We start from the raw sequence: 51,484 nt of genomic DNA on the forward strand, positions 1-51,484 counted from the left end.
TTTCTTCAGATAATACTTGACCATCAACCGTAATCGTTCCGGCCGCTGGTGCTAACAGTCCGTTTAAATTCTTGGCCAAGGTCGACTTACCAGAACCGTTATGGCCGACAATGGCGACCCATTCACCCGGCATGACCGTAAATGAAATATCGTGTAACGTTAACTGATCCGTAGCTTGTTGCGGGTAACGATAATCTAAATGTTTAACGTCAATAATCGGACTCACCATTGTCCCTCATTTCCTTAAAATTCATGGTTATTATCATAACATATCTGACGGAACTTGTAGTAACTGAACTTCACGTCCAATCTTACTTTAAATCAGTGGCTGGCCCGTATTTGTAACCAGCATCGCCAAACAGCGTGAACTGCTTCTTCAAGTTATTGGAGACGTATACTTTTTTATCCTTGGTAATAAAAATGGCCCCAATACCTTGATCCGCTTTACCATTAATGTACTTCATCCCGCCTTTGAGGCCTTTGTCAAAGGTGGCCGTCGATAGTGCATCGCCATCCACCGACTTCTTCGAGATGATGGAAACACCCATCAAATTGTTTTGATAAGGTGCCCCTGTTTGTGGATCCATCAAATGACTGTAAACTTTACCATTCTTCTTCAAATAGCGTTCATAGATCCCAGAAGTAACGATTGACTTATTCTTAGCAGGTAGTGAGCCAATGGCCGTACCCCGTGACGCTTTTGGATCTTGGATACCGACTGTCCAGTTACCTGACTTCGTTCCTTTAGGGCTGTCACCCAGAACATAAATATTACCACCGAGGTCAATAATGGCCGTTGAAACCCCATGATTTAATAAGTACGTCTTCACTTGATCGGTCATGTAACCCTTGGCAATCCCACCAAGGTCTAGTTGCATTCCCTTTTCTTCTAGATAAACGGTCCGTTTCTTGTCATTTAATTTAACTTTTTTGTAGTCTACCAGCTTAACGTTCTTATCAATTTCTTGTTGAGTGGGCACCTTGGCATCGGAAAATCCAATATGCCAGAGTGATGTGATCGGACCAATGGCTAAATCAAAGGATTCGTCTGAATTCTTACTATAATAGTAAGCTGCTTTGATCATTGGGTAGATATCCTTGCTGACAGCCACTGGCTTTTTACCGGCAGCGGCGTTGATCTTATCAATTTCAGATCCTTTTTGATTGACCGTAATTTCCTTAGCTTCCGTTTTCAACAGCTTAAACGCCCCAGCTAACACGTTATCCTTACCCTTATTATAAATCCGCAACGTGACAACTGTGCCCATCATGAACTGGGTATCCTCGATCGGCGTCTTGACGACCTTAGTTGGTTTGGGTCGGCTACTAGCAGCATTTTTGCGACTCGTACTCGTCCCACACGCCGTCAATGGCACGATCATTGCAACAATTAATCCAATTCGAACCCATTTTTTTAGCTTCATTCCAATACTTCCCCTATTTTTAATTTCAATTGTCATTATACCAAAGTCTTGATTCATCCGGTGAGACTGTTTGCGCGTCATCCAAGCTTTTCTACGCTAGTCTGACATCAGCGCACCTACAGCAAACGGTACAACTCGACGGTCGGGTTTGTACTACCACAGCCATTTTGCACTTAACATTCACCGCCACTATTATTTTTTAAACCAATATCCATGTATGGATTTAGCTTGCTCAAAGTCGTGCCCAACTGAGTGACAAACTTTTGTGGTTGTTCAATTAAAAACAAAAGGCCCTCAGCATGCGCCTCAGGCCTCAAAAGAATCGAATAATTAAATTGCTTATTCAGAGAAAATCATGTTGTCAACAGTAATCGTGTTGGTGTCACCCTTTTGTGCCGCGTTTTGTAATTGTTCCGCGTACATAATAAAGGTGTTAGAAGATTCAGTGGCACCCGTGACAACGTCAACCTTAGTTGGATCACTACTCTTAACTAATGACTTGTTCAAAGCTGGTTGATAAGTCTTAGGGTTAGTCTTAGCAACCTTCTTCATTTGCTTGTTGTAAGCTGCATCGTCAACTTTGGACTTGCCATTCTTGTTCACTTGGTTATATTCAGACTTCGTAATCTTATTATCCTTGACCGTGATTGCGAAAGTAACTTTGTAACCGTGTGAGTAGTTCTTTTCGTTCAACTTGTAGGTACCATCTTTCATCTTGGCACCATTGTCAATCTTAATGGTCGACTTGTTACCCGCTTGGGCAGCTTGAACTAATTGTTGTGTGTAGTTTTGGAAGGTCTTTGATGATTCAGTCGCACCAGTCACAACATCAATGGAGCCCACGTTACCAGTAGCGGCAGAGCCCGTCAGCGTCTTGTTTAACTTAGGCATGTAAGTCTTGGGGTTAGTCCCAGCGATCTTCTTCATTTGTTTGTTATATGAAGTATCATCAACTTTGGACTTGCCGTTCTTGTTCACTTGGTCATAACTGGACTTAGTGATTTTACCGTTGTTATTAACTGTGATACTCATCTTGGTCCGATAACCATGTGAATAATTTTCTTCTTCAAGGTTATAAGTACCCGCTTTCATTTTGCTGCCAGCGGTTAATTTAGCAACCTTAGTTGTCTTAGCTGATGAGCTTGAAGATGAACTCTTCTTGGATGAACTCGAGCTAGAACTTGAAGAACTGCTGCCACAACCTGCTAAAGCTAAAGCTGAAATTGCAACAACTGAAGCACCCGTAATAACTGATTTGAATTTCATGATATCCCACTCCTAACCTTTTTGTATGAAAATTCACATTAATCTTAACGTTTAAACTGGTAATAGTCAATCCCATTCCATTAAAAAAATGATATTTTAGCCTAATAATAGCGGTATTGACAACGTTTTCCGTTCAAACCTCGATGCCACTATTTTCGCGGCTTAGATAATGTGATAGTTTATGCATTCTTTCCCACAATCCATAGACAACCGCTTACATTATCGTTATAATTATTAGTGGAATTATCTTTTTACACTATTATTCAAGGGAGTTGTTACGCAATGGCAAAGAAAAATATTGTCGTTGTCGGTGCGGGGTTTGCTGGTGTTTACGCAACCAAGAAACTGTCTAAGCATTTCAAAAAAAATGCAGACGTCGAGATTACGTTGATTGACCGGCATTCATACTTCACGTATATGACTGAATTACATGAAGTTGCTACCGAACGGGTGGAACCTGAGCATATCCAATATGATTTGCAACGGTTGTTCGCACGGCGAAAAAACGTTCGTCTCGTGACCGATACCGTGACGGGCATCGACAAAAAGGCACAAACAGTTACTACCGAACACGGAAGTTATCAATATGATCAACTTTTAATTAGTTTGGGTGGGGAATCCAATGACTTTGGGACTCCCGGTGTTAAGGAACACGGCTTCGAATTGTGGTCCTTCGAACAAGCGATGGCATTGCGCGCTCACTTATCTGCAATTATTCGGCGGGGGGCGGCGGAGCTCGACCCTGCTAAGCGCAAAGCCATGTTGACCTTTACAGTCTGTGGTTCTGGTTTTACTGGTTCTGAACTGATTGGTGAATTAATCGAATATCGTGATGTTTTGGCTCGAGACAACAAGCTCGATCCAAGTGAAATCACGCTCCAATTGGTCGAAGCAGCGCCGACTATTATTAACATGCTCAACCGGACGCAAGCCGGTAAGGCCGCTAAGTACATGGAAAAACATGGTGTCAAAATCATGACGAACTCCATGATTACCGAAGTCTGTGAAGACCATGTTAACTTAAAAGGCAAGGATCCAATTCCAACCTACACGTTAATCTGGACAGCCGGTGTTCGTGCTAATAGTATCGTTAAAAAGTTTGGCATTGAAACTAACCCCCGCGGTGGTCGCTTGATGGCCAATGAATTCATGCAAGCTAAGGATTGTAACAATATCTTCTTAGCCGGTGATTCAACCAGCTACCAAGAACCTGACCAACCACGGCCAGTCCCACAAATCGTTCAAGGGGCTGAAGAAACCGCAGCTAAGGCCGTCGAAGGTATTATTAAGAACGTTGACCAGACTGACGTTACGATCAAGCCATTTAAGGGCGCTTATCAAGCATCCGTCGACTCAATTGGTTCCAAATATGCCGTTGCACAAGTTTTAGAGAAATGGAACGTCTCTGGTTTTATTGCCGTGCTTTTAAAACACGCCATCAACTGGATGTACTACGTTCAGATTTTCTCAGGTTACTACCTATTCCAGTACTTCATGCACGAATTCTTCCGGACTCGTAATAACCGTAACGTCTTCCGCGGTTGGGTCTCACGGGCTGGTAACGTACTCTGGAGTGTGCCACTGCGGTTCTTCTATGGTGCCATGTGGTTATGGGACTGCTGGACTAAAGTTCAGGGATCTGAATCCTGGTTCACTGACAAGTTACGGTTACCATTCGAATGGATTACCGTGGCCGCAACCAGTGGTGCCTCTCAAGCAACTAAAGCCGCTGCAACCAGTGGTGCTTCTGAAGCTGCCACGTCAACCGCTAAAGCCGCTAAGGGTGTCTTCAGTCTTTCATACATGTACGGTAAAGAACCCCTGATGGTCTTTGACAAAATGCCACATTGGTTCGAATCAATTACCAAGGTCTTCATTCCGAACATGCAAATGGCCCTCTTCTTCCAGAAATTCATGACTTGTGTTGAAATCGTCATTGCATTATGTATTTTCTTCGGACTCTTTACTTGGTTTGCTAACGCAGTCACCATTGGCTTAGTTGTCGTCTTCTGCTTATCTGGCATGTTCTACTGGGTCAACATTTGGATGATCTTTGTTGCCCTCGCCTTAATGAACGGTTCCGGACGGACATTTGGGTTAGACTACTGGGTCGTTCCGTGGATGCAAAAACACCTTGGACACTGGTGGTACGGCAACGTTCGTTCTCATTACGACGGTGTTAAAACCCGCTAGATGCGTTATAATTAATTAAATCCTTTCCCGATGGTTCAAGGGTTGTTTTTCCCCCTTGAACCATTTTTTATTTCATTGAATTGGAGGGTTAACGATGCGTAAATTACGGACAATGATCCGGACATTCAAACGTTATGGGGATATGATCAAGCCGTTTGATATTATTATTATTGTTGCGCTAATTATTTTATCGTTCACCCCACTAGCGATTTTTTCATACCAGCAAAAACAACAAGCTGAACATGCGGCACTAGTGGCTAAGCGAAAGGCCACGAGCAGTGAAACCACGTATAACGCCGTGGTCTCACATAATGGGACCGTCTTGAAACGTGTCAATATTACGAATCTGAAAACGACTAAGCACTTCACCTATCGCGATAACCATGGGCACTACAACACGATCACATTTAAACCTAAGCGCGTTGCGATTACGAAAGCCAACTGTTCTGACCAAGTATGTGTCCGCCGAGGCTGGATTCATAAACCTGGTCAAACGATTGTTTGTTTGCCCCACAAACTCTTGGTTGAAATTAAGGCCAGCAACGGTCAAGTCAAATCTGGCGGTAATGGTTTAGTTACGGAGTAGAATATGAATAATTCATTTGAACGATCAAACAAAACTCATCGTAATATTTATATCGCGTTACTGGTTGCACAAGGCGTGATCATCGGCATCCTTGAACGGATGATTCCATTCCCGTTTGCCTTTGCCCCAGGTGCCAAGCTTGGTTTAGCCAATCTGATTACCATTGTTGCAATCTATACATTATCATTAACTGACGTGATAACCCTAACCTGGCTCCGTTTGATTTTAACGGCCCTCCTAGGTGGCACTTTATCAACCTTTCTGTATAGTTTTGGGGGCGCCTTTCTCAGCCTGTTTGCCATGCTGCTGGTCAAACAATTAGGGCCTAAACGCGTTAGTATTATTGGGATTTCAGCAACTGGCGGCGTCATGCATAATGTTGGTCAGCTATTGGTCGCGAGTCTTATTGCACAGACGTGGACGGTCATGCTCTACTTGCCAGTGCTTTCGATTATTGGACTAGCAGCGGGAAGTGCTCTCGGAATCGCCGCCAACTACTTGTTCACCCACGTCACGATCTTACGCTATCTCAAATTCAATCGAGAACACCATCCAGATCAAACAAAGGAGTAACCCTTATGCAATCGGCAACACAATTACACCCAATTTGGCGTGATTACCCGGCACTACAACCGGAGCTGCAACAAGTGATGCAGCTGATGACGGCGAACATCAATATTCAAGATGCCGACATCAATGACGCGATTTTAGAAATGATTCATGGTGGTGGTAAGCTCTTACGCCCGGCATACTGCCTCCTATTCTCACAATTTACAACAACTGATCGGCAACGGATGGTGGCCTTAGCGGCGTCATTAGAAACGCTCCATACCGCTACGCTGATCCATGATGACATTGTTGACGATGCTGCACTACGTCGGCACCATGTCACGATTCAAGAACGTTTTGGTAAAGATACTGCTGTGTATGCGGGCGACTACCTATTCGTTGTAGTGTTCAAGATTCTAGCGCACTATTCAAGCAGTTTCAAAAGCATCCAGATGAACTCTGAGAACATGGAAAAGATTCTAGTGGGCGAGGTCCAACAAAAGGACCGCCACTACCACCTTGACATTACCATGACAGAATACTTGCAACAAATTCAAGGTAAGACCGCCGAATTATTCGCACTGAGTTGTTTTCTAGGTGCTTATGAATCTGGTCAAAGTAGTCATTTCGCCCAGCGCGCTCGTAAAGCAGGTCTCGCAATTGGGATGGCCTTCCAAATTCTTGACGATATTTTAGACTATCAAGAAGTCAGTCAGGAAACGGGCAAACCCATCCTCGAAGACGTTGCTGAAGGTGTCTACACCTCGCCGTTGATCTTTGCCTTACAGACAGAAGCTAAGCACGATTTATTGCCGCTGATGCGATTACAGGGGGCAATTTCGGACACTCAGCGCCAGGAAGTACAACGACTTGTCATCAATGCCGGCGGTGTGGTGCAAGCCCAAGAACTCGCTACCAAGTACACTCAAGACGCGCTGGCAATCATGCGTAAACTTCCAGACCAGCCTGCGAAGACGGATCTGATTAGTCTAACCAAACGGCTGTTGGACCGGCATAATTAACTAGTAATCAATCGACTAAGGTATCAAACATCCTGTTTGATACCTTTTTTGTCGCCCAAACACAGCTAAACGCCCATGTGCTTCATCTTCACAGTCAGTACCTGAGACCACTATATCCACTTTCCCTATTCAACAGGTCATAATCTGCAAATAACAAACCGTTGTCATCACGAGTATTAAAAACACCTATACATTCCAACAAAAAACCGCTGATTTAGGGAATCAATCCCTAAATCAGCGGTTGCTCGTAACTAGCACCAAAAAAATCACTTAGAACTGCGATATGCCATCTATGTCTAACCATAAATAACTTCCGAACTAGACTTAGCTACTATTTTGCCAGTAGCCACCATCATAACGCCCGTCAATCATCAGTCCCAGTGATCCGTAAAACAATCTTAACTAGTCAACGAGTTCCAAGACAACCATTTGTGCACCGTCGCCACGACGAGACATAGTCTTGTAAATTCGTGTGTAACCACCATTGCGGTCAGCATATTGAGGACCTAAGTCACTAAATAGCTTTTGCAATGCAGTTTGTACAGCCACGTTGTCGCCATCTTCCTTAACATCGGCAACGACGTCCCGCATGAATGCGGCAGCCTTCCGACGGGCGCTTAAATCACCCTTCTTGGCCAAAGAGATCATTTTGTCAGCAGTTGAACGAACTTCCTTAGCACGGGCTTCGGTCGTTTCGATCTTGCCGTTAACGATCAATGACGTTGTCAAATCGCGTAATAAGGCACGACGTTGTGAACTTGTACGTTGTAATTTACGGTAACTCATGAACGGATATCCTCCCTTGTATTAGTCTTCTTTGCGTAATGATAACCCAAGGTCAGCTAATTTTGCCTTAACTTCCTCGAGTGACTTGCGTCCAAGGTTGCGAACCTTCATCATATCAGCTTCAGTTTTGTTAGTTAATTCTTGGACCGTGTTGATGCCAGCACGCTTCAAGCAATTGTATGAACGGACGGAGAGATCTAACTCTTCAATCGTCATTTCTAACATCTTTTCCTTATGCGTTTCTTCCTTCTCGACCATCACATCAGTGTTTTTAGCTTCATCAGTGAGATTTACGAAGATTGAAAGGTGATCAGTCAGGATTTTGGCTGATAGACTAATGGCTTCACTTGGAGTGATTGAACCATTTGTCCAAACGTCTAAGGTTAACTTATCGAAATCATCACGTTGACCAACCCGCGTGTTTTCAACTTGGTAGTTGACACGTTCGATTGGAGAATACAATGAATCAACAGCTAAAACGCCAATTGGCATGTCATCTTCACGATGTTTGTTATCCTCAGCGGAAACATAACCACGACCAGTATTTGCGGTCATACGCATATGGAAGTGTGCCCCGTCTGCTACGGTACAAATTGGTAAGTCTGGATTCAAGACTTCTACGTCCGCATCGCCAATGATATCACCGGCAGTAACGTTAGCAGGACCCTTAACGTCGATTTCCAACGTCTTGGTTTCGTCTGATTCCAACTTAAGTGCAATCTTCTTAACATTCAAGATAATTGCTGTAACGTCTTCCGTTACGCCCTCAATCGTTGAAAATTCATGAAGAACACCATCAATTTGAATACTAGTAACAGCAGCGCCAGGTAAAGAAGAAAGAAGAATCCGACGAAGTGAATTCCCTAAAGTTGTACCATAACCGCGTTCAAGCGGTTCTACAACAAACTTACCATAGTTGTCGTTTTCATCAATTTTATGAATGTTAGGTTTTTCAAATTCAATCATTCTTATCTTTTACCCCTTTCAAAACGCGTGGTGTTTAGTAGTTGTGCGTACAAAATGAAGTTTGCCCTCAAAATGAACGTCACAGATTAAACACGACGACGCTTTGGAGGACGAGAACCATTGTGAGGCACTGGCGTAACATCGCGAATTGCGCTAACTTCCAAACCAGTAGCTTGTAAAGCACGGATAGCGGCTTCACGGCCTGAACCAGGACCCTTAACAGCGACTTCAACAGTCTTCATACCATGTTCCATTGATGCCTTAGCAGCAGCTTCTGCAGCCATTTGAGCAGCAAAAGGTGTTGACTTACGACTACCTTTGAAACCTAATGAACCAGCTGATGACCATGCAATGGCGTTCCCTTGCATATCAGTGATCATAACAAGTGTGTTGTTGAACGTTGAATGGATGTGAGCCACACCAGATTCAATGTTCTTCTTTACCCGACGACGACGGGTTGTCTTTCTAGTTGCCATAAAATTCGAAAACCTCCTTTATTATTATTTTTTACGTCCAGCGATGCTGACCTTTTTACCCTTACGAGTACGAGCATTGTTCTTCGTGTGTTGACCACGAACTGGTAAACCACGACGATGACGCATGCCACGGTATGAACCGATTTCTTGCAATAACTTGATGTTTAAGCTGACTTCACGACGTAAGTCACCTTCAGTTTTGTAGCCATCGACAACGGCACGGATTTTGTCTTCCTGGTCAGGAGTTAAATCACGTACACGAACGTCTTCTGAAACACCGGCTTCAGCAAGGATCTTCTGTGCAGAAGTGTTACCGATACCGTAGATATAAGTCAAACCAATGACAATACGCTTGTCACGTGGTAAGTCAATCCCTTCAATACGAGCCATTAATATTTCACCTCCAACTTAATTAAATTATTTACCTTGGCGTTGCTTATGCTTTGGATTAGCAGAGCAGATAATCATCACGCGGCCTTTACGACGAATAACTTTGCAGTGTTCGCACATTGGCTTTACAGATGGTCTTACTTTCATGAGTTTTTTACCTCCTATAAGGTACGTAGACCGAGCCTACTTGAAACGGTAGGTAATCCGGCCCTTAGTTAAATCATAAGGTGACATTTCAACTGTAACCTTGTCACCAGGCAGAATTCGAATGTAATGCATCCGGATCTTACCTGATACGTGTGCCAAGATTTCAGCGCCGTTTTCAAGTTCAACCTTAAACATTGCGTTCGGCAACGTTTCCTTAATGGTTCCTTGAATTTCGATGACGTCTTCCTTTGCCAAGTACTGTCCCTCCTTATTATCAGATTCCGTGCTACCACGTATTTGGTCCATTACTGAACCAGTCATTGTCTAATCATAACATTAAAAAAATATTAAATCAGTCAACGGCTAAACCTGAATAATTTTATCACAACGACCTTTGAAAAGCAAACATCGCTGCTGAAGGAACCTGGTTTACAGGTTATCAAGAATTTTCTTGATATCTTTGTAGACATCATCAATGTCGCGATCACCGTCGACATTGTAGAGTAACTTTTCTTGACCGTAATAATCAATTAATGGCGTGTTCAACTTAATGTTCACGTCTAACCGATTCTTAACGGTTGCTGGCTTGTCATCATCACGTTGATAGAAATCATGACCGCCACACACATCACAGGTTCCTTCTACCTTAGGCTTGTTGTACAACTTATGGTAAGTTGCACCGCAAGTCCGGCAGATAAACCGACCGGAAAGTCGTTCAACAAGTACTGCGGGTTCAACATGAATGTTGATGACCCCATCAAGTGGCTTATTGAGTTCTTCACCGATTTGTTTCAAAGCATGAGCTTGATCGATGTTACGTGGGTAACCATCTAATAGGAAACCATTTTTAGTATCCGCTTCAGCTAACCGATCACGGACGATGCCGTTAGTGACTTCGTCTGGTACTAAGTTACCTGCATCAATATACTTCTTGGCTTCCAAGCCCATCTTTGTTTCGTTCTTAATGGCTGCACGGAAGATATCTCCGGTCGAGATATGTGGAATATCAAAATCTTCAAGAATCTTCTGTGCTTGAGTACCCTTACCGGCACCCGGTAATCCCATTAAAATCAGGTTCATTGTTGACATGTTTTTTCCTCCTGAATGCACAAATGTGTTGAGTCTCCCCAACACATTCGCTGATTAACGAATGAAACCGACATAGTCACGTTTCATCATCAATCCTTTAATTTGACGAATTGTTTCAAGGGCAACCCCAACAACGATTAGTAAACTCGTCCCACCTAAACCGATTGATTCATCGAGACCCCAAATATCAGAAGCTAATAATGGAATCAAGGAAATCAACCCCAGGTAGAGGGCACCGACCGTACTTAGTCGCATTAACAATTTTGAAACCCAATCTTGAGTATCCTTACCTGGCCAAACACCAGGAATATAGCTGCCTTGCTTTTGTAAGTTCTTAGAGAGCTTTTCAGGATTGACCTGAACAAACGCATAGAAGAACGTGAAGAGCACGATCAGAATGGTGTAAAGAATAGCACCAGTCGTCGACTGCATATTGAAGATATTACTCAAAACGGTATACCAGGTTTCGTCACCATGACTGGATTGGAACCCTAGCAAAATCGTTTGGGGCGTTGCAATGAAGGAACTCGCGAAAATAACAGGAATAACCCCGGCAACGTTCACCTTTAATGGTAGGTAACTACTGTCAGGTGCACCAGCTGCACGACGAGTGTATTGAATTGGAATTCGGTCATTAGCTTGTTCGACCCACGTTACAAACATAACGATGATCAGCACAAGCAAGGCTAACCCAACAACAAACAAGCCACTCTTCCACCAGTCGCTCTGTGAAACATTAACGAACTGTTCTTGATAAATTTGATAAATCGATGTTGGCATACGGGCAATGATCCCGGCGAAGATAATAATGGAAACCCCATTACCGATTCCTCGATCCGTAATCATATCACCCATCCAAGTCGTCAGCATTGCCCCACCAGTGAGGATCACCCCAATGGTCAGGTAAGTCGAAATACTTGGATTGTTAACGAGCTTGAGTTGACTCAAAGAGTTAAAACCAGCCGTAATCCCAATCGACTGAACAAAGGCCAAGACGATCGTTAACCAACGGGTCGCTTGATTAAGCTTGCGTCGACCAACTTCACCTTGTTTGCCCCATTCAACAAACTTAGGAACAATGTCCATTTGTAACAATTGAACGATGATTTGTGCAGTAATGTAAGGGGATACCCCCATAGCAAGGATGGAATAATTTGTTAAACCGCCACCACTGAATGTATTCAACATACTTATCAGCCCTGAAGATGCCACCGACTGAAGTGCCTGTGCATTAACTCCAGGAACTGTGATATAAGAGCCAAGACGAAATACAATCAAAACGCCCAACGTGAACAGAAGTTTATTCCGAATATCCTTAACTTTGAGAGCGTTCTTCATGGTAGTCAGCAAATTAGATCACCTCAGTTTTACCGCCAGCAGCTTCAATGGCTGCAACCGCCGTTGCAGAGAACTTGCTTGCCTTAACTGTTAACTTTTTGTTGAGTTTACCATTACCAAGAACTTTAACAGCAGAACTCTTCTTAACTAAGCCAGCTTCCTTTAATGATTCTGGTGTAACTTCGGCACCATCATCAAAACGGTTTAAGCCGTCAAGGTTAACAACCGCATATTCTTTACGGTTAATGTTAGTAAATCCACGCTTAGGAATCCGACGGTACAATGGCATTTGGCCACCTTCGAAACCGACACGAACTTTACCACGCGCCTTTTGACCTTTTTGGCCACGACCAGAAGTCTTACCTTGGCCACTTGAGTCACCACGACCAATTCGACGACGTGAAAAACGTGAACCTTCACTAGGTGTTAATTCATGTAACTTCATTTAGTAGGCACCTCCTCTTTGAAAATTTGAATTACTTGATGATTTCGACATCGACTAAGTGTGCGATGTGGAAAATTTGACCGCGAGTTGCTGCGTCATCAGGTTTAACAACGGAACTATTAATCCGACCCAAACCTAATTCCTTAACAATTTTACGTTGCTTAGGAAGACGGTGAGCAGCACTGCGTACTAAAGTGATCTTTAATTGAGCCATGTTGTTTGTCCTCCCTATTCAGCTAAATGTTCGGCTGAAACGCCACGTAAAGCAGCGACTTGTTCAGCAGTCTTTAAGCTCTTTAAGCCTTCGAACGTTGCACGAACAACGTTAACGGGGGTGTTTGAGCCTAATCGTTTACTAGTAACATCATCCACACCGGCTAATTCCATGACGGCACGAACGGCGCCACCAGCGGCAACACCAGAACCTTCAACGGCTGGCTTAAGCATGATGCGGCCACCACCGTAAACACCAAGTGCTTCATGAGGAATGGTGGTACCAACCATTGGTACAGTGATCAAGTTCTTTTTAGCAGCTTCGGAAGCTTTCCGAATTGCTTCTGGAACTTCTTGAGCCTTACCAGTACCGAAACCAACGTGTCCCTTGTGGTCCCCAACGATTACTAATGCAGCAAAACGTAGGCGACGACCACCTTTAACAACTTTGGTAATCCGGTTAATGGCAACAACATTATCGTCAAGATCTAATTTTGATGGATCAATGAAAGTCATATGGTATTATTCCTCCTTTGTTAGAATTTAAGTCCGTTTTCACGAGCGGCTTCAGCCAAAGCTTGAACCCGACCATGATATAAGTAACCGCCACGATCGAAAACGACGTCAACGATTTTCTTTTCAGCAGCGCGCTTAGCAACAACTTCACCGACAGATGCAGCCTTTTCAGTCTTGTTGTTACCTTTAACTTCGCTATCTAAAGTTGAGGCACTTGCGAGCGTTACACCCTCTACATCATCAATAACTTGAGCGTAGATGTTTTTGTTTGAACGATAAACATTTAAGCGTGGGCGCTCAGCAGTCCCAGAAATCTTACCGCGAACACGTGCGTGACGACGTTGACGTGTTTTGTTTTTATCTGGTTTGGAAATCACAATAGTCACCTCTATATATTAGTATGGACAGCTTTACGCTGCATTATTTACCAGTCTTACCTTCCTTACGACGAACATATTCATCGACGTAACGAATCCCTTTACCTTTGTAAGGTTCAGGTGAACGAACGGCCCGAACTTCGGCAGCAAAGTCACCAACAGCTTGCTTACCAATACCAGAAATATTGATATGCGTGTTATCAGGAACTTCAACAGTCAAGTTTTCAGGCGTTGCGAATTCAACAGGGTGTGAGTAACCAACGCTTAATACTAACTTCTTGCCTTGCAATTGGGCACGGTAACCAACACCGACCAATTGAAGGTTCTTAGTAAAGCCCTTAGTAACCCCTTCAACCATGTTGTTAACATTTGCACGGGTAGTACCGTGTAATGCCTTCATCTTGTAGTCATCAGATGGACGAGTGAATTTAACTTCGTTGCCTTCAACCGTCATCGTAATATCACTGGCGATGTTCCGCGTTAAAGTACCCTTAGGACCCTTAACCGTAACGACTTCACCAGCTTGTGATACTTCTACCCCAGCAGGTAGTTCAATTACTTTATAACCAATACGACTCACTTACTTGCACCTCCCGTCTTAATTAATGATTACCAAACGTAAGCTAATACTTCGCCGCCAAGCTTCTTGGCGCGAGCTTCTTTATCAGTAATGACACCTTCTGAAGTTGAGATGATAGCAATCCCTAAACCGTTTAAAACCTTAGGAACAGCATCAGCCTTGACGTATGAACGTAAACCTGGCTTTGAAATACGCTTCAAGCCACTGATTACACGTTCGTTGTCCTTACCATACTTCAAGAAGACGCGGATGATGCCCTGTTTGTCATCATCGATGTATTCAACGTCGCGAACAAAACCTTCATTCTTTAAAATTTCAGCAATGTTGCGTTTGATTTTTGATGCAGGAACTTCTAGTGAATCGTGGCGTACCATATTAGCGTTACGGATACGAGTCAAGAAATCTGCGATTGGATCAGTCATCATGAAAGTTTAACCTCCTTTAACTTGGGTTTGTTTTTACCAGCTGGCCTTTTTCATACCAGGGATTTGACCTTTGTGGGCCAGGTCGCGTAAGCAGATACGGCACAAGTGGAATTTACGGTAAACTGAATGTGGACGACCACAACGTTCACAACGGGTGTAGTTTTGTACGTTAAACTTAGCACCGCGCTTTTGTTTAGCAATTTGTGATTTTTTAGCCAACTTCGATTAACCCCCTTCGGTTATTTAGCAAATGGCATGCCAAATTGAGTTAACAACTCACGTGATTCTTCATCACTATCAGCTGTCGTAACGATTACAATGTCTAAACCGCGAACACGGTTAACATTATCATAGTTGATTTCTGGGAAGATCAATTGTTCACGGACACCCAATGTGTAGTTACCGCGACCATCAAATGAACGAGTACTTACACCATGGAAGTCACGAACACGTGGTAATGAAACATTGATCAACTTGTCCAAGAAGTCATACATACGTTCGCCACGTAAGTCAACCTTGGCACCAATTGCCATACCTTCACGAAGACGGAAACCAGCGATAGATTTCTTTGCCCGGGTAACCAATGGTTTTTGACCGGAGATCAAAGTTAATTCTTCAACTGCTTCGTCTAAGTTTTTAGCGTTGGTAACTGCATCACCAACACCCATGTTCAAAACGATCTTAGCCAGCTTAGGCACTTGCATTACTGAAGTGTAATTGAACTTGTCAACTAATGCTGGAACGATTTCTTTTTCATATTGAGCTTTTAAACGGTTTTCCATGAAACTTGCTTCCTCCTTTCAGTCAGTCTTAGTTTTCTAAGTCTTTACCAGACTTTTTAGCGTAACGGACACGCTTGCCATCTTCACGACGAACACCTAAACGTGTAGGTTCGTTGGTTGATGGGTCAAGGTACATAACGTTAGAAGCATCGATTGGTGCTTCGATGTCCACGATACCGCCTTGTGGGTTAACGTTCGTTGGTTTTTGGTGTTTCTTGATCTTGTTAACACCTTCAACAACGATCCGGTTCTTGGCAGAGATAACCTTTTTAACAGTACCTTCTTGACCACGATCCTTACCGCTGATTACTCGAACTTTATCACCAGTTTTAATCAACATTAGGTTGCGCACCTCCTTATTTACGGTGTGTGACTAGAGTACTTCTGGCGCTAATGAAACAATACGCATGAAGTCCTTATCACGTAATTCACGAGCGACAGGTCCAAAGATACGAGTACCTTGTGGAGTCTTGTCATCACGAATAATAACTGCAGCATTTTCATCAAACTTGATGTATGAACCGTCAGCACGGTGAACACCAGACTTAGTCCGGACGATCACAGCTTTAACGACATCATGAGCTTTGACAACACCACCGGGTGTTGCTTGTTTAACCGTAGCAACAATGACATCACCAATGTTAGCAGTTTTACGACCAGAGCCACCTAATACCTTAATAGTAAGGATTTCACGGGCACCGGAGTTGTCAGCAACTTTTAAACGACTTTCTTGTTGGATCACAGTAAGTGTCCTCCCTTCATGTAATTTTATTCAGCTAATAATCTAGATAATAACAGCTTTTTGAACAACTTCAATTAAGCGGAAACGCTTAGTAGCTGATAGAGGACGAGTTTCCATGATCTTGACGATATCGCCAGTTTTGGCTTCATTCTTTTCATCATGAGCCTTGAATTTCTTTGAATAACGAACACGTTTGCCGTATACCGGATGGTTCTTGTAAGTTTCGACAATAACAACAATGGTTTTGTCCATCTTGTCAGAAACAACGCGTCCTTGGATAACCTTACGGCTATTACGAGTATCTTCACTCATTCGTGATTGCCTCCTTTATACTCTACTTGTTTAACTCTTGTTCACGCAACGCAGTTTTAATACGCGCAATGTTCTTACGAACTTGTTTTAAACGAGCGGTGTTTTCAAGCTGACCAGTGGCCAATTGAAAACGCAAGTTGAAAAGTTCGTCTTTGTAAGACTTTTCTTTTTCGAGCATTTCAGTAGTGGACAATGCTTTAATTTCCTTAGCCTTCATCTGATTCGCCACCTACTTCCTCACGCTTAACAATCTTAGTTTTAACAGGTAATTTAGTTCCAGCCAAGCGTAAAGCTTCGCGTGCAACTTCTTCTGGAACACCAGCAACTTCAAACATAATCTTGTTACGTTTAACTGGTGCTACCCAACCTGCAGGAGTACCTTTCCCATTACCCATCCGGACACCGACACCTTTTTCAGTGTAGGACTTGTGAGGGAAAATCTTAATCCATACCTTACCGCCACGCTTCATGTAACGGTTCATAGCAACACGGGCAGCTTCAATCTGCCGGTTGCTGATCCAGTGTGATTCGAGGGTTTGTAAACCGTAATCACCAAAAGCAACTGTTTTACCGCCTTTAGCTTCACCGCGCATTTTACCACGATGAACACGACGATACTTAACCCGTTTAGGTACCAGCATGTTTAGTTTCCTCCTTTAGCAGATTTCTTTTCTGGCAAGATTTCGCCACGGTAGATCCAGGTCTTAACACCTAATTTACCGTAAGTCGTCCGTGCTTCGACCCATGAATAGTCGATGTCAGCACGAAGCGTATGCAATGGAACCGTACCATCTGAGTATGCTTCAACACGAGACATGTCGGCACCGTTTAAACGGCCAGCAACTTGTGTCTTAATACCCTTAGCACCGGAACGCATTGTACGTTGCATAGCACCACGCATCGCACGACGGAAAGCAACCCGGCCTTCCAATTGACGCGCAATACTTTCACCAACTAATTTAGCATCTAAATCAGGCTTCTTGATTTCGATGATGTTGATGTGTACTCGCTTACCAGTTAAATTGTTTAATTCTTTACGAAGAGCTTCAACTTCAGAACCACCCTTACCAATAACCATCCCTGGTTTTGCGGTATGGATTGAAATGTTTACGCGGTTTGCAGCGCGTTCGATTTCAACGGTGGAGACGGAAGCGTCGGCAAGTCGTTGTTCGATATACTTACGGATGCGTAAATCTTCGTTCAAGTAGGCAGCAAAATCTTTTTCAGCGTACCATTTTGCTTCCCAGTCGCGAATGATTCCTACACGTAATCCGGTTGGATTTACTTTTTGACCCACGCGTTATCCCTCCTATTTTTCAGTAACTGTGATCGTAATGTGGCTAGTCCGCTTGTTGATTGGTGAAGCAGAACCTTTTGCCCGTGGACGGAACCGTTTTAAGGTTGGTCCTTCGTTAACAAAAGCTTCGCTTACGACCAAATCTTCACGATCTAAGTCAAAGTTATTTTCAGCGTTAGCAACAGCAGAAAGTAAAACTTTTTCTACTACTGGAGAAGCACCCCGTGGAGTGAACTTCAAGATTGCTAAGGCTTCGGCAACACTTTTACCTCTGATAAGATCGACAACTAGGCGGACCTTACGAGCGGCAATACGAACAGTTTTTGCAGTTGCACGTGCAGATGTTACTTGTTCAGCCATTCTTTATATCCTCCTAACTATTACTTCGTTTTCTTATCGTCAGTTCCATGACCATGGAACGTCCGTGTTGGTACAAATTCACCTAACTTATGACCGACCATGTCATCTTGGATGTAAACTGGGACATGCTTGCGACCATCATAAACAGCGATTGTGTACCCGATGAAACTTGGGAAAATTGTTGAACGACGTGACCACGTCTTGATGACAGATTTCTTGTCAGAATCAGATTGTGCATCGATTTTCTTTAATAAATGCGCATCTGCGAAAGGTCCCTTCTTTAAACTACGACCCATCGTGTGACCTCCTCTCGATAACTACAGTAAATTCAAATTTTATTAGTGTTTGCCTGGACGGCGACCACGAACGATAAGCTTGTTTGAACGAGCCTTCTTGTTCCGAGTCTTCTTACCAAGCGTCTTCTTACCCCATGGAGACATTGGAGATGGATGACCGATTGGTGCTTTACCTTCACCACCACCATGAGGGTGATCGTTAGGGTTCATTACAGAACCACGAACAGTTGGGCGCTTACCTTGCCAACGTGTACGACCGGCTTTACCTGAGTTGATTAATTCGTGTTGTTCATTACCAACAGTACCAATAGTAGCACGGCTAGTTAATAATACTAAACGAACTTCACCAGAAGACAAACGAACAATTGCGTACTTGCCTTCCTTACCCAGTAATTGTGCTGAAGTACCAGCAGAGCGAGCTAATTGGCCACCCTTACCTGGCTTCAATTCAATGTTGTGAATAACAGTACCAACAGGGATGTTAGTTAATGGTAATGCGTTACCAACCTTGATGTCGGCTTCGGCACCTGATTGAACTTGCATACCAACTTCCAAACCTTTTGGTGCTAAGATATATGATTTCACACCGTCAGCGTAAACTAATAATGCAATGTTAGCTGTCCGGTTAGGATCATATTCGATTGCCTTAACGGTTGCTGGAACTTCATCCTTAATCCGCTTAAAGTCAACCAAACGGTATTGTTGCTTATGACCGCCGCCACGATGACGAACAGTAATGTGACCATAACTGTTACGACCGGCAGTGTGACTTTGTGAGTCTAATAATGACTTTTCAGGCTTCGTCTTAGTGATTTCAGAGAAATCTGAAGCAGTCATATTACGACGGCCGTTAGTGGTTGGTTTATACTTCTTAATACCCACTAGAGTTACCTCCTAAATTAGATTTATTGTTGATCGTCGTTGAACAACTTGATTTCGTTAGAATCAGAACTTAAGGTAACAATAGCCTTACGACGCTTCTTAGTGTAGCCGGCGTAACGACCTTGGCGCTTAAGTTTTCCTTTAACGTTCATAACGTTCACTTTAACGACTTTAACATCGAAGATTTCTTCGATTGCTTTTTTAACTTGGGTTTTCGTTGCCTGTACGTTGACATCAAATGTGTAGCGCTTGTCGTCCAAGTCAGCCATTGATGATTCAGTAACTACAGGACGTAAAATTACATCGCGTGCTTCCATTATGCGAGCGCCTCCTCTAATTGATCGAGGGCTTTTTGGGTAACGACTAATTTGTCACTATTAGCGACATCTAAGACGTTAACACCTTTGGCTTTAAGGATCTTAACATTTGGTAAGTTACGACCTGCCAAAGCAGCCTTTTCATTGTCCTCTTCAACCAAAACAAGAGTCTTGGTATCGACGTTGAGATTGTTTAATACATTTACAAAATCCTTAGTCTTTGGTGCGTCGAAAGCTAAGCTATCAACTGCAACTAAGCTGTTGTCTAAGACCTTTTGTGAAAGGACAGACTTCAAAGCTAAGCGCATAACCTTCTTAGGTAATTTGTAACTGTATGAACGAGGGGTTGGTCCGAAGACAATCCCACCTTTACGCCATTGTGGTGAACGGATAGAACCTTGACGCGCACGACCAGTACCCTTTTGACGCCATGGTTTACGACCACCACCGCGACGAGCACTACGGTTCTTAACTGCGTGAGTTCCTTGACGCATTGATGCACGTTGCATCAAGATGGCATCAAAAACCACGTTTTCGTTTGGTTCAACACCAAACACAGCGTCGTTCAAAGTAACGTCACCATTTTGCGTACCGTCTTGTTTAAATAATGCTACGCTAGTCATGTATTATGTCCTCCTTCCTTATTTACTCTTAACAGATGTTTTAACTGTTACAAATGACTTGTTGGCGCCAGGGACATTCCCTTTAATTAATAAAACGTTGTTTTCAACGTCGGCACGAACGATTTGTAAGTTTTGCATCGTACGTTGGTGATTACCCATCCGGCCTGGTAATTTCTTACCTTTGAATACCCGGTTGATGATGGCACCCATTGAACCAGGACGACGATGGTAACGAGAACCGTGAGCCATTGGTCCACGACTTTGGCCGTCCTTATGGATATTACCTTGGTAACCATGACCTTTAGTGATACCCGTAACGTCAACGGCGTCGCCAGCTGCGAAAATATCCGCTTTGACTTCGTCACCTACTGTGTAATCTCCAAGCTCAACATTACGAATTTCACGAATGAAGCGCTTAGGAGTCGTTTTTGCTCTTGCTGCATGACCTTGAGCAGGTTTGTTCGTCAAGACTTCGCGTTTGTCGTCAACACCTAATTGGATTGCTTCGTAACCGTCATTTTCAACGGTCTTAACTTGCAACACAACGTTAGGTTGAACTTCAACAACTGTAACGGGAACTAATTCGCCGCTTTCAGTGAAGACTTGCGTCATTCCTACCTTTTTCCCTAAGATTCCTTTAGTGGTCATGAGTACACCTCCAATTAATTGATTTTAGTTTAGTAAATTAAAGCTTGATTTCAATATCTACACCGCTAGGCAAGTCTAACTTCATTAATGAGTCGACCGTCTTAGGCGTTGGGTTAACGATATCGATTAACCGCTTGTGAGTCCGCATTTCGAATTGTTCACGTGAGTCCTTAAACTTATGTGGTGAACGTAGAACGGTATAAATAGTCCGTTCAGTAGGCAATGGAATAGGACCTGAAATAGTAGCACCAGTTCTCTTTGCCGTTTCGACAATCTTGTCAGCTGACTGATCAAGAATGCGGTGTTCGTATGCCTTTAAGCGAATACGAATTTTTTGCTTTGCCATTGTTGTGACCTCCTTCGTCTATTTTGAAAATAAGACTAGCTCCGTGAAAATTACCGCCACGTCCCATGACAATGTGGCCGGGCGTGTCGCAACCTTTCACATCAAAGCTAACTACGACTACTTGATGATGGGGATATAGTTATCCCCTTCTAAATACCAAGCACAATCTATAATAAATGAAAAGCTCTGTAATAGCAAGTGTTTTCGCACTTTTTTTATAACCATCGTTGTAAACCGTGTTACCTTTTTGAACCAGCTCAATTAATGTAACACAAATTCCATCCAATTAATAGCGTTTGCGCCTAATTTCTTTTTGGTGAGCGCTTTACATTTCTCACTGCCGACCGGCCACGATCATGTGGACACCTACTAGATTGCATTAACACTTTCTCAGGAACAAGACCCGCGTTCAGCGTCATACATTTTTGTCTGGAGTCATTTAATCGGACTTCAACACGCTTAATTCAACCGCTCCTACATCTGACGGCGCCGTCACACTGACCCACGTTCTTGTTCATCTACCTTCTATTATATTGTCATCTGCTTATCACCGACCGTCAGCACCTTGGCCGTGGTCACCGACAACCGTCAACTCAAGTGGTCATCTCCGATACAAAAAATGCGATGTTGTCCGCGTTCTCCTTATTATGCTATGAGTCTCGCACCCTTAATATTATGGCTGCCAGTTTTATGGTCGCAGCGGCTAGTAACTTAACTAGTGCGACCCTTGTTGCGCGGTTGTACCCTTGCGCGATGACATAGGCCTGAGCAGCACTGTGCTCGTCACAGCCGTACCCAATGCTAGTGACGGCCAAAACTATCCCTAAGCCGCTTCAATTGATGTGCCACGCTGTCTTACGACGAGCAGTAATCACATTTAGTTCGACAAGAAATTTATGTAAAAAAAGAACGTCCAGCCGAAGCTGAACGTCCTTCTTATTATCAATCAAGCTTATTTGGCAGGAGTGCCGCCATTCTTCTTGATGATATCTTCTTGAACTGACTTTGGTACCTTTTCGTAATGATCAAAGGTCATTGTGAAAGTCCCACGACCTTGAGTAGCTGAACGTAATGTGGTTGCATAACCAAACATTTCAGCCAAAGGAACGTATGCGTGAACTTCTTGGGCATTCCCACGTTCTTCCATACCTTCGATGTTACCACGACGAGCAGTAACGTGACCCATAACATCACCTAAGTAATCTTCTGGGGCAACGATATCAACCTTCATGATAGGTTCAAGGATAACAGGGCCAGCAGTCTTAACGGCATTCCGCAATGCTAATGATGCGGCAATCTTGAAGGCTGCTTCACTAGAATCGACATCATGGTAAGAACCATCATAGAGCTTAGCCTTAACGTCAACCAAAGGATAACCAGCTAACACACCGTTAGCCATAGCTTCCTTCAAACCTTGTTCAACTGAAGGAATGTATTCACGAGGAACAACCCCACCGACGATGGCATCTTCGAATTCGAAGCCTTTACCTTCTTCGTTAGGTGTAAATTCAACCCAAACATCCCCATATTGACCTTTACCACCAGATTGGTGAACAAACTTACCTTGAACTTGAGTGCTCTTAGTAAAGGTTTCACGGTATGAAACTTGAGGCGCACCAACAGTGGCTTCAACGTTAAATTCACGCCGCATCCGGTCAACGATGATATCCAAATGCAATTCACCCATCCCGGCAATCAAAGTTTCACCAGTTTCAGGGTTAGTTTCAGCCTTGAAAGTAGGATCTTCTTCAGAAAGCTTTTGTAAGGCAACGTTCATCTTATCTTGGTCAGCCTTAGTCTTAGGTTCAACGGCAACCTGGATAACTGGGTCAGGGAATTCCATTGATTCCAAGTGATATGGATGTTCAATCGAAGTCAATGAGTCACCAGTAGTCGTGTTCTTCAAACCAATTGCAGCGGCGATATCACCAGAGAAAACTTCTGGGATTTCTTTCCGTTGGTTAGAATGCATTTGAAGTAAACGACCAACCCGTTCACGTTTGTCCTTAGTGGCGTTCAAGACATATGAACCAGATTCCAAAGTACCTTGGTATACCCGGATGAAAGTCAAACGACCAACGAATGGGTCAGTAGCAACCTTAAATGCTAAGGCAGCGAATGGCTTATCATCACCGGCAATCAAGTCAACTTCTTCTTCAGTTTCAGGATCAGTAGCCTTGTATGGCTTAACATCAAGTGGTGATGGTAAGTAGTCCACAACGGCATCCATTAACATTTGAACACCCTTGTTCTTGAAGGCTGAACCAGCTAATACTGGGAAGAATTCAAGTGCTAACGTTCCTTTACGGATAGCAGCCTTAATTTCTTCTTTGCTGATTTCTTCACCGCCAAGGTACTTTTCCATGATGCCGTCATCGATGTCAGCTAAGGCTTCGATTAAGTCATCACGTGCAGCTTGGGCTTCTTCTTTGTATTCATCAGGAACGTCAACCGTATCCCATTCAGTACCAAGTTGATCTTCATCATAAAGGTCAGCCTTCATTTCGATTAAGTCAATGACCCCTTCGAAATTGTCTTCGGCACCAATTGGTAATTGGATAGCATGGGCGTTAGCTTGTAAACGATCATGGATCGTGCTTACAGAGTACTTGAAGTCCGCACCAATCTTGTCCATCTTGTTAACGAAAACGATCCGGGGAACGTTATACGTTGATGCTTGACGCCAAACTGTTTCAGTTTGAGGTTCAACACCTGATTGGGCATCCAATACGGCGATCGCACCATCTAAAACCCGAAGTGAACGTTCAACTTCAACAGTGAAGTCAACGTGCCCTGGGGTATCGATGATGTTAATCCGGTGGTTCTTCCACTGTGCAGTCGTGGCAGCAGAGGTAATGGTGATCCCACGTTCTTGTTCTTGGGCCATCCAGTCCATTTGTGAAGCACCATCATGGGTTTCACCAATTTTGTGAATTTTACCAGTGTAGTACAAGATCCGTTCAGTAGTCGTGGTCTTACCAGCATCGATATGGGCCATAATACCAATATTACGGGTCTTATCGAGTGAGAATTCTCGTGTATTAGCCATTAGAAAATGTGTTACTCCTCTCAATATAAATGGAATTAACAGTATAAAGTTTATTTCAAAAAATGACTACTATATGCGCGCATATAATAGTCACCTTTTTGTGATTAGTTAAAGGCGACCTTTAACCATCTCACGGAAATATTACCAACGATAATGGGCGAAGGCACGGTTGGCTTCAGCCATCCGGTGAGTATCTTCACGCTTCTTAACTGAAGCACCAGTATTGTTAGCAGCATCCATGATTTCACGAGCTAACCGGTCGGACATAGTGTGTTCGCCACGTGAGCGAGCATATTGAACGATCCAACGAAGGCCAAGAGTCGTCTTACGATCTGGGCGAACTTCGATTGGAACTTGGTAGTTAGAACCACCAACACGGCGGGCCTTAACTTCAAGTACTGGCATAACGTTCTTCATAGCTTCTTCGAAGACTTCCAAAGGATCGTTACCAGTTTGTTCTTTGATTTGATCAAAAGCATCATACAAAATAGTTGATGCGGTACCGCGCTTACCATCTAACATTAAGTGGTTAATTAAACGCGTTACTAATTTAGAGTTATACATTGGATCTGCTAAAACTTCGCGTTTTGCAGGTGCACCTTTTCTTGGCATTTAACTTACCTCCTTATTATTTCTTTGGCTTCTTGGTACCATACTTGGAACGGCTTTGGCGACGATCTTCGACACCAGCAGTATCCAAAGCACCACGGATAACATGGTAACGAACACCAGGTAAATCCTTAACACGACCACCACGAATTAAGACAACGCTATGTTCTTGGAGGTTATGACCAATACCAGGAATGTAAGCTGTAACTTCTATTAAGTTAGATAAACGTACACGGGCATACTTCCGTAAAGCCGAGTTAGGCTTCTTAGGAGTCATGGTACCGACACGAGTAGCAACCCCACGCTTTTGTGGCGCTGGGTTATTAGTTGCAACCTTCTTGTAACTGTTATACCCAAAGTTTAACGCTGGGGCATTTGATTTTGATACTTTAGACTTACGGCCTTTGCGAATTAATTGATTAATTGTTGGCATGTTCTAAAGTGTCCTCCTTCCAAATATCTGTTTTTTAAGTCCACACATCCAGGTGGTTCTTTTTTGAGTAAAAAAGAATGCCTGGAGCATGGTAATTGTGCGCTTAGCCGACCAGTCAGCATGTCTGTATTCCTGATACAGGAATCTGTCTGCAAAAAGCACCTTTACTAGACTATCATGACATGCCGAAGTTGTCAATAAATGTCCTGAAAAAATAGTGGTGCTTTACATTGCGTAACTAGTGATGAAAGGTGGTCCTTCCATGTTAACCAGCAGTCTTTTTATTATTGGCCTCTGTCTGGGCTCATTCGTGACCTGTATGGCGGAACGCATCAGCAACGGACACATACTCATTAGCACTCAACGATCAAGGTGTCCACACTGCCGGCATCAATTACGGTTCTGGCAACTGATACCATTACTCGGCATTCTACTTCAACGGGGACAGTGCTATGATTGTCGCACTCCTATCAGCCTCCGTTCCAGTCTGATTGAATTACTTTGTGGTAGTCTACTAGCTTCTAGCAGTGCGTCATTGTCATTGACGCTGCCACTTCTGATTGGTTACTTGGTATTGATTTTCAATAGTCTTACTGATTATCTCACTTTTGAAGTCTACCCGCTGACATTACTTCTTCCAGCCGGACTGGGCTTATGGCAACAACGGCCACCCCTGACGATCAGTCTCTACCTCGTACTTGCCTTACTAGTCGGGTTATACTTGCTGGCCCGGCTAACTGCCACCTTTGGTCTCGGCGATGTTGACATTCTACTCATGCTTGTTTTCATCATTCCAGCCGACACACTGTTGACCTGTCTCGCCATTGCGGCCGTTGCCGCATTAGTTGGTTTTATCATCAGTGCCCCACGCCATCGCTTACCATTCGTGCCCTTCATCAGTTGGAGCTTCATCATGGTCACCCAACTCACGGGTCTCGCATAGCGAGCTATAATTGCAATGTTCTAGTACGTCCGATTATTGCTTGTTAGTCAGTGCGCGTCCTGTTCGGATGAACGACCACTCAACTGGTACAATTTGTCGTCGAATTGTTTACTACTTGGAACTTTAAACAAGCGTTAATATCGTATCAGTTGTTCTGACCCTCAGTAGTAATATGGTGATTTAGAAATCGGGGACAGCTCACAATTCTATTATTAACCTGAAAGTTACCTGATAAGATTCCGGTCTCAAAAAAGTAACGACTAATCCGTCAAAAGTTGCGTACGCACGTGCCCACCATTCGAACACCATCCCGAGCGGAAGACGTTTCTTAGCACTACAAGAGTGTGCGGTTTAGACGGGCTGAGACTGAGGATTAGTGTTAGCTAACCGAAAGTCTCATTCCAATCTGAACACGTTTCACCAATATAGTATTAAGGCACGGCAGTCCAGCAATTAGCAGAAATGCCTGGAGCGCAGTGCAGGACACACTAACTAAGCAAGTTTACACAAACTTGAACTTTTCCAGCGAGGCTCAGTTAGTCTTCCCCCCCTGAAGATTAACCTTCATCGCCGAACGCCCCAGATAGCCTACCTACAATCGTGCATACAAAAAGGACGACCACAATGGCCGCCCTTTTTAGTTACTTAGCAATTACTTGCTAGCATCTTGTTCTTGCATTTGTTTTTCAAGGTCGCTGATTGAGTAAACCCCATCAGCCACGTTGCCAACTTCCTTTGGTTTGATATGACGGTAAACCGGCATACCAGTCCCAGCAGGAATGATCTTACCAATGATAACATTTTCCTTAAGCCCGATCAGTGGATCGTTCTTACCACGAATAGCAGCATCAGTTAAGACCCGTGTCGTTTCCTGGAATGAAGCAGCTGACAAGAAACTATTCGTTTCAAGAGCGGCTTTAGTAATCCCAAGAATGACTGGCCGTGACGTTGCAGGAATACCACCAGCAATCAAGGTCTTGTAGTTCTCGTCCTTGAAGTCTGCAATATCCATTAACGTCCCAGGCAAGACGTCGGTATCGCCCGGATCCATGACCCGAACCTTCCGTAACATTTGCCGAATCATGATTTCAACGTGCTTATCGCCAATTTCAACCCCTTGCATCCGATAAACCTTTTGAACTTCACGGAGCAAGTAGTTTTCAGTTGATAAGACATCACGTACTTGAATCAATTGCTTAGGATCGATCGACCCAATGTTCAACGCAGCACCACGGTGAATAAAGTCGCCTTCACTAACCGCCATCCGTGCTGTTAACGGCAACGTGTAAGTCCGTGTATCAGTTTCACCCTTAACCGTAACTTCCTTCGTCCGTTCCGCTGGATTTTCTTCAATTAATTCAACCGTCCCAGTAACTTCTGAGATTTCGGCACGCCCTTTAGGATTCCGTGATTCCACAATTTCTTGCACACGAGGCAACCCTTGGGTAATATCGTCCCCGGCAACACCACCGGTATGGAAGTTCCGCATGGTCAGCTGAGTACCGGGTTCACCGATAGACTGTGCGGCAACTGTCCCAACAGCTTCACCAACTTCAACTTCATCACCAGTAGCCATGTTACGGCCGTAGCAATGTTCACAAACCCCATGCTTAGTGTTGCAAGTAAATGCAGAACGGATCGTAACTTCCGTTACACCAGCATCAACGATTTTATGAGCTAAGTCTTCGTCGATCAAGACGTTGTTACCGACAATTTCATCATGCGTTTCAGGATCAAAGACAGTCTTCATCGTGTAACGACCTAAGATCCGGTCATACAACGGTTCGATGACTTCGTTACCTTCCATGATTGCGTGAATCCGCAACCCACGGTCAGTCCCACAATCCTTTTCACGAACGATAACATCTTGAGCCACATCAACCAGACGCCGAGTCAAGTAACCTGAGTTGGCAGTCTTAAGCGCCGTATCGGTCATCCCTTTACGAGCACCGTGGGTTGAAATGAACATTTCCAAGACAGACAAACCTTCACGGAAGTTTGAAAGGATTGGTAATTCCATGATCTTACCGTTAGGGGCAGCCATCAAACCACGCATCCCAGCTAACTGAGTAAAGTTTGAAATGTTACCACGCGCACCAGAATCACTCATCATAAAGATTGGGTTATCCGCGTTGAAACTTTCAATCAGTTTTTGTTGGATTTGGTCCTTAGCGTCGTTCCAGACACCAATGACCCGTTCATAACGTTCGTCATCAGTAATTAAACCACGACGGAACTGTTTTGAAATCGTATTAACTTGTTTATGGGCTTCGGCGATAATTGCTGGTTTTTCTTTCAAACCAGTAATATCGGCAACCCCAACCGTCAAACCAGACTTAGTTGAAATGTTGTAACCTAAGTCCTTCATCCGGTCAAGCAAGAGTGACGTTGCTGTCACGTGATATTGCTTGTAAACTTCAGCGATAATGTCGGCCAAGAAGCCCTTCTTGAATGGTGGAATGATTTCCTGGGCATCCAAGAATTGATGAATATCTTCACCAGGCTTCAAGAAATACTTGTCCGGTGTACCAGCAATCAAGTTATCGTTAGTTGGTTCGTTCAAGTAAGGGAACTTGCCAGGCAAAATGTTGTTGAAGATTGCCTTACCAACCGTCGTGACTAAGACTGCTTGCTTCTGATCGTCCGTGAATGGCTTGTCAGGCATTGATGAGACCTGAATGCCGACCCGGCTATGCAAATGTACATAACCTGATTGGTAAGCCTTTTGCGCTTCATTCAAGTCCTTGAAGATCATACCTTCGCCTTCACGACCGATTTCTTCAGTCGTCAAGTAGTAGTTACCGATAACCATATCTTGAGATGGCGTAACAACGGGTTTCCCGTCCTTAGGCGCCAAAATATGGTGGGCAGCCAACATTAAGAGCCGTGCTTCAGCTTGGGCTTCATCTGAAAGTGGGACGTGAATAGCCATTTGGTCCCCATCGAAATCGGCGTTGTAAGCTTCACAAGCCAATGGATGGAGCCGCATCGCTTTACCACTAACCAAGACGGGTTCGAAAGCTTGAATCCCTAAACGGTGAAGCGTAGGGGCGCGGTTCAAGAGAACAGGATGTTCCTTGATAACGTCTTCCAACACACCCCAGACATCGTCATCAGCATGTTCGATCTTTCGCTTAGCATTCTTGATGTTAGAAGCTAATTCACGTTTAACCAATTCCTTCATGATAAACGGTTTGAACAATTCCAACGCCATTTGACGTGGTAAGCCCATTTGGTTCATCTTCAAGAAAGGCCCAACATCGATAACCGAACGACCAGAATAGTCAACCCGCTTACCAAGTAAGTTTTGACGGAACCGCCCTTGCTTCCCTTTCAACATGTGTGAAAGAGACTTCAATGGCCGGTTACCAGGACCAGCAACGGGACGGCCACGACGACCATTATCGATCAACGCATCAACGGCTTCTTGCAACATCCGCTTTTCGTTTTGCACGATAATCCCAGGTGCATTTAAGTCCAACAAGCGTTTCAACCGGTTATTACGGTTGATAACCCGCCGGTACAAGTCGTTCAAGTCAGAGGTGGCAAAACGACCACCTTCCAATTGAACCATTGGCCGTAAGTCCGGGGGAATAACCGGAATTGCGTCCATTACCATCCAAGCTGGTTCGTTACCAGATGTCACGAAAGCTTCGATGATATCAAGCCGCCGAACGGCCCGGGTCCGCTTCTGACCAGAAGCATCCTTCAGAGTTTCCTTTAAATCACGTGCCTCTTTTTCAAGATCCACGTTATTCAATAACCGTTTGATGGCTTCGGCACCCATGGCAGCTTCAAATTCGTTACCATATTGAGCCTTCTTCTCACGGTATTCACGTTCAGAAAGTAATTGCTTCTTTTCAAGTGGCGTATTACCAGATTCGATAACGACGTATGAAGCGAAGTAAATGATTTCTTCAAGTGCCCGGGGACTCATGTCTAAGACTAAGCCCATCCGGCTAGGAATTCCCTTAAAGTACCAGATGTGAGTAACTGGTGCGGCAAGTTCGATATGACCCATCCGTTCACGACGGACTTTACTACGAGTCACTTCGACCCCACAACGGTCACAGACAATACCCTTATAACGAATCCGTTTGTATTTACCACAAGCACATTCCCAATCCTTAGTAGGACCAAAAATCCGTTCGTCAAACAGACCGTCTTTTTCAGGTTTCAATGTCCGGTAGTTAATGGTTTCTGGCTTTTTGACTTCGCCATATGACCAGCTGCGAATCTTGTCTGGGGATGCCAGACCGATTTGCATGCTTTCAAACTTGTTGACATCGATCAAAGGACCGACCTCCCTTTTTATTGATTATCTTGCTGAGCGTTGGTTGTTTCAGAAGGCTTAGCGGCGTCAGCTTTTGCGGCCTTGTCCGCAGCCTTCTCATCTTGTTGTTGTTTAAACTTGCTGAGTGCATCGACATTGACAACTTCATCGTCATCATCATCCATGTCCCGCAATTCGATTTCTTTGTCTTCAGAATCCAAGACTTTCATGTCAAGACCGAGTGCTTGCAATTCCTTAACCAACACGCGGAATGATTCCGGCACGCCAGGCTTTGGAATTGGTTCGCCCTTAACGATTGCTTCATAGGTCTTAACCCGACCAACAACGTCATCGGACTTGTAAGTCAAGATTTCCTGCAAGGTATAAGCTGCACCATAAGCTTCCAAGGCCCAAACTTCCATTTCACCGAAACGTTGGCCCCCAAATTGCGCTTTCCCACCAAGTGGTTGTTGCGTAACCAAAGAGTAAGGTCCGATTGAACGAGCATGGATCTTATCGTCAACCATGTGACTAAGCTTCATGTAGTGCATGACCCCAACAGCGACCCGCTTATCGAACGGTTCACCAGTCCGACCATCATAGACGATCGACTTGGCATCTGAATCAACCCCAGCTTCACGAATGGCTTCCCAAATATCTGTATCTTGAGCACCATCAAAGACAGGCGTTGCCATGTGAATTCCTAACTTCCGAGCAGCCATCCCCAAATGCAATTCGAGCACTTGCCCGATATTCATACGAGAAGGCACACCCATTGGGCTTAACATGATATCGATTGGTGTCCCATCAGGCATGTACGGCATGTCTTCTTCAGGAACCACGATTGAAACCGTCCCTTTGTTACCATGCCGACCGGCCATCTTGTCACCAACTTGGATCTTCCGCTTTTGTGCGATGTAGACCCGAACCATCATGTTAACGCCAGGAGATAATTCATCACCGTTTTCACGAGTGAAGATCTTAACGTCCTGGATGATACCGCCGCCACCATGAGGAACCCGGAGTGACGTATCCCGAACTTCACGCGCCTTTTCACCAAAGATCGCATGGAGAAGCCGTTCTTCAGCTGACAATTCCGTAACCCCTTTAGGCGTTACCTTACCAACCAAGATGTCACCGTCTTTAACTTCGGCCCCAATCCGGATAATCCCGTCTTCGTCAAGGTTCTTCAATGCATCTTCCCCGACGTTAGGAATTTCACGAGTCATTTCTTCAGGTCCAAGCTTGGTGTCACGTGCTTCTGATTCATATTCTTCAATATGAATTGACGTGTAGACGTCTTCACGGACTAAACGTTCATTAATAATGATGGCATCTTCGAAGTTATAACCATTCCAAGTCATGAAAGCAACTAATGGGTTTTGCCCAAGGGCTAATTCCCCACCTTCCATTGCTGGACCATCGGCTAAGACTTCATCGTTATCAACGTGATCGCCAACTTTAACGATTGGCCGTTGGTTATAGTTCTTACCACCGTTAGAACGACGGAATTTCATTAACTTGTAAGTGTCTAATGAACCATCATCGCGACGAACGCGAACTTCGCGAGCATCAACGTATTCAACCGTTCCTTCATGACGACAAATCAAGGCAATCCCTGAGTCATGTGCAGCTTTATATTCAATCCCAGTCCCAATTAATGGCGCGTGAGGATCAAGTAACGGCACCGCTTGTCGTTGCATGTTGGCCCCCATCAAAGCACGGTTAGAGTCATCGTTTTCCAAGAAAGGAATACATGCCGTTGCGACGGCAACCACTTGTTTAGGCGAAACGTCCATGTAATCGACATTTTCGATTGGCGTTTCCAAGTTTTCTTCCTTGTTACGAGCTAAAACAGTGTCTTCAACGAAAGAACCATCATCATTCAATGGAGAGTTGGCTTGTGCAATCACAAATTGGTCTTCTTCATCGGCTGCTAAGTAGTCGATCTTATCGGTAACCTTATGCGTTGTCCAATCGACACGCCGGTATGGCGTTTCGATGAAGCCGTAACGGTTGACCTTCGCATAAGAAGACAAACTGTTGATCAAACCAATGTTAGGGCCTTCAGGCGTTTCGATTGGGCACATCCGACCGTAGTGGGTATAGTGCACGTCACGAACTTCATATCCGGCCCGATCACGAGTCAAACCACCAGGTCCTAAGGCTGATAAACGCCGCTTATGCGTTAATTCACCTAAGGGGTTGGTTTGGTCCATGAATTGTGACAATTGTGATGACCCAAAGAATTCCTTAATTGAAGCAACCACTGGGCGAATGTTAATCAATTGTTGTGGCGTTACCGTCGCAGCATCTTGAATCGACATCCGTTCACGCACAACCCGTTCCATCCGGGATAACCCAATCCGGAATTGGTTTTGCAATAATTCACCCACGGAACGAATCCGCCGGTTACCCAAGTGATCAATATCATCGGTTGAGCCAAGACCTTCTTGCAAGTTGAAGAAGTAATTAATGGAAGCAATGATATCAGCAGGCACAATGTGCTTGAACTTCAAATCAATGTTGCCATTACCAATCACGTTCACAACCTTTTCAGGGTCGTTTTGTGAATAAACCTTAACAACTTGTAAGACCATTGGATTCGTAACAACGGCTTCGTCAGATGGTGTGTAAGTAACCGTCTTAAAGTCGTCACGTTCCAAGTATGGGGATAGTTTAGCCATGACATTCTTGTCAATGACCGTATCCTTTTGCGCAATAACTTCACCAGTATCAGGATCAGCTAATGTCTCAGCTAACGTTTGGTCCATTAAGCGCGTCTTCATGCTTAACTTCTTGTTAACCTTGTAGCGACCAACTGGTGCGAAGTCATACCGTTTTGGATCGAAGAACCGAGCAGTCAATAGGCTCCGCGAACTGTCAGCCGTCTTAGGTTCACCAGGACGTAGCCGTTCGTAGATATCTTTTAAGGATTCTTCAACCCGGGAGTCGTCGGTGTTCTTATGAACGTCCTTTTCCAACGTCAATATCAAACTGTCAGTTTCACCCAACATGTCAATAATGTCATCGTCAGAACCATAGCCTAAGGCCCGGACTAATTCCGTCAATGGAATCTTCCGCGTACGATCGATCCGTACGTATGAGACATTCTTGGCGTCAGTTTCAAGTTCTAACCAAGCACCCCGGTTAGGAATAACCGTTGTGCCGTAGCTAGGACGCCCATTTTTATCTAATTCCTCATTGAAGTAAACGCCGGGTGAACGAACCAATTGTGAAACAATGACCCGTTCGGCACCGTTGATAATAAACGTCCCTTGTTCAGTCATTAATGGAAAATCACCGAAGAATACGTCTTGCGACTTAATTTCACCAGTTTCATGGTTAGTTAAACGTAGGGTAACGTGCAATGGTGCCGAGTAGTTGGCATCATGTTCACGAGCTTCTTCGACGGTGTACTTTGGTTCTAATAATTGATAGTCGACAAATTCAAGTGAAAGTTTTCCTGCGAAATCGTCGATCGGCATAATATCTTCAAACATTTCCCGGAGACCTTCATCCAAGAACCATTGGTAAGAATCGGTCTGGATTTCGATCAAGTTAGGCAAATCAAGAACTTCCTTGATACGTGCATAACTTCTACGGGTACGGTGTTTACCGTATTTTACTAAATGTCCGGCCAAGTTGTTCACCCCTTCTTATTATTCCGGAACCCGCCACCTCCGGCCAAATATTACATTTGTGTTACAAATGCGTTTTTGACCGAATTTTAGGCATAAAAAAACCAAAAATAGTCGCTTAAGTTGACTATTTTTGGATTTATATTAACGAGCCGCACAGACAATAGATTGCGCGTTCGCTCGAGTTCACGGTTACAGACAAGTTATAATATACATCGAATAACGTTAGTTGTCAACTAGTAGACTTCTCTGCCGCCATTAGTTTTCTGGTTCACTCGCAACCCCGTATAAGATCATCTTTAAAAGAGTTTGAACGCGGGTCCGCTCGTCAGCATGAGGATCACCGATTTGATGAAAACTGTTAAACAGTGGACTCAAGCTGGTGATATAGAAATTCGTCGCCATCTGTGGTGTGACCCCCACATGTAGTTGCATGTCAGGTTGCTCAAAAACGGTTTGAATCGGCTTCACATAATCAGTAACAAATATGCCGCCCAACTCGCGAATATGTTCATGCGTTAATGCTTTGAAACTGGAATGAATTAACGTGAAGACATCAGCCGGATGCTTATGCGTTAGTAATAGCGAGACTTCTGTTAATTGATCCAACGGAGACCAATCCGCACGGACTTGAATCGCTTCAATGCCAGCCTTGATTTCCGCACCGACCGTCGTAATGACAGCCAGAAAGATGACCTCTTTATCTTTAAAATGGTGATAAAGCGCGGGCTGCGTAATGCCAATCGCATTCGCAATGTCGCGCGTACTTGTCGCATCATACCCATTTCTTAAAAACAGTTCCCGGGCTGTGTCTAAAATCGCCTGGTGCGTCTTCGCCATCTGTTCGGCTCGTGTCGCCATGTTATCATCTTCTTTCTTGACTTTATTTCCTATTATAATTTACACCAATCAGCACCGAACCACCAGCCTCAGATCCTACAGTTCACTTCAGTGGGTAGCATCTTAATACCGATTGAACCTAAAAGATGACGCCTGAAGTGGACTACCACTTCAAGCGTCATCTTTAATTTAATCGCGCCTACTTTGAGGAAACGGTCGAACGACCATCTGCCTTAGGCTGGTTTTTAATATTAATTGTAATGGTACCCTTGCTAGCACCAATCGTAACTTGGTCATCGACCTTGATCGCGCCGGTCAATAATTCTTCACTCAACCGATCTTCGATTTCAGTCTGTAATGCCCGTCGAATTGGTCGTGCTCCGTACTCAGGGTCAAAGCCAGCCTTCGCAACCACGTCAATGGCAGCCGGAGTGATTTTGATCTTGATACCTTGTTGGGCCACTCGATCAACAATTTCTTGTGACATCAACTTAACGATTTCGTGTAATTCTTCCTTATTCAATGAATGGAAGACGATTGTTTCGTCGATCCGGTTTAAGAATTCTGGGCGGAACGTCTGTTTTAACGTTGCTCGAATCGTCGCAGCAACCGCATTGTAGTCATTGGCCTTATCAGTTGCACCAAAACCAACTGATTTTTCATCACGAAGTGTGGTTGCCCCAAGGTTCGACGTCATAATCAGAATCGTATTTCTGAAGTCTACCTTCCGACCCTTAGAATCCGTCAAGTAGCCGTCATCCAAAACTTGTAACAAAATGTTAAAGACGTCCGGATGAGCTTTTTCAACTTCATCAAATAGCACGACCGAGTATGGTTTCTGGCGAACCTTCTCTGTCAGCTGACCGCCCTCGTCATAACCAACGTAACCAGGTGCCGAGCCAATCAAACGACTAGTCGAATAGCGTTCCATGTATTCAGACATGTCGATCCGAATCATATTATCTTCAGACCCGAACATCGCTGCTGCCAAGGCTTTTGCTAGCTCCGTCTTACCAACCCCAGTTGGTCCTAAGAACATAAAGGAACCAATTGGCCGACTCGGATCTTTCAACCCGCTGCGCGCACGGCGAATAGCACGAGCCACTGCGGATACGGCTTCTGGCTGTCCAACAACCCGTTCATGCAAAATCTTTTCCAAGTTAACTAAGCGTTCACTTTCAGATTTTTGCAATTGCGTTAACGGAACCCCGGTCCATTCGGCAACGACCTGAGCAATATCCTCACCTGTGACTTGTAAATCATAGTGTGGTGTTGCCCCCTCAGTCACTTCGGCGTCTTGGTCAGCTTCGATTCGATCTAGGCGTTGCTTCAGTTTCATCTCCTGCTTACGAATATCAGCGGCCTGTTCAAAATCTTGTGCTTCGATCGCTGTTTCCTTATCCTCACGCAGTTGCGCTAACTTGTCCTGGTTCTTGGATAGCTTTGTTGGTTGATCCATCTGATCGATGCGGACTTTAGCTGCCGCCTCATCCATCAAGTCAATGGCCTTATCAGGCAAGAAACGATCACTGATATACCGGCTGGATAGCTTGACTGCTTGATCAACAGCTTCATCCGTAATCGTAACCCGATGATGTTCTTCATAGCGTGGCCGTAGTCCATCTAAGATTTCAACGGCTTCGTCTTCCGTCGGTTCATTGACCATGACCGTTGCAAAACGCCGTTCCAACGCAGCGTCAGATTCAATGTACTTTTGATACTCATTTAAAGTGGTTGCCCCAATCGTTTGGAGTTCCCCTCGTGCAAGTGCGGGTTTCAGAATATTAGAGGCATCAATAGCCCCTTCAGCACCACCGGCACCAATCAAGGTATGCAATTCATCGATAAATAAGATCACATGGCCATCGTTGTAAATTTCATCAATCACTTTTTTCAGGCGGTCTTCGAATTCACCACGATACTTTGTCCCAGCGACTAATGATCCCATATCGAGCATCATCAAACGCTTATCTGCCATATCAGTTGGCACATCACCGGCCACAATCTTTTGGGCTAGACCTTCGGCGATTGCAGTCTTCCCAACCCCAGGTTCACCAATCAAGACCGGATTATTCTTCGTCCGCCGTGACAGGATCTGAATGACCCGTTTGACTTCCTTGGAACGACCTACTACCGGGTCCATTTCTTGTTCACTAGCTAATTGGGTCAAATCGCGCGCCAGAGAATCCAAGGTTGGCGTTCCTTCAGTCTTCTTGCCACCGCGATTAGCCGCGTTACCCTTGCGCTTACTCATGGCGTCACTGACACCTAGCTTGCGAAGAACGACTTTACGCGTCTGACCTAGATCTAAGTTTAAATTCATTAAAATTCGCGAGGAAAGGATACTTTCATCAGAGAGCATCGCTAACAACAAATGTTCCGTTCCAATCTTGTTGGCACCGAGCCGTTTTGCTTCATCACCGGCAACGGACAAAATTTCTTTGGCCTTTGGTGAATATGGCAAGTAAGTATCCTTGCCAACATTGCTCAACGTCCCATAGCCAGTGAACCGTTCGATTTCTTCACGAATGTCATCTTCACTAACGGCATATTGTTGTAGCACCTTATTAGCAATTCCATTCTTTTCGATGGCCAATGCTAATAGCAAATGCTCCGTACCAACTGCCTGATGCTTGAAATATTTGGCCTGTTCCTGTGCCAGTACCAGCACACTTTTGGCACTAGGTGTAAATAAGTTATCCATTGCGATTCCTCGCTTTCTTTAGCTTTCGTAACGCAAGTGGTTCAAGATTCCGATAATTATCCGGGCCCGCAGACTGTTTTCTAAGTCCCGGTCCGTTAATCCTAACGTCTCGTGGTCAATCGCCACTAAAATCAATTGCGCTTCTCGACGATTTAAGACGTCGTCCTCGTATAAACTTTGGACGACCGCATAAGCATCTCGTTGTGTGATTGAATCGCCGATCACCTGTATGAGGGCGTCCAACACATCAGCATCATCGACCAAATTAACCTTCTCAATGCGAATATAACCACCACCGCCACGTTTACTTTCAACTAAGTAACCATTTTGGATCGTAAACCGGGTCTTAATCACATAATTAATCTGTGAGGGTACCACGTTGAAAAGGTCGGCAATTTCTGACCGTCGAATTTCAACATGCTCCGAGTCCGCCAAAATACTTTTTAAATACTTTTCAATAATATCCGAGATATTTTGACTTTGCATGTGCTTCACCCTTTTCATTATCTTTGACTAATATTGACTATTATTATACGAGGATAATGGAAAAAAGCAAAGAATTTCACCCAAACCGCGGACTAGCATGTGCTTAACGGTTGTTACAGCATAGCACGCCGAACGTTTGCTTTCAATTGATTCAACCGTTTAGAACCTCATAATGATTAAATTATTAGGTCTCCATATTCATTGAACTACCTATTTAAAATATGTCAAGTTGAGTCACTCCTCATTGCAGGCGACGGGCACTGGTATCACAACGATGAACAGCAGTTCTGAGACTAATTTCTCCGAGCTCATGACTAACAGTGGCTGTTGCCTTGTCAGGATCATGAGTCACAACCACCGTATTCTTCACATGGCTGACTTAGTGAGTAACGTCGCAAAAGTGTCCCTGACCGTTGAAACATCCCTGCTTACAAAAAAGGCCATAAAAAAATCCAGCCAAATGACTGGATTAGTTGGTTTAACCGTAATCGGGAAAACAGGATTTGAACCTGCGACCCCTACGTCCCGAACGTAGTGCTCTACCAAGCTGAGCTACTTCCCGAGAAAATTAAATAAAAAGCCTTAGCACTTAACTAAGACTGTGTTAAACGATCGGGAAAACAGGATTCGAACCTGCGACCCCCTGGTCCCAAACCAGGTGCTCTACCAAGCTGAGCTATTTCCCGATACTAATGCACCCAGTAGGAGTCGAACCTACAACCTTCTGATTCGTAGTCAGACACTCTATCCAATTGCGCTATGGGTGCTTATTTAAAATGCCGAGGACCGGGATCGAACCGGTACGGTTATCACTAACCGCAGGATTTTAAGTCCTGTGCGTCTGCCAATTCCGCCACCCCGGCAAATTAAAAGCGGAAGACGGGATTCGAACCCGCGACCCCCACCATGGCAAGGTGATGTTCTACCACTGAACTACTTCCGCATAATAAAGCTATTAAATTGTAAATGCCGACTAGAGGATTCGAACCTCCGACCTCCTCATTACTAGTGAGATGCTCTGCCAACTGAGCTAAGTCGGCATGTGCGGGTGAAGGGACTCGAACCCCCACGTCGTAAGACACTAGAACCTAAATCTAGCGCGTCTGCCAGTTCCGCCACACCCGCATGATGTTAATCATGCCTTGTTGCCGGTTCAAACAGTTCTTACTGGTATGCCTTGACAACTATTTAACTTTATCATCATGTTGAATACTTGTCAACAACTTTTTTCAAATAAATGGATAAATATACTTTTTACTGGATAAACAAGTTATATTTTTCCGACAAGAAATATTATAGCACGGTAGCCGAAAATAGCAAACCCTATTTTCAAAAAAAGGTGAATAAATTTCAGTAACCCCAGCTTTTTCGCCCTTTTGCGCCTGAAATGTTGTCCCAACATTCTGCCCGTCCCGCAATTATTTAGTCAACTCGGCCGTTATTTCCACTCACATTTTAAAATCGACAGTTCCCTTTAATACTCATTAATTATGCAAAAAAAGCGAACTCGCATCGCTGCGAGTTCGCTAACTTCATCTCAATTAACCTTGTTTTTCAATCTTCGTCTTACCGTGCATATATGGAACTAATACATCTGGAATCGTAACCGTCCCATCTTCATTTTGATAGTTTTCCAAAATAGCTGCAACGGTCCGACCGACAGCTAAGCCACTCCCGTTCAAAGTATGAACGAATTGCAATTTGCCATCGTCATCGCGATATTGAATGTGCGCCCGCCGAGCTTGGAAATCAGTACAATTTGAACAACTCGAGATTTCCCGGTACTTGTCTTGTTCTGGGAACCAAACTTCCAAATCATGTGTCATGGCAGCTGTGAAGCTCATGTCACCAGTCGTTAACGTAATAACGTGATATGGTAACCCAAGTTTCTTTAGCAATGATTCGGCATTGTTGGTCAACTTCTCTAATTCATCCCATGAATCTTCTGGTTTCGTGAACTTAACCATTTCAACTTTATTGAATTGGTGTAAGCGAATCAAGCCTTTCGTATCACGACCAGCACTACCAGCTTCTTCACGGAAGGCTGGTGATAAGGCCGTAAAGTAAACTGGTAATTTTTCAGCTGGAATAACTTCATCACGATAATAGTTGACTAATGGCACCTCGGCCGTTGGAATCAACGTCAAATCTTGCGTCGTAATCCGGAAAGCGTCTTCCTTAAACTTAGGAAATTGGCCGGTACCGTACATAGATTCATCAGTGACCATGTATGGCGGCAAAACTTCCGTATACCCTTCAGCTTCGTGCTGGTCTAAGAAAAAGTTGTAAACGGCGCGTTCCAGTTTAGCACCATCGCCCACGTAGTATAAGAAACGACTACCAGAAACCTTAGCACCGCGTTCAAAGTCTAAGATGCCTAAATCTTCACCGATATCCCAATGTGCTTTCGGCGTAAAGTCAAAATGCCGTGGTGTCCCGATTCGACGTAATTCAACGGCATCTTCTTCTTTCAAGCTAACTGGTACGTCGGGATGGGGCATGTTTGGTAAATGTGCAGCCATATCCTGAACTTGGGCATCGACTGTCCGCCGTTCTTCATCCAACGTCTTCACATCGGCGCTAACCTTTTGCATTTCTGCAATTTCGGCACTAGCGTCTTCCTTGTTCCGCTTCTTCTGTGAAATTTCGCCTGAAACTTGGTTACGCGTCGACTTCAATTGTTCGCTCTTGGCGATCAATTCACGACGCTTTTCATCAGCGGCCAATAAATCATCGATGTCACTCGCAGCAACGCCCCGATGACCAAGCTGTTCTTTTACAAAATCTGGATTTTGACGAATCATTTTAACATCTAACATAACGACGTCTCCTTTTCACTTTTAATCGTAAATAAAAACAGTCTCTCCTCCCAATTGGGACGAAGAGACTGCGATTCGCGGTACCACCCAAGTTCAGGATCATGATTAATCCCACCCTTAAACGGATAACGGCCGTGCCGTGCAGTATTACCTGCCCACATTGTCGCGCCGGAGTTTCGACTACCGATTCACACCACCCACCGGTTCTCTGAACGTCTACTTAAAAACGCGCCGTGTTTAATATTCACTGTCTACTATAAAACATTGATTCTAAAAAGGCAACTAGCCTAAACTAGCCACTTTTTCGTCGATCAACCGAATGACTTCCTTACGCGCATCCGCATCGGCGACAAAGTCCAGCTGATCCCCGTCGATCTGCATCTTCGGGCTATGATCATAATTAGCGTACCAGTCGTCATAGCGTTCATTCAAAGTCTGATAATATTTATATAAATCAGGATCTTGATCAATTTGTTCGTAAGAACGGCCCCGCTTTTGGATTCGTTTGAGCATCGTATCAAAAGAAATATTGATATGAATAAGTAAATCAGGACTCTTTTGATGAGACGCTTCTGGCAATTCCTGCATCATGTTATCTAATAATGAATCATAAATGTCAACTTCGGTATTCGTCGCCCGGCCAAGATCACCATTCAAATGAAATAATAATGAATCTTCAAAAATCGACCGGTCTAAGACGTCCAGATCGTTAGCAAAAGCTGATTTAATACTGTCTAACCGTTTATTTAAAAAATAGATTTGTAATAAGAAGGCGTACTTCTTAGGATCCTTATAAAATAACGGCAAAATGGGATTATCATCAACTGACTCGTAAAACGCTTTAGAACCAAAGTGGTTAGCCACTAACTGCGTTAAACTCGTCTTGCCGGCACCGATTGTTCCTGACATTACAAGCATGGGGCGTCTCTCCTTTTAATCACGTCAAAATTTTGATTATCTCTAAAAGCAACACTACATATTGTACGCACCCACGTCTTAAAATGCAATATCTGGTGAGTCAATTCAGTAAAAAACTTCGCACCAGCCACAACTGCGACGCACTAGTCAGCGATCCCAGCAACTCACTAACACACACTGGGTTACCCAAGCCGGCGCTGGTGGCACATCAGCTTTGAGCGCGGCCTCTGACCAGCATGATCTGTCGTGACCAAATAATACTCAGTTGAGACGAACCCACATTGCTAAACCGAAGACAATTTAAAAGCGCACGCTAGCTAATTCCTAACGTACGCCATAAATGGTATTAATTGGGGCCATCAAGAATACGGCTAGCTTATTACTTGGCCGCCTTTTCTCGAGCCTGCAGCAAACTGACGTACTGTTCGAGAGTCAAATTGTGCTTAGTCATGAATTCCGCACTCGCCTTACCAACGTAACGGAAATGCCAAGATTCATAGTCAATCCCGGTCGACTGCTTACCATCTTTAGTAAAGCGCAACACAAATCCATAGTCCGCCGCGTGATTAATCAACCACTGCTGACCCTTGTTCTTGTCGGATGATGACAATAATTGATTACCATGAGTGCTGTACCAGTGCGTGTTCATGATATCTGCTGCGAGACCAGTTTCATGCTCACTACCACTAGGAACTGCGACATATTCTTTAGTCAGCTTTAAGGCTTCCTTGGCTGATTTTCCTTGATTCTCATAGGTTTGAATCGACTGATCCCAAACCTCTTTTTGATAAGCGACTGAACGATACCCAGACACGATTGTTGCTGGATAGCCGGCTTTTTTTGCCCCCGCTAGAAAGGCTTCCAATGGTTTGACGATAGAACTACGGACTTCAATACCATCCACGCTCGACTTATTAAATGTCATCTCAGCGCGCTTATGCCACTTATTGACGACCACTAAGTCGCTATCGGTCGATTTAACGCCTTTCGGTAAGGCACTAATCAGTCGTTGCCGCTTGGTCTGCGTCTTCGTCGACTTAGCACTCGTAGAACTACTAGTCGCTTTAGACGTCGACTGGCTAGCACCACAGCCAGCCAGGACACCTGCTAATGACACTAATGCTAGACCTCTTAACAAATTTCTCTTTAACATCTCTCTCGCTGCCTTTCTCATTTCAGCTTAGCATAGTCATAGCCGACTAGCCTATTCCTAAGGATAAGTTTGCGAATTTTTAATGATTCCATATTCTCATTCTATCAAATTACCATAGATATCAGATTAGCGCACCCTCAATTTGCCGCTTGCTATCATTACAATCGTGCAAGCCCCCACTCATAACGACCCGCCGTGACCATCTGTTGCGAGCAGTGTTATCAGCATAAATCAGGACACCTAAAAATACGACCGCGCCTTGAGTTGACAGGTCCAACTCTCGCCGTCAAAAAATGCGATTGACCCAGTGTCAACCGCATTTAATCAAACTATCAAAGTGCGTGCTTAATCTTGATGGTGTCGTTTGCGTGTCAAATCAACCTTGTCTAGCGGAATCATCTTAGTATGATAGCGAATCTTATAATAGACATACAAGATGATGAATAACGGGATGCTCATATAGGTCACCCCAATAGCCTGCCAATCAAGCGTTGCAAATGAATGTAAGTCTTGACCAATAATGACCACGACACACAAGATAAAGGCGAACCACGGGCCAAATGGGAACCACTTGGCATGGTACCGCAATTCACTCAATTGATGCCCCTGCTTAACAAACGCGCGACGGAAACGCAGATGCGAAATAGCGATTCCTAGCCAAGCGATAAAACCCGTTAACCCACTGGCCGAAACGAGGAAAATATAAATCCGTTCACCGAATAGACTCGACAAGAACGTGAGTAATCCAATCACCGTCGTTCCTAATAATGCCATGATTGGAATCCCACGACGATTGACCCGACCAAATGTCTTGGGGGCATAACCCTGTAATGACAAAGAATATAACATCCGTGTCGAGGCGTACATCCCCGAATTAGCAGCTGACAATACGGACGTCAAGATCACTGCGTTCATCACACTGGCCGCAGCCGCCAACCCAGCCCGTTTAAAGACTAACGTGAACGGACTGATGGCAATATCGCTCGCTGATGACCCTAGAAGATCTTTCGACGTATAAGGAATAATCGCCGCAATCACGAAAATGGCTAAAATGTAAAATAACAAAATACGCCAGAAAACTTGTTTAATAGCCGCCGGAATACTTTTCTCCGGTGTTGCTGACTCCCCGGCCGTGATCCCAATTAATTCGGTTCCTTGAAACGAAAAACCAGCGACCACGAAGACACTCAAAATCGTTGGAATTCCACCGACAAATGGTGCCTTTTTATAGGTAAAGTTACTGAGGCCAGTGGCATGACCGCCCATGATTCCCACGATCGTCAAGACACCGATAACCAAGAATACGAGCACGGTCACCACTTTAATTAGCGAAAGCCAGTACTCAGTTTCTCCAAACGACCGGACTGACAGCGCGTTGATCGTAAAAATCAAAACGAGCGCAATCAGACTAAAAACCCACCCCGGCACGGATGGCAACCAGAACTGCATGACAATCGCCGCCGTACTAATATCGACCGCTAACGTGATTGCCCAGTTGAACCAGTAATTCCAGCCCATCGCAAACCCAAGTGCCGGGTCAACAAACTTAGTAGCATACGTGGAAAACGAACCTGAAACGGGCAAATAAGTTGCCATTTCGCCCAGACTAGTCATTAAAAAGTAAACCATCACTCCAATACCAACGTAGGCCAGTAATGCTCCCCCTGGCCCAGCCGTTGAAATTGCCGAACCGGACGCGACAAACAGCCCGGTCCCGATACTACCACCTAATGCAATCATGGATAAATGCCGCGTCTGTAAGGAACGACGCACTTCCTGATGTTGTTTTTCTGCCATTGCAGAACCTCCAAAAATCGATTTATATCTAAAAGTGTTCACACCGATTCAGGTTAGCACAATCAAAATAAAAAGCCTCTTTGCCTCACGATAACGTGCGCAAAAAGACTTTAATCAGATTGATTGACATAATTGCTGATTTCATCGTCGATAGCGCCCCGCAACTATTCTAGCTGCGACAGTCCTTGATTTATTCAACCAAGGCCCAACGGATGAATCGGTCACTGATCCATCGATTTCGGCGGTTGCCCCGTTCACTGACCTTCATAAGTGGTGACCCACTTCCAGCCGGCTACTATTGTTAACCGCATCCTCTTCTTTCGATATACTCAACCATTATATCTGACCGACCATCTTTTGACAACCGGTCACTAATGTTAATTTTAATAAAACTGGTCTGGTAACATTGTCTTACCTAACGCCTTGTTATCAGAATAATCAATTGGAATATCCACCACAACTGGACCATCCGTGGCAAAGGCCTGATCAAGCACTTTTTCCAAATCAGCAGGTTGGTTTACCCGCAAGCCAGTCGCACCAAAGCTTTCAGCATACTTCACAAAATCAACTGGGCCAAAGTGGACCGCTGCATCCTCGCCATACTTCATTTCTTCTTGGAATTTAACCATATCGTAGGTGCCATCATTCCAGATCAAATGAACGATATTTTGCTTCAGTCGAACAGCCGTTTCCAGCTCTTGGGCGGAAAATAGGAAACCACCATCACCAGAGACAGATACGATTTGCGTATCTGGACGAACCAAAGCCGCTGCGATTGCCCAAGGTAAGGCCACCCCTAGCGTTTGCATCCCATTACTGAACAACAAGTGCCGTGGTTCATAGCTCCGAAAGTGACGCGCCATCCAGATATAATGACTGCCGACATCGACCGTCACTGTCATGTCATCACTGACCCGTTGTTGTAAGGCTGCAATTACTGACAGCGGATGATTTAACTTGGACTGCTTATCAATATTAGGTACGAAATCACGCGTCTGAAGCCGTTCTTGTAATTCACCCAAGTAAGCTCGCGCACTATCGCTAATATCATAGCCCTTCATGTACGGCAACAAAAAGTCTAACGTCTGGGCAATATCACCGATCAATTCGGTTTCCGGTTGAAAATTATGATCAATTTCAGCGCGCATTGCATCGATAACCACGATACGGGATTTGCCTTCCGCATTCCAGTTGCGGGGTTCATATTCAATCGGGTCATAACCGACCGCAATCACTAAGTCGGACTTCTTTAGTAACATGTCCCCCGGTTGGTTACGGAATAACCCGACCCGACCGAAGAAATGGTTGGCTTCCAAATCACGTGAAATCACGCCGGCCGCTTGGAAAGTCTCGACAACTGGTAGATTAGCAGCAGCCACCAAGTTCCGAATTGCTTTCGTCACTTCTGGTGAAGAAGCCCGCATCCCAACTAGCAAGACCGGCAACTTAGCTGCTTTGATTTTTTGTGCTAATAACGTGGCTTCGACCGGGCTAGCAGGCCCTAACTTAGGTGCTTGGATTGGTGTAATAACAGGTGTGCGTACAATCGAATCAGTGACATCTTGTGGCACACTAACAAAGCTGGCACCCTGCTTAGCAGCTGTGGCTTCTTGGTAGGCGTTTGCGAGCACTTCCGAAATGTTTTCCGGTTCTTGAACTTCCGCACTGTACTTTGTAATCGGCTTAAATAGTGCCGCGTTATTCATACTTTGGTGGGTCAACCGTAACAAGTCAGCACGCTGAACTTGACCAGAAATTGCCAAGACTGGGTCACCTTCAGCAGTTGCCGTTACGAGCCCCGTGGCTAAATTGCTGGCACCGGGGCCAGATGTTGTCATCACTACACCAGGTTTCCCAGTAATCCGACCGATTCCGGCAGCGATAAACGCGGCATTCTGTTCATGCCGCGTCACGATCAACCGCGGACTTTTCGGGTTGACTGGGTGCTCCAAGCGCTCAAAGACCCGATCGATCTTAGCGCCTGGAATCCCGAATACGTACTTAACGTCGTGGTTTACAAGGCTGTCGACGATCGCATCGGCCCCGTAATATTTCTTATCTGGCATGTTGTTCCCCTCTATCTTGTGAAATTCATTGTTAGAATACCATAAAAAACGCTTTAATAACAGCATTTTCAGCCTTGTGAAATAAAGTGTATCATTTTGAAAATGATCCCCGATTGGCAAAAGCGCGTCAATATTGGTTTACCAAGCGAAACCGCTCCCAATTTTTATCGAGTTTGTACGACGTCTCACTTATGTGCCCGCATCCGACTAAGCAGCGCATTTAATTGGGCCATTTTATCATCTGAATAATTCGTCCAATCCAACACTGGGATTTGAGTAACAACTAATAATTCCTTGATCAATGTCGCCAGTTTTTGCTGGTCTAAAAAATCTAACCATAATTGATCCGCTCGCGAAAAAATCCCGTTGACCACTTTCGTCCCTTCGTGAGCGACCGGTTCAACGTCCTTAAATACTCGGTCAAAATAACCATAATTCGGAAAGGTCTGCAACGTCCCCTCGATGGCCGCGACCACATCTGTAATTGAAATATCCTCAGGTGAGCGTGCCAAGTGGACACCCCCGTTATTTCCACTGGTAGACGTGACCAGTCCTGCCACTACTAATTTACGAATAATCTTACGAATATACGAAGCGGAACCACCAATTCGCTCGTGCAAGACATCCGCAGTCAACGGAATCTCCGGTTGCTGTGTAGCCAACAATACCAACACGCAGGCGGCCTGTTCAAACGATTTTGCGAGTTGCATTAACTCACCTCCTAAAGGTTTAATTCCACACAATCAAAGAATAACTCCGTCTGACCAGCGCCAAACGGGGCGTAATCTGGATGGCGAACAGCATCATACTGTCGAAAATTAGCATGCTCTAAGATTCGCTTAGACGCCGGATTATTAGCTAGACAACTGGCTGTGATCCGCCGCAAATGAAGCGTTTCAAACCCGTATCGTAAAATACGTGCAACTGCTGCCGTCATAATGCCCCGCCCCCAATATCGAGCGTTCAACATATACCCGAGATCCATCTCTAAAGTTGCTGGTTCGCCCGTATTCGTCATGCGCTCATACAACCCCACACTGCCAATCACGCGGTGGATCGCTGTTAGTTCAATCGCAAAAATCTGTGGTAACTTCGCTTGCTGTTTCAATAAGAATTCGGCTTCCACTAAGCTGTGCGCTGGCGTAAAGCCCGCCGATGCCGCAATTGACGGATCACGAACTAAGTCATAATAATCCTCTGTATCTGCCAACGTAAATGGCCGTAACTCGAGTTGCTCATTCCGAGTTGTAACCGTAACCATGCCCATATCTGTTCCACCTGACTTGCGTTATAATAGTTATGTTAACCATATCAAATTGAGGTGATTGCATGCAAGTTATTAAGCAAAAATTAACAGCGACGTGCGCGCAATTGACCGGTTATTTGCATCAACCGGATACGAACGCACACCAAACGAACTTACCCGCCATTATTATCGTTCCGGGCGGCTCATACACGCATATTCCAGTGGCGCAAGCAGAGAGTCTCGCCATGGCTTTCGCTGGGCACGGTTACCAGGCCTTTTACTTGGAATATACGCTACTCACTGATCAACAACCACTCGGATTAGCACCCGTATTAGATTTAGGACGAGCAGTCAACTTGCTTCGTCAACACGCGGCCGAATGGCATATTGATCCGCAACAGATCACGCCTGCTGGTTTTAGCGTGGGTGGTCACATTGTGGCACTGTATAACGATTACTGGGCGACCCGCGTGGCAACTGAATTAAACGTAACGCCCGCCATGTTAAAGCCGAATAACGTGGTACTCGGCTATCCAGTCATCAGTCCATTGCTAGGTTTTCCCAAGGATGACGCGACCTTGGCTACCTGGACACCAACGCCGAACGAACTGGCCGCTGACCAACACGTCAATTCAGATAATCAGCCGACTTTTATCTGGACAACGGCTGACGACCCAATTGTTCCAGCAACCAATACGCTTGCCTACGCGACTGCGTTAGCAACTGCTAAGATTCCTTATGAACTACACGTCTTTAAACATGGCCCACACGGACTAGCCCTTGCGAATGCACAAACAGCATGGAAACCAGACGCCAATCAGCCGCACGTCGCCCACTGGTTAACATTAGCACTTGAATGGCTAGCTGATAATCGTTAGTTCATTACCAGTCGTTGCTAGTTAATATTTTATAGATGTAAACAAAAAATCGTTTGCTTCGATCAATTTCTCGCAATCAGCCGAGTAGTGTCGATTAAAGCAAACGATTTTTTATTTTGAGTCTATTATTTAGTGACACGGTTGCCTGCTAAATAATAGATTAGTTTAAGTTTGTTAATTGTCTTTATAAATATGAACGATAAAACAACGGCCATTTCAATAATCCTGGTGCCCAGAAAACGTAGAACCATTGCATGATTTGACTCCAAGACCATGCCAATAGCACGGCCCCAATCGTATCAGTTGGATAATGTGCATTCAAGTAAATACGTGAGAAAATGACCAATACTAACCATACGACACTCACCCACTTGACGATCATTGCCATTCGATAACTTGGCAACTCAGGAACAATCAACATGATAATCACGCTGACCAACACGAAGGTTCCTAAAACGTGACCACTGGGATAACTATATCCGGTATCCTGCGCTAAATGACCAATTGGTCGCGCTCGGCCGATGATGTGCTTGACAATAAAGCCTAACGCCATTGAACCAACCATATATGCTAGCGTCCAGAACGCTTGAATCTTATATTTAAATCCGTACATTAGAAACGCCAGGATGACGATCCACAAAATGTCCATTCCGGGTGACGCCAACCAAGCAATCACCTTATAAAATACCGTCCAAATACCGCTATTACTAATTTGGACCAGCGACGTTAAGGCCACATCTAGTAAATCAATACCAACCGCGCCGTCACTAATAAAATAGCTTAAGTAGGCAAATAAAATTACCCCAATGACAAACTTGATCGGCCGACTACGCGACTTATCGATCATCAAAACAAGAACCCCCATTTAATATTAAAATTAACAAAATTATACCATAGTCTATTAATCGACTGAACGAATCATTAATATCTCTCAGGGAACCTTAAAAAAAAACAAAGAATTCCCATTTTAATCACGTTTTATTAACAAAAAGGTTATGATTTATCTGACAGTCATCGGTAATCAAGCTAAATCTTACGTGGATTCAGTTCCCGCTGACCCGAAAAAATGCTAAACTATGAATAACTATTACCATTGGAGGAAGAGTTCATGGAAGACATGCCAAGTCGCTCAGAAATGCATCGTGAGAAATCACAAGGAAACAATTCACAGGGGAACGGCAACGGGCCCAAGAAGAAGCACCCCGTTCGCAATACCGTTTTAATCATTATTGCCGTGTTATTAGTTGGGACCGGGGCCTTTGCCGCGCGAACTTATTTTAACGCCAAGAATGCGGCCGACACCGTCTTCAAGAGTAGTGGTATTAAAAAGAGTCGGAATACGAGCGCCGTATTGAATGGCAAGAAACCCGTCTCGATCCTATTACTCGGAACTGATACCGGGGCTCTCGGGCGGAACTATAAAGGCCGGACCGATACGATCATCTTAGCAACGATCAACCCCAAGACTAAGACAACGACCCTGATGAGTTTACCACGTGATTCTGAAGTGGCTGTCTCCGGTTTCGAACAGGACTTCCCGACTAAGTTAAACGCTGCCTACGCTTATGGTAGTGCCGGAACGACCATCAAGACCGTTCAAAAATGGTTGAACGTTCCAATCGACTATTACGCCCTGATCAACATGGGTGGCATGAAAAAAGTTGTGGATGAAATCGGTGGCGTTGACATTACTCCAATTCGGACATTTACCTACGAAGGTTACACTTTTACTAAGGGCCAAAAAGAACATATGAATGGTGCCAAAGCCTTGGCCTATTCCCGGATGCGTTATGATGATCCACTCGGCGACTATGGTCGGCAACAGCGGCAACGGCAATTAATCACCGCCATTATCGGAGAAAGCGCCAGTGCTTCCAACTTGCTTAAACAAGATTTCTTAAATTCACTTGCTAAACAAACACGGACTGACTTAACATTCGGTAATTTAACTAGTATCGTCACTAATTACCGTAGTGCAACCAAGAATATCGTCTCTGATCACGCCCAGGGTACTGGTAAGATGATTGATGGTCAGTCTTTCGAAGTTGTTTCGCAATCTGAAAAGCAACGGGTCACGAACGTCTTACGTAAGTCCCTTAATTTAAAGGCTGCGACAACCGGCGAAAAATTTGCTAACCAAAACTAACCATCTGATTTGATGATAAGAGTCGTGACTACTTGTTGCGATGTCTCAGCTAACTAATTAAAAAGCGCCAACTGAACTGCTTAGTAGAGC

The 51,484-nt window shown here is 44.5% G+C and carries 55 protein-coding genes, 7 tRNA genes and 1 riboswitch (1 of these 63 running past the window's edge); of the genes, 7 read left to right on the top strand and 55 right to left on the bottom strand.

The features are described from left to right. The 3 genes from MMY95_RS03460 to pplA form a co-directional block, all read right to left on the bottom strand. Nucleotides 1-226 carry the 5' end (the start) of an energy-coupling factor ABC transporter ATP-binding protein gene (locus MMY95_RS03460; RefSeq protein WP_027822229.1) on the bottom strand. The gene continues 617 nt to the left of window position 1, outside the view, so only the first 226 of its 843 coding nucleotides appear in the window; its start codon is at nt 224-226; the stop codon falls past the left edge of the window. Nucleotides 227-311: 85 nt separating this feature from the next. After that, complete coding sequence (locus MMY95_RS03465) at nt 312-1,424, bottom strand: FAD:protein FMN transferase (protein WP_003644095.1); 1,113 nt, start codon at nt 1,422-1,424, stop codon at nt 312-314. A gap of 339 nt (nt 1,425-1,763) precedes the next feature. Then, nucleotides 1,764-2,690 (bottom strand): extracellular electron transfer flavoprotein PplA, encoded by a 927-nt coding sequence (pplA, locus tag MMY95_RS03470; RefSeq protein WP_003641273.1) that lies wholly within the window; start codon nt 2,688-2,690, stop codon nt 1,764-1,766. 282 nt (nt 2,691-2,972) lie between these two features. Here pplA and MMY95_RS03475 point away from each other — a divergent pair, with 282 nt between their 5' ends. From MMY95_RS03475 to MMY95_RS03490, 4 genes are all read left to right on the top strand, one after another. Further along, complete coding sequence (locus tag MMY95_RS03475) at nt 2,973-4,883, top strand: NAD(P)/FAD-dependent oxidoreductase (RefSeq protein WP_003641272.1); 1,911 nt, start codon at nt 2,973-2,975, stop codon at nt 4,881-4,883. 94 nt (nt 4,884-4,977) lie between these two features. After that, nucleotides 4,978-5,469 (top strand): NusG domain II-containing protein, encoded by a 492-nt coding sequence (locus MMY95_RS03480; protein ID WP_003641271.1) that lies wholly within the window; start codon nt 4,978-4,980, stop codon nt 5,467-5,469. A gap of 3 nt (nt 5,470-5,472) precedes the next feature. Next, nucleotides 5,473-6,042, top strand: coding sequence for a Gx transporter family protein (locus MMY95_RS03485; protein WP_003641270.1), 570 nt, complete (start codon nt 5,473-5,475; stop codon nt 6,040-6,042). Between the two features lie 5 nt (nt 6,043-6,047). Next, on the top strand, nt 6,048-7,040 hold the full coding sequence (locus MMY95_RS03490; RefSeq protein ID WP_104795588.1) for a polyprenyl synthetase family protein: 993 nt from the start codon (nt 6,048-6,050) through the stop codon (nt 7,038-7,040). A 402-nt stretch (nt 7,041-7,442) separates the two neighbouring features. Here MMY95_RS03490 and rplQ read toward each other — a convergent pair whose 3' ends face one another. The 32 genes from rplQ to rpsL all read right to left on the bottom strand — a co-directional run bounded on the left by rplQ (nt 7,443) and on the right by rpsL (nt 25,484). Then, nucleotides 7,443-7,826, bottom strand: a complete 384-nt coding sequence (gene rplQ / locus MMY95_RS03495) for a 50S ribosomal protein L17 (RefSeq protein WP_241277506.1) — start codon at nt 7,824-7,826, stop codon at nt 7,443-7,445. Between the two features lie 21 nt (nt 7,827-7,847). Continuing rightward, on the bottom strand, nt 7,848-8,792 hold the full coding sequence (locus MMY95_RS03500; RefSeq protein ID WP_003641267.1) for a DNA-directed RNA polymerase subunit alpha: 945 nt from the start codon (nt 8,790-8,792) through the stop codon (nt 7,848-7,850). 86 nt (nt 8,793-8,878) lie between these two features. Continuing rightward, nucleotides 8,879-9,268 (bottom strand): 30S ribosomal protein S11, encoded by a 390-nt coding sequence (gene rpsK / locus MMY95_RS03505; RefSeq protein ID WP_003641266.1) that lies wholly within the window; start codon nt 9,266-9,268, stop codon nt 8,879-8,881. Between the two features lie 24 nt (nt 9,269-9,292). After that, complete coding sequence (gene rpsM, locus MMY95_RS03510) at nt 9,293-9,658, bottom strand: 30S ribosomal protein S13 (protein WP_003641265.1); 366 nt, start codon at nt 9,656-9,658, stop codon at nt 9,293-9,295. Nucleotides 9,659-9,685: 27 nt separating this feature from the next. Then, nucleotides 9,686-9,805: a 50S ribosomal protein L36 gene (gene rpmJ / locus MMY95_RS03515; RefSeq protein ID WP_003638083.1), complete on the bottom strand. Its 120-nt coding sequence runs from the start codon at nt 9,803-9,805 to the stop codon at nt 9,686-9,688. 36 nt (nt 9,806-9,841) lie between these two features. Continuing rightward, on the bottom strand, nt 9,842-10,060 hold the full coding sequence (infA, locus tag MMY95_RS03520) for a translation initiation factor IF-1 (RefSeq protein ID WP_003638082.1): 219 nt from the start codon (nt 10,058-10,060) through the stop codon (nt 9,842-9,844). A gap of 174 nt (nt 10,061-10,234) precedes the next feature. Next, entirely contained in the window at nt 10,235-10,885 is a 651-nt protein-coding gene (locus MMY95_RS03525; protein WP_003644093.1) for an adenylate kinase, read from the bottom strand. A gap of 63 nt (nt 10,886-10,948) precedes the next feature. Beyond that, the gene (gene secY / locus MMY95_RS03530) at nt 10,949-12,244 is read right to left on the bottom strand and encodes a preprotein translocase subunit SecY (protein ID WP_003644092.1); all 1,296 of its coding nucleotides are present in this window, start codon (nt 12,242-12,244) and stop codon (nt 10,949-10,951) included. Nucleotide 12,245: 1 nt separating this feature from the next. Continuing rightward, complete coding sequence (gene rplO / locus MMY95_RS03535; protein ID WP_003638079.1) at nt 12,246-12,677, bottom strand: 50S ribosomal protein L15; 432 nt, start codon at nt 12,675-12,677, stop codon at nt 12,246-12,248. A gap of 31 nt (nt 12,678-12,708) precedes the next feature. Next, nucleotides 12,709-12,891: a 50S ribosomal protein L30 gene (gene rpmD / locus MMY95_RS03540; RefSeq protein WP_003641261.1), complete on the bottom strand. Its 183-nt coding sequence runs from the start codon at nt 12,889-12,891 to the stop codon at nt 12,709-12,711. Between the two features lie 14 nt (nt 12,892-12,905). Beyond that, a complete protein-coding gene (gene rpsE, locus MMY95_RS03545) occupies nt 12,906-13,406 on the bottom strand; it encodes a 30S ribosomal protein S5 (protein WP_003638077.1) in 501 nt (166 codons plus the stop codon). 20 nt (nt 13,407-13,426) lie between these two features. Beyond that, entirely contained in the window at nt 13,427-13,792 is a 366-nt protein-coding gene (rplR, locus tag MMY95_RS03550; RefSeq protein ID WP_003641260.1) for a 50S ribosomal protein L18, read from the bottom strand. Nucleotides 13,793-13,826: 34 nt separating this feature from the next. Beyond that, complete coding sequence (rplF, locus tag MMY95_RS03555; RefSeq protein WP_003641259.1) at nt 13,827-14,363, bottom strand: 50S ribosomal protein L6; 537 nt, start codon at nt 14,361-14,363, stop codon at nt 13,827-13,829. Between the two features lie 29 nt (nt 14,364-14,392). Then, a complete protein-coding gene (gene rpsH / locus MMY95_RS03560) occupies nt 14,393-14,788 on the bottom strand; it encodes a 30S ribosomal protein S8 (RefSeq protein WP_003638074.1) in 396 nt (131 codons plus the stop codon). Between the two features lie 33 nt (nt 14,789-14,821). After that, nucleotides 14,822-15,007 (bottom strand): type Z 30S ribosomal protein S14, encoded by a 186-nt coding sequence (locus MMY95_RS03565; RefSeq protein WP_003638073.1) that lies wholly within the window; start codon nt 15,005-15,007, stop codon nt 14,822-14,824. A gap of 20 nt (nt 15,008-15,027) precedes the next feature. Next, nucleotides 15,028-15,570, bottom strand: coding sequence for a 50S ribosomal protein L5 (gene rplE, locus MMY95_RS03570; protein WP_003638072.1), 543 nt, complete (start codon nt 15,568-15,570; stop codon nt 15,028-15,030). Nucleotides 15,571-15,598: 28 nt separating this feature from the next. Beyond that, nucleotides 15,599-15,910: a 50S ribosomal protein L24 gene (gene rplX, locus MMY95_RS03575; RefSeq protein WP_003641258.1), complete on the bottom strand. Its 312-nt coding sequence runs from the start codon at nt 15,908-15,910 to the stop codon at nt 15,599-15,601. Between the two features lie 33 nt (nt 15,911-15,943). Continuing rightward, entirely contained in the window at nt 15,944-16,312 is a 369-nt protein-coding gene (gene rplN / locus MMY95_RS03580) for a 50S ribosomal protein L14 (protein ID WP_003641257.1), read from the bottom strand. Nucleotides 16,313-16,354: 42 nt separating this feature from the next. Then, entirely contained in the window at nt 16,355-16,624 is a 270-nt protein-coding gene (rpsQ, locus tag MMY95_RS03585; RefSeq protein WP_003638069.1) for a 30S ribosomal protein S17, read from the bottom strand. A gap of 22 nt (nt 16,625-16,646) precedes the next feature. Continuing rightward, nucleotides 16,647-16,841: a 50S ribosomal protein L29 gene (gene rpmC, locus MMY95_RS03590; protein ID WP_003638068.1), complete on the bottom strand. Its 195-nt coding sequence runs from the start codon at nt 16,839-16,841 to the stop codon at nt 16,647-16,649. Further along, a complete protein-coding gene (rplP, locus tag MMY95_RS03595) occupies nt 16,831-17,265 on the bottom strand; it encodes a 50S ribosomal protein L16 (RefSeq protein WP_003641256.1) in 435 nt (144 codons plus the stop codon). Before rplP ends, rpmC begins: the two co-directional genes overlap by 11 nt. A 2-nt stretch (nt 17,266-17,267) precedes the next feature. Next, the gene (rpsC, locus tag MMY95_RS03600; protein ID WP_003638066.1) at nt 17,268-17,921 is read right to left on the bottom strand and encodes a 30S ribosomal protein S3; all 654 of its coding nucleotides are present in this window, start codon (nt 17,919-17,921) and stop codon (nt 17,268-17,270) included. A gap of 12 nt (nt 17,922-17,933) precedes the next feature. Next, entirely contained in the window at nt 17,934-18,281 is a 348-nt protein-coding gene (gene rplV, locus MMY95_RS03605) for a 50S ribosomal protein L22 (protein ID WP_003638065.1), read from the bottom strand. Between the two features lie 20 nt (nt 18,282-18,301). After that, nucleotides 18,302-18,577, bottom strand: coding sequence for a 30S ribosomal protein S19 (gene rpsS / locus MMY95_RS03610; RefSeq protein WP_003638064.1), 276 nt, complete (start codon nt 18,575-18,577; stop codon nt 18,302-18,304). A 42-nt stretch (nt 18,578-18,619) separates the two neighbouring features. Next, the gene (rplB, locus tag MMY95_RS03615; protein ID WP_003641255.1) at nt 18,620-19,459 is read right to left on the bottom strand and encodes a 50S ribosomal protein L2; all 840 of its coding nucleotides are present in this window, start codon (nt 19,457-19,459) and stop codon (nt 18,620-18,622) included. Nucleotides 19,460-19,482: 23 nt separating this feature from the next. Next, nucleotides 19,483-19,776: a 50S ribosomal protein L23 gene (gene rplW / locus MMY95_RS03620; protein WP_003641254.1), complete on the bottom strand. Its 294-nt coding sequence runs from the start codon at nt 19,774-19,776 to the stop codon at nt 19,483-19,485. Further along, nucleotides 19,776-20,399: a 50S ribosomal protein L4 gene (rplD, locus tag MMY95_RS03625; protein ID WP_003641253.1), complete on the bottom strand. Its 624-nt coding sequence runs from the start codon at nt 20,397-20,399 to the stop codon at nt 19,776-19,778. Before rplD ends, rplW begins: the two co-directional genes overlap by 1 nt. An 18-nt stretch (nt 20,400-20,417) precedes the next feature. Further along, the gene (rplC, locus tag MMY95_RS03630) at nt 20,418-21,047 is read right to left on the bottom strand and encodes a 50S ribosomal protein L3 (protein WP_241277507.1); all 630 of its coding nucleotides are present in this window, start codon (nt 21,045-21,047) and stop codon (nt 20,418-20,420) included. A gap of 37 nt (nt 21,048-21,084) precedes the next feature. Then, nucleotides 21,085-21,393 carry a 30S ribosomal protein S10 gene (gene rpsJ, locus MMY95_RS03635; protein WP_003638059.1) on the bottom strand — a complete coding sequence of 103 codons (309 nt, stop codon included), beginning with the start codon at nt 21,391-21,393 and terminating at the stop codon, nt 21,085-21,087. 952 nt (nt 21,394-22,345) lie between these two features. Further along, on the bottom strand, nt 22,346-24,442 hold the full coding sequence (gene fusA, locus MMY95_RS03640) for an elongation factor G (protein WP_003645499.1): 2,097 nt from the start codon (nt 24,440-24,442) through the stop codon (nt 22,346-22,348). Between the two features lie 141 nt (nt 24,443-24,583). After that, nucleotides 24,584-25,054, bottom strand: coding sequence for a 30S ribosomal protein S7 (gene rpsG, locus MMY95_RS03645; RefSeq protein WP_003638057.1), 471 nt, complete (start codon nt 25,052-25,054; stop codon nt 24,584-24,586). Nucleotides 25,055-25,070: 16 nt separating this feature from the next. Next, nucleotides 25,071-25,484, bottom strand: a complete 414-nt coding sequence (gene rpsL, locus MMY95_RS03650; RefSeq protein ID WP_003641249.1) for a 30S ribosomal protein S12 — start codon at nt 25,482-25,484, stop codon at nt 25,071-25,073. 262 nt (nt 25,485-25,746) lie between these two features. On the opposite strand from rpsL, the gene MMY95_RS03655 reads away from it, so the two are divergent. Then, nucleotides 25,747-26,427 carry a prepilin peptidase gene (locus tag MMY95_RS03655; RefSeq protein ID WP_033615694.1) on the top strand — a complete coding sequence of 227 codons (681 nt, stop codon included), beginning with the start codon at nt 25,747-25,749 and terminating at the stop codon, nt 26,425-26,427. Nucleotides 26,428-27,079: 652 nt separating this feature from the next. Here the strand turns inward: MMY95_RS03655 and rpoC are convergent. The 19 genes from rpoC to MMY95_RS03750 all read right to left on the bottom strand — a co-directional run bounded on the left by rpoC (nt 27,080) and on the right by MMY95_RS03750 (nt 48,391). Then, entirely contained in the window at nt 27,080-30,721 is a 3,642-nt protein-coding gene (rpoC, locus tag MMY95_RS03660) for a DNA-directed RNA polymerase subunit beta' (protein ID WP_003641247.1), read from the bottom strand. Nucleotides 30,722-30,738: 17 nt separating this feature from the next. Next, a complete protein-coding gene (locus MMY95_RS03665; RefSeq protein WP_277601965.1) occupies nt 30,739-34,344 on the bottom strand; it encodes a DNA-directed RNA polymerase subunit beta in 3,606 nt (1,201 codons plus the stop codon). 255 nt (nt 34,345-34,599) lie between these two features. Next, on the bottom strand, nt 34,600-35,202 hold the full coding sequence (locus MMY95_RS03670; protein ID WP_003644087.1) for a TetR/AcrR family transcriptional regulator: 603 nt from the start codon (nt 35,200-35,202) through the stop codon (nt 34,600-34,602). A 178-nt stretch (nt 35,203-35,380) separates the two neighbouring features. Beyond that, nucleotides 35,381-37,885, bottom strand: a complete 2,505-nt coding sequence (locus MMY95_RS03675; RefSeq protein WP_241277509.1) for an ATP-dependent Clp protease ATP-binding subunit — start codon at nt 37,883-37,885, stop codon at nt 35,381-35,383. 18 nt (nt 37,886-37,903) lie between these two features. Next, nucleotides 37,904-38,371 (bottom strand): CtsR family transcriptional regulator, encoded by a 468-nt coding sequence (locus tag MMY95_RS03680; protein WP_003644086.1) that lies wholly within the window; start codon nt 38,369-38,371, stop codon nt 37,904-37,906. 488 nt (nt 38,372-38,859) lie between these two features. Beyond that, nucleotides 38,860-38,933 (bottom strand) — tRNA-Pro (locus tag MMY95_RS03685). Nucleotides 38,934-38,983: 50 nt separating this feature from the next. Next, nucleotides 38,984-39,057, bottom strand: a tRNA-Pro gene (locus tag MMY95_RS03690). A 7-nt stretch (nt 39,058-39,064) separates the two neighbouring features. Then, nucleotides 39,065-39,138: transfer RNA gene (locus MMY95_RS03695), tRNA-Arg, on the bottom strand. 10 nt (nt 39,139-39,148) lie between these two features. Further along, nucleotides 39,149-39,234 (bottom strand) — tRNA-Leu (locus MMY95_RS03700). Between the two features lie 8 nt (nt 39,235-39,242). Then, nucleotides 39,243-39,314: transfer RNA gene (locus MMY95_RS03705), tRNA-Gly, on the bottom strand. A gap of 24 nt (nt 39,315-39,338) precedes the next feature. After that, a tRNA-Thr gene (locus tag MMY95_RS03710) sits at nt 39,339-39,411 on the bottom strand. Between the two features lie 3 nt (nt 39,412-39,414). Continuing rightward, nucleotides 39,415-39,496: transfer RNA gene (locus tag MMY95_RS03715), tRNA-Leu, on the bottom strand. Between the two features lie 416 nt (nt 39,497-39,912). Next, a complete protein-coding gene (serS, locus tag MMY95_RS03720) occupies nt 39,913-41,190 on the bottom strand; it encodes a serine--tRNA ligase (RefSeq protein ID WP_003644085.1) in 1,278 nt (425 codons plus the stop codon). Nucleotides 41,191-41,472: 282 nt separating this feature from the next. Beyond that, a complete protein-coding gene (locus tag MMY95_RS03725; protein WP_003641239.1) occupies nt 41,473-42,108 on the bottom strand; it encodes a deoxynucleoside kinase in 636 nt (211 codons plus the stop codon). Between the two features lie 379 nt (nt 42,109-42,487). Beyond that, nucleotides 42,488-43,261 (bottom strand): M15 family metallopeptidase, encoded by a 774-nt coding sequence (locus MMY95_RS03730; protein WP_003644084.1) that lies wholly within the window; start codon nt 43,259-43,261, stop codon nt 42,488-42,490. Nucleotides 43,262-43,606: 345 nt separating this feature from the next. Beyond that, the gene (locus MMY95_RS03735; RefSeq protein WP_104795586.1) at nt 43,607-45,058 is read right to left on the bottom strand and encodes an amino acid permease; all 1,452 of its coding nucleotides are present in this window, start codon (nt 45,056-45,058) and stop codon (nt 43,607-43,609) included. A gap of 143 nt (nt 45,059-45,201) precedes the next feature. Then, a riboswitch (Lysine riboswitch) is annotated at nt 45,202-45,383 on the bottom strand. 58 nt (nt 45,384-45,441) lie between these two features. Beyond that, the gene (gene alsS / locus MMY95_RS03740; RefSeq protein ID WP_003644083.1) at nt 45,442-47,124 is read right to left on the bottom strand and encodes an acetolactate synthase AlsS; all 1,683 of its coding nucleotides are present in this window, start codon (nt 47,122-47,124) and stop codon (nt 45,442-45,444) included. A 185-nt stretch (nt 47,125-47,309) separates the two neighbouring features. Then, nucleotides 47,310-47,834: an Rrf2 family transcriptional regulator gene (locus tag MMY95_RS03745; protein ID WP_003641234.1), complete on the bottom strand. Its 525-nt coding sequence runs from the start codon at nt 47,832-47,834 to the stop codon at nt 47,310-47,312. An 11-nt stretch (nt 47,835-47,845) separates the two neighbouring features. After that, nucleotides 47,846-48,391: a GNAT family N-acetyltransferase gene (locus MMY95_RS03750; protein ID WP_003641233.1), complete on the bottom strand. Its 546-nt coding sequence runs from the start codon at nt 48,389-48,391 to the stop codon at nt 47,846-47,848. 62 nt (nt 48,392-48,453) lie between these two features. Here MMY95_RS03750 and MMY95_RS03755 point away from each other — a divergent pair, with 62 nt between their 5' ends. Next, the gene (locus MMY95_RS03755; protein ID WP_003641232.1) at nt 48,454-49,248 is read left to right on the top strand and encodes an alpha/beta hydrolase; all 795 of its coding nucleotides are present in this window, start codon (nt 48,454-48,456) and stop codon (nt 49,246-49,248) included. Nucleotides 49,249-49,432: 184 nt separating this feature from the next. Here MMY95_RS03755 and MMY95_RS03760 read toward each other — a convergent pair whose 3' ends face one another. After that, nucleotides 49,433-50,095, bottom strand: coding sequence for a phosphatase PAP2 family protein (locus MMY95_RS03760; RefSeq protein WP_003645492.1), 663 nt, complete (start codon nt 50,093-50,095; stop codon nt 49,433-49,435). Nucleotides 50,096-50,356: 261 nt separating this feature from the next. Between MMY95_RS03760 and MMY95_RS03765 the strand changes: the two genes are divergently transcribed. Next, nucleotides 50,357-51,394 carry an LCP family protein gene (locus tag MMY95_RS03765; protein WP_003641230.1) on the top strand — a complete coding sequence of 346 codons (1,038 nt, stop codon included), beginning with the start codon at nt 50,357-50,359 and terminating at the stop codon, nt 51,392-51,394. Nucleotides 51,395-51,484: the final 90 nt, after the last annotated feature.

The organism is Lactiplantibacillus sp. ME-2, from assembly GCF_022549155.1.
Classification (GTDB): Bacteria; Bacillota; Bacilli; order Lactobacillales; family Lactobacillaceae; genus Lactiplantibacillus; species Lactiplantibacillus plantarum.

Coding starts and splice junctions, on each gene's coding strand:
- rplO (WP_003638079.1), bottom strand. CDS start 12,677: ATGAAGTTACATGAATTAACACCTAGTGAAGGTTCACGTTTTTCACGT.
- rpsS (WP_003638064.1), bottom strand. CDS start 18,577: ATGGGTCGTAGTTTAAAGAAGGGACCTTTCGCAGATGCGCATTTATTA.
- rplV (WP_003638065.1), bottom strand. CDS start 18,281: ATGGCTGAACAAGTAACATCTGCACGTGCAACTGCAAAAACTGTTCGT.
- MMY95_RS03485 (WP_003641270.1), top strand. CDS start 5,473: ATGAATAATTCATTTGAACGATCAAACAAAACTCATCGTAATATTTAT.
- rpsG (WP_003638057.1), bottom strand. CDS start 25,054: ATGCCAAGAAAAGGTGCACCTGCAAAACGCGAAGTTTTAGCAGATCCA.
- rplE (WP_003638072.1), bottom strand. CDS start 15,570: ATGGAAAACCGTTTAAAAGCTCAATATGAAAAAGAAATCGTTCCAGCA.
- rplD (WP_003641253.1), bottom strand. CDS start 20,399: ATGACTAGCGTAGCATTATTTAAACAAGACGGTACGCAAAATGGTGAC.
- rpsJ (WP_003638059.1), bottom strand. CDS start 21,393: ATGGCAAAGCAAAAAATTCGTATTCGCTTAAAGGCATACGAACACCGC.
- MMY95_RS03490 (WP_104795588.1), top strand. CDS start 6,048: ATGCAATCGGCAACACAATTACACCCAATTTGGCGTGATTACCCGGCA.
- rpmD (WP_003641261.1), bottom strand. CDS start 12,891: ATGGCTCAATTAAAGATCACTTTAGTACGCAGTGCTGCTCACCGTCTT.
- rpsQ (WP_003638069.1), bottom strand. CDS start 16,624: ATGAGTGAAGATACTCGTAATAGCCGTAAGGTTATCCAAGGACGCGTT.
- MMY95_RS03725 (WP_003641239.1), bottom strand. CDS start 42,108: ATGCTTGTAATGTCAGGAACAATCGGTGCCGGCAAGACGAGTTTAACG.
- MMY95_RS03735 (WP_104795586.1), bottom strand. CDS start 45,058: ATGGCAGAAAAACAACATCAGGAAGTGCGTCGTTCCTTACAGACGCGG.
- MMY95_RS03525 (WP_003644093.1), bottom strand. CDS start 10,885: ATGAACCTGATTTTAATGGGATTACCGGGTGCCGGTAAGGGTACTCAA.
- rpmJ (WP_003638083.1), bottom strand. CDS start 9,805: ATGAAAGTAAGACCATCTGTAAAGCCAATGTGCGAACACTGCAAAGTT.
- MMY95_RS03765 (WP_003641230.1), top strand. CDS start 50,357: ATGGAAGACATGCCAAGTCGCTCAGAAATGCATCGTGAGAAATCACAA.
- MMY95_RS03730 (WP_003644084.1), bottom strand. CDS start 43,261: ATGTTAAAGAGAAATTTGTTAAGAGGTCTAGCATTAGTGTCATTAGCA.
- MMY95_RS03655 (WP_033615694.1), top strand. CDS start 25,747: ATGTTAACCAGCAGTCTTTTTATTATTGGCCTCTGTCTGGGCTCATTC.
- MMY95_RS03670 (WP_003644087.1), bottom strand. CDS start 35,202: ATGGCGACACGAGCCGAACAGATGGCGAAGACGCACCAGGCGATTTTA.
- MMY95_RS03755 (WP_003641232.1), top strand. CDS start 48,454: ATGCAAGTTATTAAGCAAAAATTAACAGCGACGTGCGCGCAATTGACC.
- rpsH (WP_003638074.1), bottom strand. CDS start 14,788: ATGATGACTGATCCAATCGCAGATTTCTTGACTCGTATCCGTAACGCT.
- pplA (WP_003641273.1), bottom strand. CDS start 2,690: ATGAAATTCAAATCAGTTATTACGGGTGCTTCAGTTGTTGCAATTTCA.
- rplW (WP_003641254.1), bottom strand. CDS start 19,776: ATGGAAGCACGCGATGTAATTTTACGTCCTGTAGTTACTGAATCATCA.
- rpsL (WP_003641249.1), bottom strand. CDS start 25,484: ATGCCAACAATTAATCAATTAATTCGCAAAGGCCGTAAGTCTAAAGTA.
- rplP (WP_003641256.1), bottom strand. CDS start 17,265: ATGCTGGTACCTAAACGGGTTAAGTATCGTCGTGTTCATCGTGGTAAA.
- MMY95_RS03480 (WP_003641271.1), top strand. CDS start 4,978: ATGCGTAAATTACGGACAATGATCCGGACATTCAAACGTTATGGGGAT.
- fusA (WP_003645499.1), bottom strand. CDS start 24,442: ATGGCTAATACACGAGAATTCTCACTCGATAAGACCCGTAATATTGGT.
- MMY95_RS03750 (WP_003641233.1), bottom strand. CDS start 48,391: ATGGGCATGGTTACGGTTACAACTCGGAATGAGCAACTCGAGTTACGG.
- serS (WP_003644085.1), bottom strand. CDS start 41,190: ATGTTAGATGTTAAAATGATTCGTCAAAATCCAGATTTTGTAAAAGAA.
- rplX (WP_003641258.1), bottom strand. CDS start 15,910: ATGTTGATTAAAACTGGTGATAAAGTTCGAGTAATCAGCGGTAAGGAT.
- alsS (WP_003644083.1), bottom strand. CDS start 47,124: ATGCCAGATAAGAAATATTACGGGGCCGATGCGATCGTCGACAGCCTT.
- rplC (WP_241277507.1), bottom strand. CDS start 21,047: ATGACCACTAAAGGAATCTTAGGGAAAAAGGTAGGAATGACGCAAGTC.
- rpsE (WP_003638077.1), bottom strand. CDS start 13,406: ATGACTTTCATTGATCCATCAAAATTAGATCTTGACGATAATGTTGTT.
- MMY95_RS03680 (WP_003644086.1), bottom strand. CDS start 38,371: ATGCAAAGTCAAAATATCTCGGATATTATTGAAAAGTATTTAAAAAGT.
- rpsM (WP_003641265.1), bottom strand. CDS start 9,658: ATGGCTCGTATTGAAGGGATTGACTTACCACGTGACAAGCGTATTGTC.
- MMY95_RS03760 (WP_003645492.1), bottom strand. CDS start 50,095: ATGATCGATAAGTCGCGTAGTCGGCCGATCAAGTTTGTCATTGGGGTA.
- MMY95_RS03475 (WP_003641272.1), top strand. CDS start 2,973: ATGGCAAAGAAAAATATTGTCGTTGTCGGTGCGGGGTTTGCTGGTGTT.
- MMY95_RS03745 (WP_003641234.1), bottom strand. CDS start 47,834: ATGCAACTCGCAAAATCGTTTGAACAGGCCGCCTGCGTGTTGGTATTG.
- rpsK (WP_003641266.1), bottom strand. CDS start 9,268: ATGGCAACTAGAAAGACAACCCGTCGTCGTCGGGTAAAGAAGAACATT.
- MMY95_RS03465 (WP_003644095.1), bottom strand. CDS start 1,424: ATGAAGCTAAAAAAATGGGTTCGAATTGGATTAATTGTTGCAATGATC.
- MMY95_RS03675 (WP_241277509.1), bottom strand. CDS start 37,885: ATGGATAACTTATTTACACCTAGTGCCAAAAGTGTGCTGGTACTGGCA.
- rpmC (WP_003638068.1), bottom strand. CDS start 16,841: ATGAAGGCTAAGGAAATTAAAGCATTGTCCACTACTGAAATGCTCGAA.
- rplQ (WP_241277506.1), bottom strand. CDS start 7,826: ATGAGTTACCGTAAATTACAACGTACAAGTTCACAACGTCGTGCCTTA.
- MMY95_RS03500 (WP_003641267.1), bottom strand. CDS start 8,792: ATGATTGAATTTGAAAAACCTAACATTCATAAAATTGATGAAAACGAC.